General features: G+C 65.5%; 54 protein-coding genes, 1 tRNA gene, 1 pseudogene and 1 riboswitch (1 of these 57 running past the window's edge). Of the genes and pseudogenes, 21 read left to right on the top strand and 35 right to left on the bottom strand.

Annotated elements, in window-relative coordinates:
* The 4 genes from O0J15_RS04740 to O0J15_RS04725 all read right to left on the bottom strand — a co-directional run.
* Positions 1 to 1,610, bottom strand: partial view of a M28 family metallopeptidase gene (locus tag O0J15_RS04740; protein WP_308305183.1) — the 5' portion only. Its footprint begins 43 nt before the window's first position; 1,610 of the gene's 1,653 nt are visible here — the first part of the coding sequence; the start codon lies at positions 1,608 to 1,610; its stop codon lies off the left edge, out of view.
* A 105-nt stretch (positions 1,611 to 1,715) separates the two neighbouring features.
* Positions 1,716 to 2,648 carry an MBL fold metallo-hydrolase gene (locus O0J15_RS04735; RefSeq protein ID WP_019661827.1) on the bottom strand — a complete coding sequence of 311 codons (933 nt, stop codon included), beginning with the start codon at positions 2,646 to 2,648 and terminating at the stop codon, positions 1,716 to 1,718.
* Positions 2,649 to 2,851: 203 nt separating this feature from the next.
* Positions 2,852 to 3,148: a hypothetical protein gene (locus tag O0J15_RS04730; RefSeq protein WP_019661828.1), complete on the bottom strand. Its 297-nt coding sequence runs from the start codon at positions 3,146 to 3,148 to the stop codon at positions 2,852 to 2,854.
* Between the two features lie 168 nt (positions 3,149 to 3,316).
* The gene (locus tag O0J15_RS04725) at positions 3,317 to 4,612 is read right to left on the bottom strand and encodes a tryptophan--tRNA ligase (RefSeq protein WP_308305173.1); all 1,296 of its coding nucleotides are present in this window, start codon (positions 4,610 to 4,612) and stop codon (positions 3,317 to 3,319) included.
* Between the two features lie 108 nt (positions 4,613 to 4,720).
* Here O0J15_RS04725 and O0J15_RS04720 point away from each other — a divergent pair, with 108 nt between their 5' ends.
* Positions 4,721 to 5,521 carry a hypothetical protein gene (locus O0J15_RS04720; RefSeq protein ID WP_019661830.1) on the top strand — a complete coding sequence of 267 codons (801 nt, stop codon included), beginning with the start codon at positions 4,721 to 4,723 and terminating at the stop codon, positions 5,519 to 5,521.
* A gap of 70 nt (positions 5,522 to 5,591) precedes the next feature.
* Here the strand turns inward: O0J15_RS04720 and O0J15_RS04715 are convergent, their stop codons facing one another.
* From O0J15_RS04715 to rocF, 3 genes are all read right to left on the bottom strand, one after another.
* Positions 5,592 to 5,813 (bottom strand): CsbD family protein, encoded by a 222-nt coding sequence (locus O0J15_RS04715; protein WP_019661831.1) that lies wholly within the window; start codon positions 5,811 to 5,813, stop codon positions 5,592 to 5,594.
* A 201-nt stretch (positions 5,814 to 6,014) separates the two neighbouring features.
* Positions 6,015 to 6,152, bottom strand: a complete 138-nt coding sequence (locus tag O0J15_RS04710) for an entericidin A/B family lipoprotein (RefSeq protein ID WP_019661832.1) — start codon at positions 6,150 to 6,152, stop codon at positions 6,015 to 6,017.
* A 162-nt stretch (positions 6,153 to 6,314) separates the two neighbouring features.
* A complete protein-coding gene (rocF, locus tag O0J15_RS04705) occupies positions 6,315 to 7,235 on the bottom strand; it encodes an arginase (protein ID WP_308305172.1) in 921 nt (306 codons plus the stop codon).
* A gap of 131 nt (positions 7,236 to 7,366) precedes the next feature.
* Between rocF and O0J15_RS04700 the strand changes: the two genes are divergently transcribed.
* Positions 7,367 to 7,714 (top strand): hypothetical protein, encoded by a 348-nt coding sequence (locus tag O0J15_RS04700; RefSeq protein ID WP_308305171.1) that lies wholly within the window; start codon positions 7,367 to 7,369, stop codon positions 7,712 to 7,714.
* Between the two features lie 24 nt (positions 7,715 to 7,738).
* Here the strand turns inward: O0J15_RS04700 and O0J15_RS04695 are convergent, their stop codons facing one another.
* Complete coding sequence (locus tag O0J15_RS04695; protein WP_308305170.1) at positions 7,739 to 8,509, bottom strand: DUF3011 domain-containing protein; 771 nt, start codon at positions 8,507 to 8,509, stop codon at positions 7,739 to 7,741.
* Positions 8,510 to 9,089: 580 nt separating this feature from the next.
* On the opposite strand from O0J15_RS04695, the gene O0J15_RS04690 reads away from it, so the two are divergent.
* Positions 9,090 to 9,491, top strand: coding sequence for a hypothetical protein (locus O0J15_RS04690; RefSeq protein ID WP_155028816.1), 402 nt, complete (start codon positions 9,090 to 9,092; stop codon positions 9,489 to 9,491).
* Positions 9,492 to 9,659: 168 nt separating this feature from the next.
* Here the strand turns inward: O0J15_RS04690 and O0J15_RS04685 are convergent, their stop codons facing one another.
* The 6 genes from O0J15_RS04685 to birA form a co-directional block, all read right to left on the bottom strand.
* Positions 9,660 to 9,962: an addiction module antidote protein gene (locus tag O0J15_RS04685; RefSeq protein ID WP_058979789.1), complete on the bottom strand. Its 303-nt coding sequence runs from the start codon at positions 9,960 to 9,962 to the stop codon at positions 9,660 to 9,662.
* Between the two features lie 58 nt (positions 9,963 to 10,020).
* Positions 10,021 to 10,308, bottom strand: a complete 288-nt coding sequence (locus O0J15_RS04680) for a type II toxin-antitoxin system RelE/ParE family toxin (protein WP_010486984.1) — start codon at positions 10,306 to 10,308, stop codon at positions 10,021 to 10,023.
* 207 nt (positions 10,309 to 10,515) lie between these two features.
* Positions 10,516 to 10,591, bottom strand: a tRNA-Thr gene (locus O0J15_RS04675).
* 39 nt (positions 10,592 to 10,630) lie between these two features.
* Positions 10,631 to 11,479, bottom strand: coding sequence for an SPOR domain-containing protein (locus tag O0J15_RS04670; RefSeq protein ID WP_308305169.1), 849 nt, complete (start codon positions 11,477 to 11,479; stop codon positions 10,631 to 10,633).
* Positions 11,480 to 11,488: 9 nt separating this feature from the next.
* Complete coding sequence (locus O0J15_RS04665) at positions 11,489 to 12,220, bottom strand: type III pantothenate kinase (RefSeq protein ID WP_019661840.1); 732 nt, start codon at positions 12,218 to 12,220, stop codon at positions 11,489 to 11,491.
* Positions 12,217 to 13,185 carry a bifunctional biotin--[acetyl-CoA-carboxylase] ligase/biotin operon repressor BirA gene (gene birA / locus O0J15_RS04660; RefSeq protein WP_019661841.1) on the bottom strand — a complete coding sequence of 323 codons (969 nt, stop codon included), beginning with the start codon at positions 13,183 to 13,185 and terminating at the stop codon, positions 12,217 to 12,219. The genes O0J15_RS04665 and birA overlap by 4 nt, the downstream gene beginning before the upstream one ends.
* 144 nt (positions 13,186 to 13,329) lie before the next feature.
* Here birA and O0J15_RS04655 point away from each other — a divergent pair, with 144 nt between their 5' ends.
* Together O0J15_RS04655 and O0J15_RS04650 are read left to right on the top strand one after the other, a co-directional pair.
* Positions 13,330 to 13,608 carry a hypothetical protein gene (locus O0J15_RS04655; protein WP_005411956.1) on the top strand — a complete coding sequence of 93 codons (279 nt, stop codon included), beginning with the start codon at positions 13,330 to 13,332 and terminating at the stop codon, positions 13,606 to 13,608.
* Positions 13,575 to 14,366 (top strand): zinc-dependent peptidase, encoded by a 792-nt coding sequence (locus O0J15_RS04650; protein WP_167692750.1) that lies wholly within the window; start codon positions 13,575 to 13,577, stop codon positions 14,364 to 14,366. The genes O0J15_RS04655 and O0J15_RS04650 overlap by 34 nt, the downstream gene beginning before the upstream one ends.
* A gap of 83 nt (positions 14,367 to 14,449) precedes the next feature.
* On the opposite strand, the gene O0J15_RS04645 is transcribed toward O0J15_RS04650, so the two are convergent.
* From O0J15_RS04645 to dusA, 4 genes are all read right to left on the bottom strand, one after another.
* Entirely contained in the window at positions 14,450 to 15,874 is a 1,425-nt protein-coding gene (locus O0J15_RS04645; protein WP_032953760.1) for a sensor histidine kinase, read from the bottom strand.
* 25 nt (positions 15,875 to 15,899) lie between these two features.
* Positions 15,900 to 16,583, bottom strand: coding sequence for a response regulator transcription factor (locus O0J15_RS04640; RefSeq protein ID WP_053520384.1), 684 nt, complete (start codon positions 16,581 to 16,583; stop codon positions 15,900 to 15,902).
* Positions 16,584 to 16,656: 73 nt separating this feature from the next.
* Complete coding sequence (locus O0J15_RS04635) at positions 16,657 to 17,031, bottom strand: hypothetical protein (RefSeq protein ID WP_058979781.1); 375 nt, start codon at positions 17,029 to 17,031, stop codon at positions 16,657 to 16,659.
* A gap of 213 nt (positions 17,032 to 17,244) precedes the next feature.
* Positions 17,245 to 18,291, bottom strand: a complete 1,047-nt coding sequence (gene dusA, locus O0J15_RS04630; RefSeq protein ID WP_308305168.1) for a tRNA dihydrouridine(20/20a) synthase DusA — start codon at positions 18,289 to 18,291, stop codon at positions 17,245 to 17,247.
* 78 nt (positions 18,292 to 18,369) lie between these two features.
* Between dusA and O0J15_RS04625 the strand changes: the two genes are divergently transcribed.
* From O0J15_RS04625 to O0J15_RS04605, 6 genes and pseudogenes are all read left to right on the top strand, one after another.
* Positions 18,370 to 19,563, top strand: coding sequence for a site-specific integrase (locus O0J15_RS04625; RefSeq protein ID WP_308305167.1), 1,194 nt, complete (start codon positions 18,370 to 18,372; stop codon positions 19,561 to 19,563).
* A 134-nt stretch (positions 19,564 to 19,697) separates the two neighbouring features.
* Positions 19,698 to 20,189, top strand: a complete 492-nt coding sequence (locus tag O0J15_RS04620; protein ID WP_308305166.1) for a helix-turn-helix domain-containing protein — start codon at positions 19,698 to 19,700, stop codon at positions 20,187 to 20,189.
* A gap of 115 nt (positions 20,190 to 20,304) precedes the next feature.
* Positions 20,305 to 20,988: an Abi family protein gene (locus tag O0J15_RS04615; protein ID WP_308305165.1), complete on the top strand. Its 684-nt coding sequence runs from the start codon at positions 20,305 to 20,307 to the stop codon at positions 20,986 to 20,988.
* A 102-nt stretch (positions 20,989 to 21,090) separates the two neighbouring features.
* A complete protein-coding gene (locus O0J15_RS04610) occupies positions 21,091 to 21,741 on the top strand; it encodes a hypothetical protein (protein ID WP_308305164.1) in 651 nt (216 codons plus the stop codon).
* Between the two features lie 451 nt (positions 21,742 to 22,192).
* Positions 22,193 to 22,441: pseudogene (locus O0J15_RS21910) on the top strand (relaxase/mobilization nuclease domain-containing protein); the annotation flags it as partial.
* Positions 22,442 to 22,464: 23 nt separating this feature from the next.
* A complete protein-coding gene (locus O0J15_RS04605; protein ID WP_308305163.1) occupies positions 22,465 to 22,761 on the top strand; it encodes a hypothetical protein in 297 nt (98 codons plus the stop codon).
* A 59-nt stretch (positions 22,762 to 22,820) separates the two neighbouring features.
* On the opposite strand, the gene O0J15_RS04600 is transcribed toward O0J15_RS04605, so the two are convergent.
* The 4 genes from O0J15_RS04600 to O0J15_RS04585 all read right to left on the bottom strand — a co-directional run bounded on the left by O0J15_RS04600 (position 22,821) and on the right by O0J15_RS04585 (position 28,127).
* Positions 22,821 to 24,122 (bottom strand): hypothetical protein, encoded by a 1,302-nt coding sequence (locus O0J15_RS04600; protein ID WP_308305162.1) that lies wholly within the window; start codon positions 24,120 to 24,122, stop codon positions 22,821 to 22,823.
* Positions 24,123 to 24,226: 104 nt separating this feature from the next.
* A complete protein-coding gene (locus O0J15_RS04595) occupies positions 24,227 to 26,269 on the bottom strand; it encodes an AAA family ATPase (RefSeq protein ID WP_308305161.1) in 2,043 nt (680 codons plus the stop codon).
* Positions 26,266 to 26,802 (bottom strand): hypothetical protein, encoded by a 537-nt coding sequence (locus tag O0J15_RS04590; protein WP_308305160.1) that lies wholly within the window; start codon positions 26,800 to 26,802, stop codon positions 26,266 to 26,268. The genes O0J15_RS04595 and O0J15_RS04590 overlap by 4 nt, the downstream gene beginning before the upstream one ends.
* Positions 26,799 to 28,127, bottom strand: a complete 1,329-nt coding sequence (locus O0J15_RS04585) for an SIR2 family protein (RefSeq protein ID WP_308305159.1) — start codon at positions 28,125 to 28,127, stop codon at positions 26,799 to 26,801. Before O0J15_RS04585 ends, O0J15_RS04590 begins: the two co-directional genes overlap by 4 nt.
* A gap of 513 nt (positions 28,128 to 28,640) precedes the next feature.
* Here O0J15_RS04585 and O0J15_RS04580 point away from each other — a divergent pair.
* Both O0J15_RS04580 and O0J15_RS04575 read left to right on the top strand, forming a co-directional pair.
* Complete coding sequence (locus O0J15_RS04580) at positions 28,641 to 28,931, top strand: type II toxin-antitoxin system RelE/ParE family toxin (RefSeq protein ID WP_308305158.1); 291 nt, start codon at positions 28,641 to 28,643, stop codon at positions 28,929 to 28,931.
* Between the two features lie 38 nt (positions 28,932 to 28,969).
* Positions 28,970 to 29,278, top strand: a complete 309-nt coding sequence (locus O0J15_RS04575) for an addiction module antidote protein (RefSeq protein WP_263469270.1) — start codon at positions 28,970 to 28,972, stop codon at positions 29,276 to 29,278.
* 56 nt (positions 29,279 to 29,334) lie between these two features.
* On the opposite strand, the gene O0J15_RS04570 is transcribed toward O0J15_RS04575, so the two are convergent.
* Entirely contained in the window at positions 29,335 to 30,789 is a 1,455-nt protein-coding gene (locus O0J15_RS04570) for a SulP family inorganic anion transporter (protein WP_308305157.1), read from the bottom strand.
* Between the two features lie 208 nt (positions 30,790 to 30,997).
* Between O0J15_RS04570 and O0J15_RS04565 the strand changes: the two genes are divergently transcribed.
* On the top strand, positions 30,998 to 31,978 hold the full coding sequence (locus O0J15_RS04565; RefSeq protein ID WP_155028811.1) for a cation diffusion facilitator family transporter: 981 nt from the start codon (positions 30,998 to 31,000) through the stop codon (positions 31,976 to 31,978).
* A gap of 111 nt (positions 31,979 to 32,089) precedes the next feature.
* Positions 32,090 to 32,515 (top strand): organic hydroperoxide resistance protein, encoded by a 426-nt coding sequence (locus O0J15_RS04560; protein WP_005411948.1) that lies wholly within the window; start codon positions 32,090 to 32,092, stop codon positions 32,513 to 32,515.
* A 228-nt stretch (positions 32,516 to 32,743) separates the two neighbouring features.
* On the opposite strand, the gene mmsB is transcribed toward O0J15_RS04560, so the two are convergent.
* The 5 genes from mmsB to O0J15_RS04535 are packed head-to-tail and all read right to left on the bottom strand — an operon-like array spanning position 32,744 to position 38,283.
* A complete protein-coding gene (gene mmsB / locus O0J15_RS04555; RefSeq protein WP_021203766.1) occupies positions 32,744 to 33,634 on the bottom strand; it encodes a 3-hydroxyisobutyrate dehydrogenase in 891 nt (296 codons plus the stop codon).
* Positions 33,631 to 34,806, bottom strand: a complete 1,176-nt coding sequence (locus O0J15_RS04550) for an enoyl-CoA hydratase/isomerase family protein (RefSeq protein WP_155028810.1) — start codon at positions 34,804 to 34,806, stop codon at positions 33,631 to 33,633. The genes mmsB and O0J15_RS04550 overlap by 4 nt, the downstream gene beginning before the upstream one ends.
* Positions 34,803 to 35,600, bottom strand: coding sequence for an enoyl-CoA hydratase (locus O0J15_RS04545; protein ID WP_308305156.1), 798 nt, complete (start codon positions 35,598 to 35,600; stop codon positions 34,803 to 34,805). The genes O0J15_RS04550 and O0J15_RS04545 overlap by 4 nt, the downstream gene beginning before the upstream one ends.
* The gene (locus O0J15_RS04540) at positions 35,597 to 36,763 is read right to left on the bottom strand and encodes an acyl-CoA dehydrogenase family protein (RefSeq protein WP_019661850.1); all 1,167 of its coding nucleotides are present in this window, start codon (positions 36,761 to 36,763) and stop codon (positions 35,597 to 35,599) included. The genes O0J15_RS04545 and O0J15_RS04540 overlap by 4 nt, the downstream gene beginning before the upstream one ends.
* A 14-nt stretch (positions 36,764 to 36,777) precedes the next feature.
* Positions 36,778 to 38,283, bottom strand: coding sequence for a CoA-acylating methylmalonate-semialdehyde dehydrogenase (locus tag O0J15_RS04535; protein ID WP_019661851.1), 1,506 nt, complete (start codon positions 38,281 to 38,283; stop codon positions 36,778 to 36,780).
* A 114-nt stretch (positions 38,284 to 38,397) separates the two neighbouring features.
* Here O0J15_RS04535 and O0J15_RS04530 point away from each other — a divergent pair, with 114 nt between their 5' ends.
* Both O0J15_RS04530 and O0J15_RS04525 read left to right on the top strand, forming a co-directional pair.
* Positions 38,398 to 39,765, top strand: coding sequence for a short-chain fatty acyl-CoA regulator family protein (locus tag O0J15_RS04530; RefSeq protein WP_019661852.1), 1,368 nt, complete (start codon positions 38,398 to 38,400; stop codon positions 39,763 to 39,765).
* Positions 39,766 to 40,182: 417 nt separating this feature from the next.
* Entirely contained in the window at positions 40,183 to 41,136 is a 954-nt protein-coding gene (locus O0J15_RS04525; RefSeq protein ID WP_019661853.1) for a DUF1028 domain-containing protein, read from the top strand.
* Between the two features lie 96 nt (positions 41,137 to 41,232).
* On the opposite strand, the gene O0J15_RS04520 is transcribed toward O0J15_RS04525, so the two are convergent.
* On the bottom strand, positions 41,233 to 43,107 hold the full coding sequence (locus O0J15_RS04520) for a patatin-like phospholipase family protein (RefSeq protein WP_308305155.1): 1,875 nt from the start codon (positions 43,105 to 43,107) through the stop codon (positions 41,233 to 41,235).
* Positions 43,108 to 43,234: 127 nt separating this feature from the next.
* Positions 43,235 to 43,450, top strand: a riboswitch (cobalamin riboswitch).
* Positions 43,451 to 43,625: 175 nt separating this feature from the next.
* Here O0J15_RS04520 and O0J15_RS04515 point away from each other — a divergent pair.
* Both O0J15_RS04515 and pncA read left to right on the top strand, forming a co-directional pair.
* On the top strand, positions 43,626 to 44,297 hold the full coding sequence (locus O0J15_RS04515) for an epoxyqueuosine reductase QueH (protein WP_032953751.1): 672 nt from the start codon (positions 43,626 to 43,628) through the stop codon (positions 44,295 to 44,297).
* Between the two features lie 54 nt (positions 44,298 to 44,351).
* Positions 44,352 to 44,978 (top strand): bifunctional nicotinamidase/pyrazinamidase, encoded by a 627-nt coding sequence (gene pncA, locus O0J15_RS04510; RefSeq protein WP_134735257.1) that lies wholly within the window; start codon positions 44,352 to 44,354, stop codon positions 44,976 to 44,978.
* A gap of 43 nt (positions 44,979 to 45,021) precedes the next feature.
* On the opposite strand, the gene purU is transcribed toward pncA, so the two are convergent.
* On the bottom strand, positions 45,022 to 45,873 hold the full coding sequence (gene purU / locus O0J15_RS04505; RefSeq protein ID WP_026347242.1) for a formyltetrahydrofolate deformylase: 852 nt from the start codon (positions 45,871 to 45,873) through the stop codon (positions 45,022 to 45,024).
* 114 nt (positions 45,874 to 45,987) lie between these two features.
* Here purU and O0J15_RS04500 point away from each other — a divergent pair, with 114 nt between their 5' ends.
* The gene (locus O0J15_RS04500; protein ID WP_021203759.1) at positions 45,988 to 46,899 is read left to right on the top strand and encodes a LysR family transcriptional regulator; all 912 of its coding nucleotides are present in this window, start codon (positions 45,988 to 45,990) and stop codon (positions 46,897 to 46,899) included.
* A 3-nt stretch (positions 46,900 to 46,902) separates the two neighbouring features.
* Here the strand turns inward: O0J15_RS04500 and O0J15_RS04495 are convergent, their stop codons facing one another.
* The 3 genes from O0J15_RS04495 to O0J15_RS04485 form a co-directional block, all read right to left on the bottom strand.
* Entirely contained in the window at positions 46,903 to 48,003 is a 1,101-nt protein-coding gene (locus O0J15_RS04495; protein WP_111097700.1) for an NADH:flavin oxidoreductase/NADH oxidase, read from the bottom strand.
* 119 nt (positions 48,004 to 48,122) lie between these two features.
* On the bottom strand, positions 48,123 to 48,938 hold the full coding sequence (locus tag O0J15_RS04490; RefSeq protein WP_134735259.1) for an NAD-dependent protein deacetylase: 816 nt from the start codon (positions 48,936 to 48,938) through the stop codon (positions 48,123 to 48,125).
* 43 nt (positions 48,939 to 48,981) lie between these two features.
* Positions 48,982 to 49,383 carry an acyl-CoA thioesterase gene (locus O0J15_RS04485; protein WP_005407672.1) on the bottom strand — a complete coding sequence of 134 codons (402 nt, stop codon included), beginning with the start codon at positions 49,381 to 49,383 and terminating at the stop codon, positions 48,982 to 48,984.
* Positions 49,384 to 49,535: 152 nt separating this feature from the next.
* Here O0J15_RS04485 and O0J15_RS04480 point away from each other — a divergent pair, with 152 nt between their 5' ends.
* Complete coding sequence (locus O0J15_RS04480; protein ID WP_180877549.1) at positions 49,536 to 50,171, top strand: LysE family translocator; 636 nt, start codon at positions 49,536 to 49,538, stop codon at positions 50,169 to 50,171.
* Between the two features lie 135 nt (positions 50,172 to 50,306).
* Here the strand turns inward: O0J15_RS04480 and O0J15_RS04475 are convergent, their stop codons facing one another.
* On the bottom strand, positions 50,307 to 51,326 hold the full coding sequence (locus O0J15_RS04475; protein ID WP_005420683.1) for a ribonucleotide-diphosphate reductase subunit beta: 1,020 nt from the start codon (positions 51,324 to 51,326) through the stop codon (positions 50,307 to 50,309).
* Positions 51,327 to 51,473: 147 nt separating this feature from the next.
* Entirely contained in the window at positions 51,474 to 53,876 is a 2,403-nt protein-coding gene (locus tag O0J15_RS04470) for a ribonucleoside-diphosphate reductase subunit alpha (protein WP_019661866.1), read from the bottom strand.
* Positions 53,877 to 54,458 lie beyond the last annotated feature (582 nt).

The raw sequence follows: 54,458 nt of genomic DNA, 5'->3' as shown, positions 1-54,458 counted from the left end.
TCCGATTCCTTTTCCCACGTGGGCCAGCGGCGGCTGTTGGCCAGCTCGGCGCCCAGGTCGTAGACCAGCAGCGTGTCGGCAGCGTGGCCGCTCGGGTCCCAGCTCGGCGTCCAGGCATCGCAGGCCTGGTGGTAGCAGTCGGCGAAGTACTTCTCGCGCAGCGCGCGCCCGGCTTCAACCCCACCGTCCAGCTTGTCCAGGCCCGGGCCGATGGTGATCGCTGGCACGCCCAGGCGGGCAAAGGCGAAGTGGTCGGCGCGGTAGAAGAAGCCGGCTTCCAGGTTCGGATCCGGGCTGTAGCTGCGGCCGCGGGCCTTGGCCACGCGTTCCAGGTCGCCTTCCAGCGACACCCGGCCCTTGCCCCACGAGGCGATGTCGCGGGTCGCGCCATCCGGGCTGAACATCTCGATGTTCAGCACCGCAGCGGTCTTGTCCAGCGGCGCCAGCGGATGCGCGGCGTAGTAGCTGGCGCCCAGCAGGCCCTTCTCTTCGGCGGTCAGTGCCACGAAGTACAGCGTGCGCTGCGGCTGCGGGCCAGCGGCGAACACGCGGCCCAGTTCCAGCACCGTGGCCACGCCGGTGGCATTGTCGATCGCACCACGGCGGATGCGGTCACCCTTGGCGTCGGGCTGGCCGATACCGAACGCATCCCAGTGCGCGGAGAAAATCACCGCCTCGTCGCCATGCTCGCCACCGGGCAGCTTGGCCACCACGTTGCGGGTCACCACCTGCTCGCGCTTGAGCGCGAAATCCACGCTCAGCTTGGCGTTGTCCAGCGCCACCGGGCGAAAGTCGGCACGCATCGCCTTGCGCTTCTCCGCATCGAAATCGAGGCCGGCGTCGGCGAAGATCGCCTCGGCCAGCTCGCGCTGCATCCAGCCGCGCAGCGGCGTGTGCTGCGCCATCGCCTCGGCCTGGCTGCGTTCGATGTCGAACAGCGGCGAGGTACCCGAGCTCTTCACCGTGGCCCAGCCATAGGCGGCCGGCGCGGTCTCGTGCACGATCAGCACGCCCTCGGCGCCACGGCGTGCGGCTTCCTCGAACTTGTAGGTCCAGCGGCCGTAGTAGGTCACCGCCTTGCCGTCGAACGCGCCCGGCGCATCGGCTTCGAAATCGGCGTCGTTGATCAGCACCACGGCGATCTTGCCGTGCAGGTCCACGTCCTTGTAGTCGTTCCAGTGGCGTTCCGGTGCGTCGATGCCGTAGCCGACGAACACCAACGGTGCATCCTTGATCTGCACGCGCTTGCGCGGCTGCAGGCTCTGCAGGGTCACGTCCACGCCATTGGCCAGCGCACGCTTGCCCTGCTTCAGCGACAGGCTGGCCTTGGCCTCACCCTCCAGCTGCGCGCGCACCAGCGGCACCGGCTGCACCCAGCTGCCGTCCACGCCGCCCGGCTGCAGGCCGTAGCTGCGGAACTGCTCGATCAGGTACTGCACCGTGCGCTCTTCGCCCTCGGTGGCCGGTGCGCGGCCCTCGAACTCATCCGACGCCAGCACGCGAACGTGCCGCGACAGTGCCTGCGGATCGATGCCGCCACCGGGAAGGTCATTGGCCGCATGGGCCAGGCCACCGACGAACAGGCAGGACGACAGCAGCAACACGCGCATCGGATTCACGGCAGTACCACGGCTAGCTTGGAAGTCACCAGAGTGTAACGTGGTCGTGACATCGCGGTGCAGCGTGAGCTTGCGTCATCCACGCATGGCGTGGAGCTACCGACGGATGCGATCCAGCCAGCAGGCCAAGCCCTGCGCGTTGAGTTCGATGTCCATCGCCAGCACCGCAGTCACCGCCGCATCGTCCAGCGCACAGCCATGCAGCTGTGCACGTTCCAGGTACAGTGCCTGCAGTGCAGCCAGCAGGCAGCGGTGACGGTCCGGCCGGCCATCGCACTGGCGGCCGATGGCGGCCATCGCATCGATCTGTTCGAACAGGTCGTTGGCCAGTTTCTCCACCTGTTCCACACGGCCGTAGTGGGTCAGGTACATCGCCTGCGGGCCGTAGCCCAGCATGCGCCGGATCGAGGCCTTCATCGCTTCCGGGTCGAACTGTACCGGCGACGACGTCGGGAAGATGAAGGCCCCCTGCGCGCTGTCCAGCTCGCGGTAGGAAATGCCGAAGGTATCGCCGGTGAACCAGCTGCGGCTTCGTGCATCCCATACGCAGTAGTGGTGCAGTGCGTGGCCCGGCGTGTGCAGCAATACCAGCTCGCGGCCGGCCAGGTCGATACGGTGGCCGTCCTCGGCCACCACCACACGATGTTCGGGAATGGCCTCGATACGACCATAGCTGCGAGCGATTTCCTCGGCGCCATACACCGCCGTAGCACCGGCGATCAGCCGGGTCGGGTCGATCATGTGCGGCGCACCGCGCGGGTGCAGCACCGCTTTCGCGTTCGGCAGCTGCTGCATCAGCAGGCCGGCGCCGCCGGCGTGGTCCAGATGCACGTGCGTGAGCAGCAACCAGTCCACCGCGTCCACGCCCAGGCCGGCATCCGCCAGCGCCTGCAGCATCGCCGGCACCGACAGGCCGGTACCGCAATCGACAAAGGCCGCGCGGCCGCTTTCAACGATCAGGTAAGCCGCGTCAAAGTCCGGGCGCTGGAAACCGGTATCGATGGTATGGATGCTGGGGTCGGCGGTCATCGGCACGCACCTGGCAGTCTCGGAAACAGAAGCCCATGGTAGGCGCGCAGGCAACCCGGGTTCGATGCGGCTTTGGTCGGAGGGGCGCTTCTGTAGAGCCGAGCCCACGCTCGGCTGCCATTCTGTCAGGCATCAGCCGAGCATAGGCTCGGCTCTACAGCGGCACGCGAAGTCGAGCATGGCTCGACTCTACAAAGGCGGGACTACCGGTCCAACCAGCGCGGCCGCACCAGCAGCGCCAGCACCAGCACCGCCAGGAACGCGCCGTAGGCGTAAAGCACCGCCAGTACCTGCGGCCAGATGGGGCCGGCACCAAGCTGTGCCATGCCGATGCGATACCCCCACAGCATCGACGCGATGCTCAGCGCGAAGGCCAGCAACAGGGTGGTGCCATCGAACAGGCGCCGCCGCGCGGTGCGCGGCTGGCGCGGGAACAGCCAGTACAGGCTGCCCAGCAGCAGGAACCAGGGCAGGAACAGCAGCAGCGACAACCAGGCCATTGCAGACTCCATGTCATCGCGCCGGAGGCGCGCGGACATCATGCCACGGGCGCTGTGCCACGGTCGTGCCGGCGGAGTGCTTCCCTGTAGAGCCGAGCCCATGCTCGGCTGCTTTGCAGCCCAGCCGAGCATGGGCTCGGCTCTACAGAGGGCAGGCAGGCCCGGCGATCAGGTCCCTTCGCGCAGCACGGCCAGGGCGGCCAGCACGGCGTCCACCTCGGCTTCCAGCTTGAACAGCTCGCTCTGCAGCTGGTCGCCCTGCTCGGCCTGCTTGATCACGGCAATCAACTGCCCGGCATCACGCGGCGAATCGAAGCCTTCGCTCTGGATCAGCAGCGTGCCGTCACCGGCGGTCAGCTTGAAGTAGAACCGGCCGTCCTTCTCACGGTACTGCTTGAACTGCGGCGGCGCCACGCGGGCCACGCCGGCATCTTCGCTGGCGATGTCGCCCGCCGTGGACAGGTCGCGCAGGCCCACGGCGTGGCGCAGTTCTTCCAGCAGCGGTGCGGCCAACTGCTCGCGCAGCTGCTGGCCACGGCGCTTGAGCAGCGCTTCGATTTTCTCCGGCTCGGCCATCAGCGCGTTGTAGCGCTCGCGCAGCGGCGACAGTTCGCTGTCGATGCGCTCGAACAGCTGCTGCTTGGCATCGCCCCAGCTGATGCCCGCAGCGAACGCCTTGGCGAATTCCGCGGTCTGTTCCGGGGTGGCGAACGCCTGGTACATCTGGAACAGTGCCGAGCCCTCGGTGTCCTTCGGCTCGCCCGGTGCGCGCGAATCGGTCAGGATCGAGAGCACCAGCTTCTTCAGCTCCTCGCGCGGCACGAACAGCGGAATGGTGTTGTGGTAGCTCTTGCTCATCTTGCGGCCATCCAGGCCCGCCAGCGTCGCCACCTGTTCGTCGATTACCACCTCCGGCAGCGGGAAGTACTCCTTGCCGTACACGTGGTTGAAGCGCTGGGCGAAGTCGCGCGCCATCTCGATGTGCTGGATCTGGTCGCGGCCCACCGGCACCTGGTTGGCCTTGAAGATCAGGATGTCGGCGGCCATCAGCACCGGATACATGAACAGGCCGGCGCTGACGCCTGCGTCCTCGTCCACGCCTTCCTCGCGGTTCTTGTCCACCGCCGCCTTGTAGGCGTGCGCGCGATTGAGGATGCCCTTGCTGGCGATGGCGGTGAGGAACCACATCAGCTCGGTGGTCTCGCGGATGTCGCTCTGCCGGTAGAACCACACGTGTTCCGGGTCCAGGCCGCAGGCCAGCCAGCTGGCCGCGATCTCCAGGGTCGCGCGCTGGGTGCGCTGCGGGTCCTGTGACTTGATCAGGCTGTGCAGGTCGGCCAGGAAGAAGAAGCTCTCGATCCCCGGCGCGCGGCTGGCCGCGATGGCCGGGCGGATGGCGCCAACGTAGTTGCCCAGGTGGGGCGTGCCGGAGGGAGTGATGCCGGTAAGGACTCGGGTGGTCATGACTGCGTGGGGTAACCTTCGATGAACGGGGCCAGTTTACCTTGCACGCCACCAACCCCGTCAGGGCCCGCGGCGCGTTCATTCACGCAACCCCGCTGGAGACGCCCGATGAAACGCCTGCTGCCCCTGCTGCTTATCCTGCCTCTGGCCGGCTTCCGCCCGGCCCCGATGCCGCCGCCGGTCTACGAGGGCGGCCCCGTGCGCATGGCCCTGGTCGACCGCGACCGCGGCACCGAACTGCGCAGCTACCCCGCCGAGGGCCAGCGCTGGGTGGCCGGTGAGCGCGGTCACCGCTACGCCGTGCGCCTGTACAACGACAGCCCCCGCCGGGTGCTGGTGGTGCTGTCGGTGGACGGCGTCAACGCCATCTCCGGCGAAGATGCCGATCCCTCGCAGACCGGTTACGTGCTCAACCCCGGACAGCGCGCCGACATCACCGGCTGGCGCAAGAGCCAGGACGAAGTGGCGCAGTTCGTCTTCAGCAGCCCCAGCGGCAGCTATGCCAGCCGCACCGGCCGCCCCGACAACATCGGCGTGGTGGGCGTGGCCGTGTTCGAGGAAGCGCGCCGCTGGCGCCCTGAGCCGATCCTGCGCCGGGGCCTGCCACCGCCGGCCCCGGCTGCACAGGCCGAAGCGGCCGCCGATGCCAGCGCCAGCCGCATCGAGGGCTACGCCAGCAAGCCGCAGGCGCCGGCGCTGGGCACCGGCCACGGCGCGCGCGAGCAGTCCTCGGTGCGCGATACCGAGTTCGAGCGCGCCAGCCGCAGCCCGGCGCAGGTGTTGCAGCTGCGCTACGACAGCGCCCGCAACCTGCGCGCGCGCGGCATCCTGGTCGATTCGCCGTCACGCCTGCCGCGCGAACCGCAGGCGTTCCCCAACCGCTACGTGCCGGACCCGCCGGCACGCTGATCCTCCGCAGACAACACAACGCCCGCAACCTTTCGGCGCGGGCGTTGTGTCGTGGGGGAAACCCGGGGGCTTACTTGTAATCCGGGTAATCCTTGCGCACGCTGTCTTCGAAATCCCGGACTTCCTTCTCGGCGCGGTCCTTGGCCCAGCCATAACGCTCCTGCAGGCGACCGGCCAGGTATTCGGCATTGCCTTCGGCCACATCGAAATCGTCGTTGGTCAGATCGCCCCACTTGGCCTGGGCCTTGCCCTTCAGCTGCGACCACTTGCCGGAAATGATGTCTTTGTTCATTGCTGGGAGTCCTTGGTTGCAACGGCGTTCTTACCGTGGTTCCAGCTTCGCGCAGTCGCTGTTGAGTACCGGTCAACCAGCAATGAAATGCGTGCTCACCTGCTTGAATGGTTCACTCCGCTTGCACAGCCGTGTGTGGCAGCGTGCAAGAAAAAGGCCGGGGATGATCCCCGGCCTTCTTCCTTCCGTTCCGCGCCGGGCTCAGTTGCCCTTGGCGGCATCCTCAACCTTCTCACCGGCCTTCTGCACGTCCTTGCCGGCACCGGCAACGGTATTGCAACCGGCCAGCAGGGCCACCGAGAACATCGACAACAGCATCAGGGCAACTACGCGCTTCATGGGCTTCTCCTTGGGTTTGCCGCTACACCGCTTCATTCGCGGATGGGATTCTTTCGCTCAGCGGGAGAAGGCCAATGCCCGCCGCCGCCGCGTGAAGTGCAATCTGGCGGCAGGGGCGTGGAGCGGGTGTGAACGGATCGGCGATCCGTTCAGGCGGTTGCCTTAGTCGCGCATCAGGGTGGACTTGCCGAACAGGCTCTCGACCAGGTCCACGGCCAGTTCGGCGGTGGCATTCTGCTTGTCCAGCAAGGGGTTGAGCTCGACGATGTCCAGCGACCCCATGCACCCGGTGTCAGCGATCATCTCCATCACCAGCTGCGCCTCGCGGTAGTTCACCCCACCCGGCACGGTGGTGCCCACGCCCGGCGCGATGCTCGGGTCGAGGAAATCCACATCGAAGCTGACATGCAGGTGGGTGTTCTCGTCGATGCCCGCCAGCGCCGCTTCCACCGCGCGCTTCATGCCGTTCTCATCGATGTAGCGCATGTCATAGACATCCACGTTGTGGGTCTTGATCAGGCGCTTCTCTTCCGGGTCCACCGAACGGATGCCAATCTGGTGCACCTGGGTGGGAGTGATCGCCGGTGCGCTGCCGCCGAGGTGGGTCAGCGCCTCCGGGCCGAGGCCGCACAGGCAGGCCACCGGCATGCCGTGGATGTTGCCCGAGGGGGTGACATCGCTGGTATTGAAATCGGAATGTGCATCCAGCCACAGCACGCGCAGGGTCTTGCCCTGCTCGCGGCACCAGCGTGCCACGGCAGTGATCGAACCGATTCCCAGGCAGTGGTCGCCGCCGAGCATGATCGGCATTCGGCCGGCCTGCAGTTCGGCATAGCTGGCTTCCATCAGTGCATGGTTCCACGCCACCACTTCCTCCAGATGGCGGTAGCCCTGCACCGGCGCGGTCCACGGGTTGCGCGGGCCATCCAGGTTGCCCAGGTCGCGCACGTCCACGCCGCGCGCTTCCAGCGCCTCCGGCAGGCCCGCCACGCGCAGCGCTTCCGGCCCCAGCCGTGCACCGCGATGGCCCGCACCGACATCGGTGGGAACGCCGATCAGGGATACGGAAATGGGATGGGCCATGGGTGCCTCCTTGCGGGGGAAAAAGAAGCACAGTCTAGCCAGAGCTGTGTGACACCACTCGCGGCGGTGCAGCAGGGCATTGGCATGGCATGATGCCGCGCGGACCCGACCGTCCTTCATGGAAGATTGCGATGTCGCCCTTCATCAATACCGCGTGGCCACGCTTTTTCACCGTGGCGCTGCCGGTCGCCGTTTTTGCGGTTTTTTTGAGCAACTCGATCGATGCGTCGCCGAATGGCTGGCTGATGCAGGCGACACTGCTGCTGGTGCCGTTCTCGACCCTGGTATTCCTCGGGGTGGGCTGGCAGCGTCTGCGCAAGGCACACGCTGAATACCCGATTCTGAAAAGCGAACTGCACCGTATGCTGGCGGCGTTGATCGGCAACGTGAAGGTGGCCGCGCTGTGGTTCGGCCTGACCTTCGTTGGTATGTTCACCCTGATGCTGGCGTGGGTGTTGCTGTATAGGTCCTGCGGCTGAAGCCTGTCCCAACCCGCTGCGCGCTCAGCGTCCGCCGCGGCGCACCGGCGTCACGCTCTGCACCTGGCCGTTGTTGCGCATCATGCACAGGAAGCGGCCATCGGGGTAATCGATGATCAGTTCCTGGTAATCGCTGCCCACAGGCATCTGGGTGACCAGGGCGCCCTGCGCGCCCTTGCGCATGTTGCAGGCGCCCAACGCGGTATCGCCTGTCGGCGCGGGGGTAGTCACCGAGGACACATTGCGGAACACCGCGCGGCAGCCGCCATTGACCCACACCGAGTGCCGCGACAGGCCCCAGTTCTTGCCTTCCTCGCAGCGTGTGCGGCTGAGCTGGCGCACGATTTCCACATTGCCGCGGGTATTCAGATCGCACGACACCTGCTGCTCGCCGGTGGACTCGCAGGTGACTTCGCGCGGCAGCGCGGCATCGCCGGCGGCAGCGTCGCGAGGGCGGGCGCTGCTTTCAGCGGGCGCGGGCGTGCCGCTGGTACTGACCTGACAGATGCCATTGGTGCCGCCTCGGCCGGTGTAGCTGATCTGCGGCGTACCGTCATCGCTGCGGCTGATCGACAGGGTGATGCCGCTGTTGGCGTCGCGGGCTTCGAAATAGCGGTCGTTGAAATGTTTCAGCGTGGCCTCGCGGCCCTGCACATAGACCGGCCCGCCCTCGTCTGCGTGAACATCGATGCCGCCCGGGCAGCTGGCGTTGAAGAACGGCACAGCGGCCATGGCCGGGGCTGCGAACGCGGCGGACAACAGTGCGACGGTGAGCGGCAGGGCGTGGCGACGCATGGGGAGGTCCCGAATGGTATGTGCCCGAAGTATGCGGTGGGGAGCCGGGAGCGGTGTGAGGAGAATCAGTATCCGGGTGCGCGTTTTGGGGGGTGTGTTTGCTATGGTGGCCGTGACGCTCTGTCCGGGCTGTTAAGCCAGCTTTACTTGGTAGTCGGTTCCACGCCTTGCAACAGCGCCGACGCCCGAGATTTCCAGCGGATGATCGCACTGCGCGATATGTCGCTTTCTGCATCACAGCGGCGCGAACAGGCCAATCGCGATAATTCATTTTTCCTTTCAGATCACCCGATGCCATCGAAACAATCGACTGGCAGGCGGGGGTTTGGCGTGCGCATGATGAATCGCCACCTGCAGAGGTGGCCGGGTCTTCCAAGCCCGATTGATTGAAGCTGTATACGCTTGCCAGCCGGCGTCGTCCTCCCAAGAGCGGCGCCGGCTGGCAATCCGTTCGCCGATCGACGGCGGGCGGTGCGTGGGGGCCCTGTGCCCGCCGGCTCATCGATCTCCGGTCTTGGAAGCCACGCATCGCCCGCCACCCTATCGTGGCGGCGCCTCTGTGCCTGACGAGGATGCCCGTATGTCTAAGACGCTCTACCCGTATCTGACCGCCACGTTGGGCGACGCCGCCCTGCATCTGCCGCTGGAACTGGCGCAGCCGCTGGAAGCCGCCTTTGCCGCCGCCAACGATGCACCCGCGCCCATCAACCTGCCCGTCTGCCTGCGCCGCATCCAGGCCGGAGATGCCGCCGACGGGCAGCCGTGGCAGGGGCCGGCAAGCACAGCCGGCGACGCCGTGGCTGCCGCACGCAGGGATCGCGCCGCCGTGGGCCTGGTGTCACTGCTGGAGCTGTACCACGCCAACGAGCGCGTGCGCGTGGATGGGGATGAGAAAGATGATATCGGCGACGGCGTGCGCGAAGGGCTGATGCTGGCCTGCCGGGGGCTGGCCGAGTATGTGGCGTTGCAGGTACGCAACTGAGGCTGCGTTGGCAGTGTCAGCGGCGTTGATCGAAGAATCTGCCCACGTCATGCATTGAGCTGACTCACCGGTTTGGGACGAAGAAACCGCCGAGAGGCGATTTTTTCATGTTCTTCCCTTGCGCTTACCTCCAGCGACGTGCCGACGCGTCAACGTCGGCACATGTTCTTATGCTGCACTGGCATGCAAGCGCACACCCAGCGCGCGTGTCACCTTCAGGATGGTCGCGAAATCGGGACTTCGCTCACCCGACAGGGCGCGATACAGACTCTCCCTAGACAGGCCCGCCGCACGCGCAACCTTGCTCATGCCCTGAGCGCGAGCGATGTCGCCCAGCGCCTTGGCGATGAAGGCAGAATCGCCATCGCTTTCCTCGATGCAGGCATCGAGATAGGCGGCCATTTCTTCGGGTGTCCGAAGATGTTCGGCCACATCAAATGCTTTGAGTTCGACTTTTTTCTTGGTAGCCATGGTGGGACAGCTCCAGTGCTTCGGTATTGAGTCGTTTCGACTACAGCCGGTTCGATGCTTACAGGGCACGCGCAATCTCCCTGGCCTTCTCGATATCGCGCTGCTGCGAACCTTTGTCGCCGCCGACCAGGAGAATCACCAGCTGCCTGCCGCGCTGGGTGTAGTACACGCGGTAGCCCGGCCCTGCATCGATACGCAGTTCGGAAACACCGTCCGCCAGATAGCGGTGGTCACCCGGATGGCCTTCGGCGAGCCGACCGATGCGGGCCAGGATGCGAGCGCGTGCAGTTACGTCCTTCAGAGCGTCAATCCATGTCGCGAACTGACGGGTACGCTGGATCTTCATGGAAAAATGTAGCCTACTGGCTACACATTTTCAACTACGAGAAACGCGCATCGACCACGAAGCACGCGCACAGGCAGGTGGGACGCACCTCGTCAGGTGCAAGATGAGATAACAGCAAGGAAGGAAAAGAAGGGGAGAGACGCAGCAGAGAGCAGTGCTCGACCGATTACTGCGCCGCCCGTGTCGAGCTGCACAACTGGAGTTTGGTGGTGCCGCTTATCCGAATCGAACGGATGACCTACTGTTTACAAGACAGTTGCTCTACCAACTGAGCTAAAGCGGCGTGGTGGCGCACCGGCGGCAGCGCCGCGGTCCGGGGATTCTAGCGCAACCGCGTGCAATCCAGCGACCGGCTCTGTGCCGCCCCGCTGCGCTGCTGGGCCTGGGCCGGCTGCGTGCCCGCCGCCAGTTGCCCTTCCAGCCACCACTGGCCGGCGTCGCCGCTGGCCACCAGGCGCGGCTGGAAGCCGGCGGCCTGCACCGCCGCCATGCGCCGCTCGGCGCCCTCGCGGTTGCGGTACTGGCCCAGCGCCACGGCGTTGGCCTCCTCGCCCTGGCTGATGATGTAGTAGTCGCTCAGGCCGGCGGCGACGATGCGCTTCACGGTGGCCTGCGCTTCTTCGCGGTTGGCGGCGGCCGGCAGCAGCACCCGGTAACGGGCACTGCCGCTGGCAGCGGGCTGTTCGCGCAGGCGCGTCTGGCTGAGCAGCGTGCTGGCCTTGCCCTGCGCGCTGCTCGCGGCGGCGCGGTCGGCGAACGGGCCCAGCGCGACGCAGCGCGGCGGCTCAGCGGCCGCGGGCGGGGTTACGGGCTTTTCCGGTGCCGGAACGGGTGCAGGCGGTGTTCCCGGCTTGGCAGCGTCAGCAACCGGCGTAGCCTCAGCCACCTGCGGCTTGGCGACCTCGGTCCTGGGCGGGGCTGCCGGCGCAGGCGTCGCCGCCACAGCGGTCTTCTCCGCCGGTTCGCGCTCCATCAGCGGCGCGGTCGGGGCGGCAGCAGTGGCCTCGGCGGTCGCGTCCGCGTCCACGCCACCAGGCACCCAACGCAGCTCGGCCACGCCAGTGGGTTGAGGTGGCGGCGCTGGCTTCTGCGGCTCGTCGCGCAGCAGCCACCAGCAGGCAACGCCAAGATTGAGGATGGCCAGTACGACGATCAGGGCACGGGTCAGCATGCGCGGATACTAGCCTGCGGGCTGGTGCACCGCCCAGCGGGCGAGGCCATCCAGCACCAGCGAGGGGTGGTAGTCGGCGCCGGGCAGCAACGGCATCAGCGCCGGTGCGCCGCCCCCGTGCACCAGCAGCGACGGCGCCACGCCCAGCAGCGCGTGCCCCTGCTGCGCGCTGCGTTCGATCAGCGCCACGGCCGCACCATCGCAGCCGGAGGCGAGCGCGTCGGCGGTGTCGTTGGCGAATTCGCTGTAGTCACCGCCGGTAGCCGGCAGCTGCACCGCACGGGCATGCAGTGCTTCGCGCATGGTGGTGGGCGATGCGGAAATGCGGCCACCGTGGTGCTGGCCGTCCGCGTCGAGCAGATCAATCGTCAGTGCGGTGCCCACCCCGACCACCAGCACCGGGCGCTGCGCCTTGGCCGCGGCCAGCAGGGCCAGAAAGCGGTCCACACCGAATTTTTCGGGCTTGGCATAGGCAATACGCACGCCGGCGCATTCGGCGCTGGTACGCACCACGTGCACGTGTTCGAAGCGACGCTGCAGCTGGTCCAGCATCGCGCTGGTCAGCGACGGTGCGGCCACGCTGGCCACGAACGCGGTGGTGCCGCTGGGCAGGCTGTGCGGCGGCTGTCCGGCCATGCCTTCGGCGCCATGCGCCCAGGCCTGCACGTCACCGGCACGGTCGCCCTGCAACGGCGCGAACTTGAAGCGCGAGTTGCCGAGGTCGAACAACCAATCGCTCATGCCGCCCTCACGCTGACTTCGCCGGCGTGCAGCAGGCGCTCACGGCCATCGATGCGCACGCGCAAGGCGCCGTCATCGGCCAGGCCGAGCGCGGTGCCATGCTGCCACTGCCCTTCCAGTTCCACCCGTACTTCGCGACCGGCCAGCATGTCGAAAGCGGCGTAGCGCGGCAGAAAGGGAGCGAGGCCTTCGCGATCGAATTCTTCCAGTGCCGGCAGCAGGCGCGCCAGCACGGCAGCAACCACCACGTTGCGGTCCACCGGCTTGCCGGCCAGCGTGTCCAGGTCCACCCACGGCTGGGTGATCTGCTCGGCGAAGGATGGCGGCATGTGCGTGTTGATGCCGATGCCGATCACCGCGCGCGCCGGGCCGGCATATTCGCCACCGCCCTCGGCCAGCAGGCCGACCAGCTTGCGCTTGCCATCGACGATCAGGTCATTCGGCCACTTCAGCTGCGCCTGGGTATAGCCCAGGTCGTGCAGCGCTTCGGCCACGGCGATGCCAGCCACCAGGCTCAGCCCGGCCAGGCGGCCGAGGCCACCGGAGAACAGCCGCAGCACCGACAGGTACACATGCGCGGCCAGCGGCGACGCCCACGTACGGCCGCGACGGCCGCGGCCGCCGGTCTGGCGTTCGGCCAGCAGGACGCTCACCCCGCGCTGGGGCGCGCTGCAACGCAGCAATTCGGCATTGGTCGAGTCCACCGTCCAGGCCACCTGCAGGTCGTGCAGCAGCGGCAGCACCTCGGCGGGCAGGCCGGCACGGATCGCATCCGGGTCCAGCAGGTCGACCGGGCGGGTCAGGCCATAGCCCTCACCTGCACGGCCTTCGATGTCCACACCGGCGGCTCTAAGTCCTTGAATACGCTTCCAAATGGCCGCCCGGGTCTGGCCCAGCTCACGGGCCAGGGCGTCGCCGGAGAGGCGACCGGCAGCGAGTTTGGCCAGCAATTGGCGGTCGTCCACGGCAGCTTCCACGAAGTCAGGAAGGAATTATGCGGGAAAGCCGCCAGCGGCGCCCGCCACGCTGGGTTCTGCGGGGGCTTCCAACGGGGCGCCGGGTTCGGGCTAGAATCGGGAACTCACCTTCCCTTAACGTGGATGTCGTCAATGCGCCGCTATGCCCATTGCCTGATCCTGCTGACGATGCCCTTCGCGGCGTCTGCGACGGCAGCGCTGGACGACAGCCGCGGCGCCTGCGTGTCCTCCAACGGCGATGCCGCCTCGCAGCGTGCACCGACCGCGACCGCTTCGGCCGCCACCACCAAGCCGGCACCGGTCCGCCCGGCAGCCAACACAAGCACGGGCGGCGGTGGCAGCGACGACGACGTGCTGCAGCGCATCCGCGCACCGAAGTGGCACAGCTACCTGCCGGGAATGTTCCGCTGATCAAGTCGTTGCTGCAGTGGCTGCGACCTGCGCCGCGGCCTATCGACGATGTACTGTGGAATGAGGCCTGCCGCCGTGCGGCCTGGCTGCGCGGTCTGGACGACGAACGCCGCGCACGCCTGCGCGTGCTGGCCACGCGCTTCCTGCACGAGAAGACCATCACGCCGATCGGCGAGCTGCAGCTGGAGGCCGGCGATGGCGTGCTGCTGGCGGCGCTGTGCTGCCTGCCGCTGCTGGAGTTCGGCGAGGTGGGTCTGGAAGGCTGGTCGCAGCTGATCGTCTACCCCGATGCATTCCGCGTACATCGCAGCCACATGGATGCGGCCGGCGTACTGCATGAGTGGGATGACGAACTGATTGGCGAATCGTGGGACAGCGGTCCGCTGATCCTGTCGTGGGCCGATGTGCAGGCCGACCTGGCGACGCCGCACGAGGGCTACTGCGTGGCGGTGCACGAGATGGTGCACAAGCTGGATGCACTGGATGGCGCGATGGACGGCACGCCGCCGCTGCCGCGCGAATGGCAGCGTGAGTGGGCGGCCATCTTCCAGCGCGCCTACGATGCGTTCTGCGCGCAGGTGGATGCGGGCGAAGAAACGCTGATCGATCCGTATGCGGCCGAAGCGCCGGAAGAATTCTTCGCGGTGACCAGCGAGTATCACTTCTCGGCACCGGATCTGCTGCAGCAGGCGTTGCCGGAGGTGGCCGCGCAGCTGCGGCGGTTCTATGGCGAGCCGCCGACGATCGAAACACGGTAGTGCCGGCCGCTGGCCGGCACCTTGGCAATGCCACCGGAGATCATGAGGGTGCCGCCAGCGGCCGGCACTACCGTTTGCGGGGCTTACGGCCCCGGCGGCAAGCGCACTTCGAAACGGGCGCCGCCCAGTTCGCTGGAACGGCCGACGGCCAGTTCGCCGCGGTAATCCTTGATCAGGTCCTGCACGATCGACAGGCCGATGCCGTGGCCCTGCACGCGCTCGTCGCCACGCACGCCACGCTGCAGCACCTTGCCGATGTCGTCCGGGGCAATGCCCGGGCCATCGTCGTCCACCGCCAGCAGCAGGCCAGCGCGGCGCGCGTTCGGTGCCGGCAGCGGCTGCGCGGTCAGCAGCACGCGGCGGTTGGCCCACTTGAAGGCGTTTTCCAGCAGGTTGCCGAGCAGTTCCTGCAGGTCGCCCGGTTCGCCGTGGAAGCGCGCGGCCGGGTCGATGTCGAATTCGCACAGCACGCCCTTGGAGGCATAGACCTTTTCCAGGCCGCGCACGATCTCCTCGGCGTTGGATTCGATCGGCAGCGGCGCGGAGAACAGCTTGTGGCCCGACGATGCAGCACGTGCCAGCTGGTAGGAGACCAGGTTGTTCATGCGCTGCAGCTGCACGTCCAGCTCCTCGCGCAGGGCGCCATCGCCGGCACCGCTGTCCATCTGCGTGCGCAGCACGGCGATGGGCGTCTTCAGGCTGTGCGCCAGGTCGGCCAGGGTATTGCGCTGGCGCTCGAGGTTCTCGCGCTCGCTTTCAATGAAGGCGTTGATGCTGTCGGTCAGCGGCTCCAGCTCGCGCGGGTGGCGCTCGCTCATGCGCTCGGTTTCGCCGCGCTGCACCTTGGTCAGCTCGGTGATCACGCGACGCAGCGGCCGCAGGCTCCACTGCAGGATGACGGTCTGCAGCAGCAGCAGGATCAGGCCGATGCCACCCAGGTAGAACCAGACCCGGCCACGGAACACGCGCAGCTGCGCGCCCAGCGCGCGCGAGTCTTCCATCACGTAGATGGTGTAGGGGAATTCGGTGGCCGGGTCGGCGTCGGCGTCCCACACCAGGCCCAGGCCATAGCGGTACACCGAGCCCTGGCTGCCGTCGATCTGGATCATCGGCAGCGGGCCTTCGAACACTTCCTGGCGCGGTGCCAGCAGGCCGCCGCCGACGGTGGGCAGCATCGGGCCTTCGGCGGACATCGAATTGCCCTTGCCGTGCGGCATCACCACCTGCAGGTACAGGCCACTGCCCGGCACGTCGAAGCGCGAATCCGGCGGCTGCTCGCGGATGTACAGCGAGCGGTCGCGGGTGAAGTCGATGCCGGCCGCGTAGGCGGTGGCGTAGTTCTTCAGGCGCTCACGCAGGTTCGCCTTCGCCGTATCGGCGAAGGCGGCGTCGAGTGCGTAACCGGCCAGGGCCAGAAACGCGACCAGGCCCACGGACGCGGCAAGCATCTGGCGCGCCTGCAGCGAGCGCGGCCGCCAGCGTCGGAAGAACCACAGACGGCCGGACATCATGGTTTCGCCAGGCTGAGCCGGCTCAGCCCTCGTTGCGCGGAATCGCGAAACGGTAGCCGCGGCCGCGCACGGTCTCGATCGGCTTCAGTTCGCCATCCGGGTCCAGCTTCTTGCGCAGGCGGCCGATGAACACTTCCAGCACGTTCGAATCGCGGTCGAAATCCTGCTGGTAGATGTGCTCGGTGAGGTCGGCCTTGGAGACCAGTTCACCGGCGTGCATCATCAGGTACTCCAGCACCTTGTACTCGTAGCTGGTCAGGTCCACATTGCTGCCAGAGACGCTGACGGTCTGGGCGGCGAGATCCAGTGCAACGGGACCGCATTCCAGCGTCGGCTTGCTCCAGCCGGCGGCGCGGCGCAGCAACGCGTTGACGCGGGCAAGCAGCTCTTCGACGTGGAATGGCTTGACCAGGTAATCGTCGGCACCCTGCTTCAGGCCCTCGACCTTGTCCTGCCAGCTCGAACGCGCGGTCAGGATCAGCACCGGGAACTTCTTGCCTTCGTCGCGCAGGGCCTTGATCAGCTCCATGCCCGACATCTTGGGCAGGCCGAGGTCGATGATGCCGACATCGAACGGAACTTCACGCCCCATGTAGAGGCCTTCCTCGCCGTCCTGCGCAGCATCGACGGCAAAGCCTTCGCGCTTGAGCCGGGCTGCCAGGGTCTCACGCAGCGGGGCTTCGTCTTCGACCAGAAGGATACGCATGAACTCTCCCTAGTGTCCTGGGTGTGGCCCGGAGGCCTGTGGGGTACGGGTTGATAGCGACAACTATCCCTGTTCAGGGGTTATCGCCGCGTAGTGATGACATATCCGACCGCGGCGTGCGCGGCTGTGAACGCGACGGGGCGGGGTCGTCCATGTAGCGGACACGGCCCCGGTCGTCCATGTACTTCACCCGGTTGATGTCACGCCCATCGAACGGCACACGCTCGGCGCCGAGGATGTGGCCGCCGGTGGTGCGCTGCACGCGGCGCACGGCATCGGACAGCGAGCGCTCGTCGCCACGGCCACCGCGCTCGCCCCGCTCCATCATCTCCGCCCGCCCCTGGTCGCCGCGCGGCGGCTGCTGCGCAAGCGCCGACGACAGCGGCACAGCCGACAGCGCCACGCAGGTGGCCAGGGCAATGCGGCGATGGAAGGGAGCGGAAGACATCGATGCGATCCTAGCCGAGCACGGCGATTCGTTCAAAAGTCGTAAATCCGGAAGCCGGGTGCGGGACCCGGCCTTTACAATTCCTTTGCAAATTCTTGGTTTGAGGCAGTGAATCCGGTCTGAACTTTTCCGGTTGCTGCGCAGTATTGTTCATCTAAGTGAACATTCGGAACCAACCGGCCCTGCCTTGTCAAGTCAGGAATGTGACGAGAATCACACAACGACGCGATCGGCGTCGCGCTCGGTTGTGGCCAGCGCCTGCTCGACCAAGCGCCAATCCGCGCCCGGGCGGTGTGCGCCTTCGCTCAACACCTGACGGAATGCGCGGCCGCCGGGCTGGCCGTGGAACAGGCCGAGCAGGTGGCGGGTGATGTGCTTCAGTGCCAGGCCTTCGCCCAGACGCGTCTCGATGTAGGGGCGCAGCGCACGCAACAGGTCACCACGGGCCTGCAGCGGGGCGCCGGTGTGCAGCGCCTCCAGCTGATGCAGCAGGTAGGGGTCGTGGTAGGCCGCGCGGCCCAGCATCACGCCATCGACGTGCGCGGCCTGCGCCTGCACCGCCTCGATGCTGGCCAGGCCGCCGTTGATCACCACCGGCAGTGCCGGGCGCTCCTGCTTGAGGCGGTAGGCCCAGTCGTACTTCAGCGGCGGAACCTCGCGGTTCTCCTTCGGCGACAGGCCCTTCAGCCACGCGTTGCGCGCATGCACCACCACCATTGCGGCACCGGCGGCGACCTGGCGGTCGACGAAGGCGGCGAACACGTCGTAATCGTTGTCTTCGTCCACGCCCAGGCGGCATTTCACCGTCACCGGGATGTCGACCGCATCGACCATCGCCGCCACGCACTCGGCCACCAGCACCGGCTCGCGCATCAGGCAAGCGCCGAAACGCCCGGCCTGCACGCGGTCGGACGGGCAGCCGCAGTTGAGGTTGACCTCGTCGTATCCCCACTCGGCGGCAATGCGCGCAGCCTGCCCCAGCAGGGCCGGATCGCTGCCGCCCAGCTGCAACGCCAGCGGCTGTTCGCTGCGGTCGAAGCCGAGCAGGCGCTCGCGGTCGCCGTGGATGACCGCGTTGGCGTGCACCATTTCGGTGTATAGCCGCGCACCTGGGGCGAGCACGCGATGGAAGACCCGGCAATGGCGATCGGTCCAATCCATCATGGGGGCGACGGAAAGCCACAGGGAAGCCTCATAGCGCGATTTTTCTGGCAAATCCAATGAGTTACCCTGTTTTTCCTGTTGCTCAGTTGCGCTCATGATCGGTCAATTTCGGCAGTTTTCGGGCTCATATTGCTACGCTGGTTGCTACGCCGATGCTCATGTAGCATCGCCCGCATGGGTACCATTGTCAGCCGCCGTCGCAAAGACGGATCATTAGGTTACACCGCCCAAATCCGCATCCACCGGCAGGGCAAGTGCATCCACTCCGAGTCGGAGACATTCGATCGTCGCCAACTGGCCACCGAATGGATGCGACGCCGGGAAGCCGAGCTGGACCAGCAGCGGGCCCGTCGCGAGCCGCTGGGCAAGGGCTCCACCCTTGCTGAGCTGCTGGAGTGGTACGGGAAGGAGATCAAGGAACTGACGCCCTGGGGACGGACGAAGGAAGCCGCCCTCAAGCGCCTGGCGAGCTACGAGATAGCCAAGAGGAACGTCCTGCGTTTGACCACCGCCGATTACATCGGCCACGTCGAAGATCTCCGGCCCGCTGGCGCCGGCCCGGCCACGGCCGGCAATGACCTGATCTGGCTGCGCCAAGTGCTGCGTTCCGCCCGCGCCTCACTAGGCCTGCCGATCGACCTGCCGTTGCTAAAGGACGCTGCGCACGAACTGCGGCAGCGCCGCGTTACTGCTGCCGAGGGAAAGACCCTGCTCGACCACTTCGCCGTGCGCGACACGCGCGCCGAGATTCCGATGGCCGACATCATCCGCTTCGCCCTGCTTACGGCCTGCCGCCAGGAAGAGATCACCCTGCTCAAGTGGGCCGACCTGGATCGCGAGAAAGGCATCGCCTGGCTGGACGACGTGAAGCACCCGCGCAAGAAGATTGGCAATCGCCGCGCCTTCCGCCTGCTGTCCGAGGCCTGGGAGATCATCGACCGGCAGCCCAAGCTCATGATCGAGGGTCCGGACGGCAAGCAGATCCCCGATCCGCGCGTGTTCCCCTACAACCCCAAGTCGATCGGCGCCAACTTCACCCGTGCCTGCAGGCTCCGCGGCCTGCAGGACCTGCACTTCCACGACCTCCGCCACGAGGCCACCTCGCGCCTGTTCGAGCGCGGCTACGACATCCCTGAAGTCGCCCAGTTCACCCTGCACGAGTCCTGGACGACCTTGAAGCGGTACACCCACCTGCGACCCGAGCATGTCGACGAACGCCCCGCCAAAGCCCCAACCAATCCACCCGACACTCTCCAATCCGGCCCATCGCTCCATTTTGGTACGGAAATCTATTACCCCACCCGTAGGGAAATTAAGATTCCCAGGTGGGGCCATCGCATGACCACAGAAGAACCGTCGACCATGTAGCGGAATAGCGGAACGATCGGAATCAACGTATAGGCGGGTAGGTATCTAAATTTCCTAACCCCGCCCCAGTCCGACTCATTGAAGCAGGAGCTTGGCGGTCGTACCTTCACAGTCATCCATTTGAGACCACCGCTATGTCCACCAAGAAGTCCGACGCCGAAGTCATCGAGTTCCCCAAGCCTGGCAAGAAAACCTCGTCCACCGAGAAGATCTGGGGGAAAGCCGTTTACGGCCATGGCTATGCCGGCATCCCTTCTATTCTGATCCAAGGTCAGCGCCGGATAGGCCTGAACCCGATGCAGATGAACATTTGCATCCAGTTGCTCGACTATTGGTTTGACCCGGCGCGCAAACCCTTCCCCACCAAGAAGGATTTGGCACAACGTATCGGCTGCACCGAGAAGACCATTCAGAACAACATCCGGGCGCTCGAGAAGGCGGGACTGGTTAAGCGTCAACTTCGCCGAACTGCCGCTGGCGACTGGAACAGCAACATCTACCACTTGGACGGACTGGTCGCGAAAGTGAGGGCGCTGGAACCCGAATTCACGGAAGAGAAGCAGCAGCGCGCTGCGCTGAAGTCCCAACTCCAGAAGCCCGGTGGGCTGAAGGCGAAGTCCAAGTAAAAAATTACCCCGGCCGCGTGCCCATTTGGGCAGAGACGGTACCGGGGTGTACGGAAGCACCTTACCCCACGGGGTGATGGTTTGCAAGTGGCCGGCAAGAGGCATTCAGGAAGGGATGAACCACGAGAATTTTGAGGAAGCCTTGTCGCTAGAACGCTTCAGCCGCTACCTGACCTGGGCGGCTGGCGACCGTGGCCAAGCTATCGCCCTCTATGGGCTGAACACCCGCCTTTCCGAAAGCCTGTACACACCCCTGCAGACGCTGGAGGTGGCGCTGCGCAATCGCATCCACACGGTTCTCGCCGAGGCCAAGGGCGCGGATTGGTATAGCGAAGCTGCAGCGCTCCTACTTGTTCCACACCAGTCCGAGCAGGCTGCCAAGGCCATGGAGGAGTTGGTCCAGGGGGGGAAGCCCGTGACCGCGGGTGGTGTGGTCGCTAGCCTCACTTTCAGCTTCTGGACGGCGATGTTCAACAAGGACTACGAAACCCTGTGGCAACAGACCCTCCACAGGATTGCCGACCCAACTGCGCCTAAAGGATTGAAGCGAAAAAGCTTCTCAGGGCCGCTCACGCCAATCCGCGTCCTACGTAACCGTATCGCGCACCACGAACCGATCCTTGGCTGGGATCTCCGCAAGCATCACGCCCAAATTATAGAGCTAATCGAGTGGCTGTCGCCGCCGGCCGCGAAATGGTGCAGCGAGAGCGATCGTTTTCTGCAGGTATACCCCACAGAGGGAATCGCGCTCGCGCAGCTGAAAGCCCCCGAGAAATGCAAAGATGAGGCCACATATTGAGGTACTTAGCAGCTATCTCGGCAGAGAGACAGATCTGGCCTATGGCGCAGCCCATGAGATCAACCCAACGTAACCTCAAGGCTTGATGACTGAGAGCTAGCAATGAACACATGGAAGATCACCTGGGAAACGTTCTTTAAACACTCGAGTCGGCGAAGCTATGCAAAGGAACTCTGGCGCCTCTCGAGCATAAAGTTGCGTGTTGGCTTCATCGTTGCTGCGCTGGCGTTCATTGCCGCGATCTCATGGGTGGCACATCATCACCTGGACGACTGGCAATCGATGGCAGCAATTCTGTCCGCAGAATTGTTTCTCTTCCTGATCATTGAAGAAATGAAAGGCCGCGTCTTCAGATCGGAGTATGGCGATGCCAATACCGTTCTGGGCCCGCCAGAGAAGGAGTGGCACCGGGGGAGCAGATTCCTGATGTTTAAGAAAAAGCTTACCGATGCCTCTGTAACCCGAGATCATGTCAAGAACCTCTTCGATCTCATCGACGCGAAGATCGACCTGGAAAACCACCGCAATGAGACAGCCAAGAAATTCTTGATCTTTGCATCGGGCGTGGCGACAGCCTCAGCTGTCGCATGGACGAAGGGATTGGAGCCTAAGGCAGCAATACAAGCCGCGGCGTGGTTTGCTCTCTTCTGTGCATTCATCGCCCCTTTCCTTTGGGTTTTACCATCAAGGAAGGAACGCCTAAAAGAGCTCAAATACTTCATGCTGCTCTATGTGAAGGGAAACGACCTGTAGACGTGATTCGCTAGGAGCCATTGCAGTGATGAAACACCCACCCGAGCATGCCCACAACACATCGCCGGCAGAACAGACTTCTGGCCTGGAGAAAAGGACCACGAGTTCGCCCACCGATGAACTAGCCCCGATATGATCCAGACACTGGAGGAGATCCAACGTGATCCCCTTCTCCATCACCGACTCAGCCAGCGAGGCTTCTGATGTCGGGCCCTTCCTTCCAACTCGGCCCTAATCCGAATCGCACCTATCTGGAGCGATGGAACGAGATGCACCCGGGTCGATTCGGTAGGCCAGATTCTCTGGCTGACACTGACCAGGGCTGGCAACAAGGGCACTCAAGTGACGACACGGATACGGTGAACATCGTCTTGTCCATGCCGCCGGGGACGGATCGAGACAAGCTCCTGGACGCTGCACGCCAGTTCGGCCGGGAACCTTTGGCGACCGCTACTCCTACCTGCTGGTTCGGCACGATGACACGGACCATCCGCATTGCCACCTGACGGTTCGCTCGCTCGGATTCACCGGGCAGCGTCTGAACCCGAAGCGGGACGACCTGCAGGTTTGGCGCGTCGCCTTCGCTGCGGCCTGCAGGCAGCACAGCATCGCAGCCGAGGCCACGCCAAGGCGCGTCCGTGGTGTGGTCCGCAAGCCGAAGAAACAGGCCGTCTTGCACGCCGAAAAGGCCAAACGGTAATGGCAGCGGTGGTTCTTGGCGTAATGTTCTCGATGAGTTCCGTGGCCGCAGCACTCGGCGGTGGTGCTGCAGCAACCGCCAGCGGAGCCATCGGCCGACTTGCATCATTGGGAGCAGGGGCTGGCCGGATGCTCACCACGGGCCATTCCAAACGGCCACTGACCTCCAACAACAATGTGATTGGCAAGGCTGTGGGCTCAACCACGATCGGCGCTGGTCGGGCGGCCAACTACGTCTTGAAGAAAGGGCTTGAGATGGCCAGGAAAAAAATACCATCCGCCGAACACCGTCACGGCAAGCTGACCTTCGCCACCCGCTGATGATTTGACGGCGCCATACGGCGCCGTCTTCACGTGCAGCAATACAAAGCAACGCCCAGCTATCGAGCCGCCGCAGACTCCACCGGCTTTCCGACCACCCGCTCTACCAAATCTCGTGCCCTGTCGATCTGGATTACATGCGGCGAGTTAGGCCTGGCCGCTATGATCGCCCTTATGTCTGCCGGACTGACCGCCCCATGAGTGTCGTGCGCGTCCACTTCGAGAAGCTGTGTCACTTCCCTTTTAAGTGCTGAGAAGACAGTGAAGCAGTGATTGCAAAATCTTGGCGCAGAGGCCCATGCTCCTTTGCGCGGGCCACCCTTGTGGTCGAAGCCAAGCTTTCCTCCAGACCTGACCTCGACAGTCTCCCGCTTGCTTCTCTCACAAATCGGACAGCACCAGTCATCAGGCAGCGCCGACCATGACTTGGCCTTATGTTCTTCTGAGCAGAGGATTGCAAGGAAATTAACGGGCAGGGCCTTGGGCTTTGAGGGCGCTTCGGTTCGCCAACGCGAGAGGTTCGGCTTGCTAACCGATGTATTCCGGCCCAAGGCGTCTGAAAGTGGTCCAGGCGATAGCCACTCCGATAGAATGAAATCACCCGGATACCCAACGCGATCTCCAAAGACAGGAACGGCGCAAGACGTGCTTGGGTGGGGTTCAAACCAATGATTGTTCGTAGCAGCCGCACGCGCTACGTCTCCGATTATGCGCATCCTGAGGTCATATGCGGCCTTCGCTGATTCCCATGCCTGCCGGGCCTTGCCAACGTCGATCTCATGCGGGCGATGATCGCCTGACTGGATGAAACCTCGGATTTGGCTGACGGAGAATGAGAAGTACGTGGGACTTCCAATTGCACGCTTTGCTATGGCATCTGCATTGTTGCAGTCCTCGCATACCAACACTTCCTCATAGGCCGCAAATGCACTCCCGATGCGGTTGACCAGGCGATTACCTTCCACCTGGGCTTCGTTCGTACCTTCATCGCGAAAGGCCTGTAGGAATCCAGCCATCAGGGCTTCGCCCATGTGGTCGTGATGGATAACCAGCTTCGCCAGAATTTGCCCCTTGGTGCCTGGCCTAGATACCTGAAACTTAGTCCTCGAACAGCAAGGGCACGACCAGCTCTGGGCCGTGCAGACCCAATTAAAGTTCATCTCGAACTGATCAAGGCCGTGATGTTCGGCAATTTTTTTCGAGAGCGGTGATCTCACGCCATCGAGCGTGATGATCTCCCCTGCTTCGACTGCGCCTATAGCCTGGTTGAGAGCTTCCTCGCGCAGCCGACCATCTGGATCACGCTGATTGCAGGCGTACCAGTGTGCAAATCGATTCCTGTACGGCACTGGGGAATTCATACGGCCTCGTTCGGTAGTGGCGATCGCAACAAGATGCTCCAGGCCTGGCTCAGAAAATGAGACTCCGACAGAATTGCGGCATCGCGCCCCTCGACAGGAGCCGGTTATCCTTCTCGTGCTGAGTGGCTGGCCGAAATTGCGGTTCTCCCACCAAGAAGAGTGCCCTTAGGCAACATTTGCAGCATCTTTTCCGACGTAACTGTGAGATCGCCGTTTTCATCTGGGCCCATCGTTATCCGTTTGGCTGCACTCGATTTCCTTACCGGCAGCCTGCGGCAGAGCAGTTCAGCCAGAGCGGCATCTTCGACGGCACAGACAATCTGGCGACCTTCTGCCACAAGCTGCGCCGCAAGCTCTGCGAGATGGACAGTGCGGAAGTCGTCGACGTGTTGAACGGGATCATCCAGCATGATCGTGCGCCATCGACTCCACGCCAGTGACAGGTTCACCGACAGCAAGAAGGCCAGTCCTGTCGCGCGGCGCTGGCCACTCGAGAAAAGAAACTGAGGATTGAGTTCGTCACCCACCTTGAGCTTGAGAAACTTGCGGACATCGCCGCGAATCGAGTACTCGATGTCCCGCCAAACGGGATGGGGACGGAGGCGGCGATAGAGCTCCGACATCAGCGGTAGGACTCGATCCAGGCGACGATCCAACGTTTCTCCTGCTGCGCGACGTGCTGCATCGTGGAGTGCCTGCGCGGTCGCCTCGGCCTTCCTCGCCCGCCCGGCGCGCTCCTGAGCTGCGGCTAGACGCTCTTTGGCGCGAGCTTCCTCCCGCTTCGCATGTTCCAGCTCCGTGTTCAACCTCACTGTTTCTAGGACGCGCAAATCGCGTTGCGCAAGCTCCAATGTCGCGCGAAGCTGCTCGGCGCGAGCACTCAGCTGCTCCGACGTTTCATGGTCTCCCACGCCACGGCCCTTGCGCAGCGAGTCAAAGTCTTGGATTACTTGCCGGGCCGAATTGAAGCTGGCTTCGGCAGCAGCCATGGACTGACGGGCCGCACCAAGACGCACTTCCGCCGCCCGCGTCGCCTGCTCGTGCTGGGCTTCCTCAGCCGCCTGCCGATCCAGCGTCTTGGCGAGATCCTCGGCAGTGGCGATGCCTTGCTCGTAGTGCGCGTGGTCCTGACTGGTGGCACACAGTGGACAATGACCGTCCTGTAACCCGACGTGGCGACCGAGGTTGGCCAGTGCCATTAGATCGCGCGCCTGCTTCGCCAGGTGCGACGACGAAGGAAGATTCTCGTCTCGCCGCAATGCTTCAACTGTTTTCGTCGCAGCATCGACCTCGACGAGTGCGGCATCTCGGATCTTGCCCAGCTCCGGAAGACGTCCGCGAGCGGCCTGTGTAGCCGTCCATCTCGACAAGAGCTCTTGTAGCGACTGGATTTCCGCACCGATATGAGCGATCTGCTGGCGTACCGGACCAACCAGTTGGTCCGCTGCGGCTTCGGACTTTGCGAAAGCACGTAGGCGCTCAACAGCTTCGGCCAGGATGTTGTCGCCAACAATGCTGGCCCGGACCTCATCTACGCGTCGCGTCGCAGCCATCAGCTCGTTGTTGAGCGAAGCTTCTTCCTGTTGAGCTGCTAGCGATCGCTTCTTGGCTGCAGAAACAAGTTGGCTCCCCCTTGTTATCCAACTGTCCGAATCGTTCGCACCAAGGCCATCACGGAGCAGCGCATACCGATCGGTTTCCTTGAGATCGAGACTAAGGCCAGCGATATGCTCGTCGCGGATAATCGAAGTGGAGCATAGCTGCGAGATGGGATCACGGGGTGCCAGGTTCAGGTCGCACAGCCTCGCCGCAAGTTTCCCAAGCACAGCCTCGTCGGGGAATTCGAACTCGGTGCGTCGGATGGAGATGACGCCTTCGTGGTCACAGAAACCAGCTTCGACATACCGAGCTTCTGGTGCAGGACCGTTTCCTGCCCACCAGATGTAATCCGCAACGGTCTCACCGTCAGCTTTGGCGTCTTTATACTTGCTTAGATGCCCCGTTAGGGCGAACTCCACAGCATCAAAGATGGTGCTCTTTCCGACGCCATTACGACCGTCAAGTATCGTGAAATCCTCAGCGAACTCAAGCCGCATCCGTTTCCGGTAGCCACGAAAGCCGCACAGGTCTATGTAGGCAAGCTTCATGGCGATTCCTCCAGCACTTGGATCACCACTGATTCTTCCGCGCCTGAAAGGAACGCATCCACTACTCTAGCGGGCAACTCGGTTGTACGCTGTCGGATTTCCTTCCGCATGTCGACCGCCTCAAGGCGCGGGGCGCTCTGCAGTGCTAGGAGTGGAAGCAGGGCAGCACCCAGATCGGCGACATCCTGGATTCCAGCTCTAGCGATTTTCCTAGTCCCGCCAAGATCTTCCTCAATAGCACCCAGCGATACCGCCTTTGCATAATCCGCTGGCTCAGACGTCAATAGGATGAGATAGGTATTCCAAGCTTTCGTTCCGGATTTGCGTAACCCGAACTGATAGGCGGATATGGCCGCGTCGGAATCCGCTGGCCAGTTCTTCATCAGATCGGCAGCGCTGTCGTAGGCGAAGAGAAATCCCAGTACGGTATCGCCGTCAAAGACAAGAGCCTCGCGCTGGCCGAGAGCCGTCCGCTCCGTTGAGTATCCGGCCTCCCTGAGCAGATCACTACTGGATTGGAGAATCTCGATCACAGCCCCAACTCCTCGTTTGCTTGTAACCGCGTCAGCCAACGACTGGCCGTGCCACGTGCAATGGTGGGCGCACTGCCCGCGCGGACGATATCGGAAGGCAATGAGTCTGCCTCTGCACCCACCGCAATCACGATGTCGGGCGAAACCGTGGGAGCAATCTCCCGAGCGTGTTTGGCCTCGACACGGTGGATCAACTCATTAGACGCCCGCAACACCCTGATGCGCTTGTTGTTCAGCAGCCAATAGTGCCCATCCGCCGTCGCACCTGATGATCTGAGCTGCAAAAGTGTCAGCCCCAGCGTGCATTCCATTGGCGGAGAGAGCATCGCAGCCGGTTGGTTCGGGGCTCGCCCCTCCAGATCTCGGCGCATGAGCCACAGGGCCTCATTGTCGATGTCGGGCGGCTCCGTGATGGCTTGTGGTGGCGCTGCCCCAGTCCTGTCCTGGAATTCATCCGCTCCACAGCTGATCAGCTGCCTGATAAAAGTTTTCGAGAAAGCCTTTCTCAACGCCGCCAGAAAGTCCGCTCCAGAAGCGCGGACATGTAAGAATCCGTTCTGAACAGCATCGCTCAGCGCATACATGTTTGGCGCCTTAGCCTGGAAGCTCGCACCGTCGGCGGGATCGACGACGATCACCTTCGACGGACGAATTTGATCCAGGACCCTTTCAAAAACTTGATTGAGATAGTCCCAGTCTGTCCAATAGCCGACGATAAGAAGATCCCTGTCTGCCAATCGCTGGATCAGCCATTGGGCGCTCGAAGCAATACGATCAGCAACAGGAGGTGCCGTGATCTGTCCCGGTGCCCAGACCATGTTGTCATGATCCTTGTGTCGACATCCGTGGATCTTCAGCAACGGTGAGGTATGCGGCGGGAGAACGACCACTTCGGCCTGATCGAGACCTGTCCCGATTTGTCCGTAAAGGCGCTGGCCCGCCGTTTCGATCAGCATGTCTACGTTCGTGGTGACCGCTGTCTGTATTCCTTGAACCAGCAACAGATCAGCCACGGCGAAGTGGCCATCATTGGGCGGCGCCGCAAAGACGTGCGGATCGATCAGGGTTCGGAAATAGACCGACGCCAGCTTGCCCTGCTGAAAGAAGAACTCGGCCTGCTGCTCGATGTCCGGCGACAGCGGGGCGAGCCCCGCTCCGTGCATCGCGTCGTACTTGCGTTTTGCCTCTGCCGCTATTGCCGCTGCACTGGGGAGGCTGCTCGGGGGAGCCATCGACAGGCCTGCGCCCGCCAACAGTGCCAGACGCTCGGCCAGAAGCGACTCCAGCGTGAATTGCACTCCGAGGTCGAAGTCGATCTGCTGCATTGCTTGCGCCCCCCCGCGCGTGTGGTTCTCAGTCGCGCGAGACGCTGGCAAGTAGCAGTCCGTGCGAAGCGCCCTCCAGATGACCAAGCTTAATCTGGTTCGACGACCTTGCGCAGCATCCTTGCAACATGCAACGCAAGGCCCCGGCTAAGCAACTGAACCATAAAGACATTCCCCAACACACTATCCAATCCATCATGGGCGCAACGGACAGGCGCAGGGAATCGGCGTAACGGGCGGTGGCGGACGTCATCGGGGGCGTTGACGTGGAGACTGGCATTGCCAGTGAGAGCAATAGTTTACACCGCCCGGCTGAATGCGCCCGGTCAGCCGCGCGGGCCCGTTTCCGGCCGGCGGCCGGGGCGGGCTGGGCGGCGGCGGCGGACGCCTCCTGCCCTCGGGGAGCTTGGGGTTCGCGTTCTCCATGGATACGACCAGCTGGTCCAGCGCAGTACGCCACGCATTGACGCAGATGCCAATTGAACGGTGTATCCTTTTGGATACGATTCATGGATGGCAACCCTCCAGGCAACAGAGACGTTCACGCGCTGGGTGCGCGGGCTCAACGACAGCGGCGCCCGAGCAGTGATCGTGGAACGCCTGCAGCGCGTCGCCCGCGGTCTCGAGGGAGATGTTCGATCAGTGGGTCATGGCGTGAGCGAACTGCGAATCAACCATGGGCCAGGATATCGCGTGTACTTCACACGTCGCGGAAGATCCATCGTCGTGCTCCTGCACGGTGGCGACAAGTCGAGCCAGCGTCGCGATGTCGAAAAAGCGGTCAGGCTCGCGGAGTTGCTGTAGCCGCCATTTGATTCCATGCCGTTCCCAGGACTCTCCCCATGAGCAAGCTGAAGACGATTCCCTTCGATCCCGCAGACTATCTGGATGATGACGTCGCAATCGCCACCTATCTGAGCGAGGCCTTGGCAGCAGGTGATGCGGGCCACTTCCAGGAGGCACTCGGAACAGTGGCGCGCGCCCGCGGCATGGGCGGCGTTGCCGAGGTCTCCGGTCTTGGACGCGAGAGCCTGTACAAGGCGCTGCGTCCCGGAGCACACCCGCGCTTCGACACCGTGCAACGGGTACTCTCAGCGCTCGGGGTGCATCTCATCGTGCAAGCCGACAAGCAACCCGCTGGCACCGGCTGATCGCTGCCGCTGCGCCCGCCGGGCATGGCCCGGCGCTACCAGCATGCCCTACGCAATCAATGCCCCCCAGGTGTGCCACCCACCTGCTCGATCAACGTCTGGCTGGCCGCATTGAGCCCCACCACCGTCACCTGCGCACCGTGTGCGGCCAGCTTTTCCTGCGCCCGCTCCAGCGCGGCCACGGCAGTCAGATCCCACAGGTGGGCATCGCGCAGGTCAATCTGCACCTTTGGCGCCACGTGCTGGTAATCAAACGCCGCGCCCAGCTGGCCGGCTGAAGCAAAGAACACCTGCCCACGCACGCGGTAGACCTGCGTGCCACCGGCATCGTCGCGCTGCACATCCAGCATGTGGCCCACCTTGCGCGCGAAGAGCAGGGCCGACAGCAGCACACCGCTGAGCACGCCCTTGGCCAGATCGTGGGTAGCCACGGTGACCACCACGGTCAGCAGCATCACCGCAGACGAGCTGCGCGGATGCGTGCGCAGGTCGCGCAGCGAGCGCCAGCTGAAGGTGCCGATGCTGACCATGATCATCACCGCCACCAGCGCAGCCATCGGGATCTGCCGCACCAGGTCGCTGCCGTACACCACCATTACCAGCAGGAACACGCCGGCCACCAGGCAGGACAGGCGGCCGCGGCCACCAGAGGTCACGTTGATCACCGACTGGCCGATCATCGCGCAGCCAGCCATGCCGCCGAGGAAGCCGGTGACCGTGTTCGCCACGCCTTGGCCGACGCATTCGCGGTTGCGTTCGCTGGGCGTCTCGGTGATGTCCTCGACAATCTGCAGGGTCATCATCGATTCGAGCAGGCCGACCACGGCCAGCGTGGCCGACACCGGCAACAGGATGCGCAGCGTTTCCCATGTGAGCGGCACATCGGGAATGAGGAAGTGTGGAAGGCTGTCTGGCAGCTGGCCCATGTCGCCGACGCTGCGCACGTCGATGCCGAAGCCGATCACCACGGCGGTGAGCACCACGATCGCGACCAGCGGCGAGGGTACGGCGCGGGTGATACGCGGCAGCAGGTAGATGATCGCCAGCGCGGCGGCGCACAGCACGTAGACCGTAGGGCCGCGGCCAATCAGTTCCGGCATCTGCGCGAGGAAGATCAGGATCGCCAGCGCGTTGACGAAGCCGGTGATGACCGAGCGCGAGACGAAGCGCATCAGCGAGCCGAGCTTGAACACGCCCGCGAGCACCTGCAGCAGGCCGGCCAGGATGCTGGCGGCGAACAGGTACTGCAGGCCGTGGTCCTTGACCAGGTCGACCATCACCAGCGCCATCGCACCGGTGGCGGCGGAGATCATTCCGGGGCGGCCGCCGGCGATGGCGGTGATGACGGCAATGGAGAACGCCGCGTACAGCCCGACCTTGGGGTCGACGCCGGCGATGAGCGAGAAAGCGATGGCCTCGGGAATCAGGGCCAGGGCGACGACGATGCCGGACAGCAGGTCGCCACGGAGGTTGCCGAGCCATTGCTGGCGCAGGGGGTAGGACGTTTGCATGGAAAAACTCCGCGCGCACGCGGGCGTGGCCGCGCGGCGCTGCAGTGGAAAGACACGGGTTCCTGAGCCGGGCGGGCCGGCTGCCGATGTGCGGCAAGGGTCAGGGTGGCGTGATCACTGCAGGCGGGCGTCGGTACGTGGGAGGGGCGCAGTCTACGGGAAGCGGCCGCACGAAGGTAGCGCGACCGGCCGCGAAAGGCCGCGGGGCATGGCGCCGCTCTACAATCGGGGCATGGCTACTGATCGCCCGCAGTTCTTCGACCCCGCCACCGAACAAGGCGTGCTGCGCCTGTCGATCGCCGCCTCGCTGCTACTGGCCGCCGCCGCAGTGGTGTTCGGCCTGCTGGCCAATTCCTCGCTGATCATCTTCGACGGCATCTACGGCCTGATCGACGTGGTGATGACCTGGCTGTCACTGCTGGTGGCGCGGCTGATTGCGCTGTCCACGCAGACCGATGCGCTGCAATCGCGGCTCAACCAGCGCTTCACCATGGGCTTCTGGCACCTGGAGCCGATCGTGCTGGGGGTGAGCGGCACGCTGATGATCGGCGCGGCGCTGTATGCGCTGGTCAATGCGGTAGATGCACTGATGTCCGGGGGCCGCCACATTGCGCTGGGCCCGGCCATCGCCTTCGCCGGGCTGTCCATCGTCGGCGAAGGCGCACTGGCATGGTTCATCCTGCGCGCCAACCGCCGCATCGGCTCGGAGTTCATCGCACTGGATGCGAAGAACTGGGTGATCGCGGCCAGCATGTCGGCCTGCTACCTGCTGGCCTTCCTCGGCGGCGTGCTGGTGCAGGGCACGTCCTGGGCCCGGGTCGGGCCGTACATCGACCCGGCCATCCTTGCCTTCGTCTGCGTGCTGGTGATGATCGCCCCGCTCGGCACCGTGCGCCGGGCGCTGGCCGGCATCCTGCTGGTCACCCCGCCGGAGCTGCAGGCGCACGTGGATGCGGTGGCGCGCGACATCGTCGCCAAGCACGGCTTCGTCGAGCACCGCAGCTACGTGGCCCAGGTGGGGCGAGGCGAGCAGATCGAGCTGTTCTTCGTGGTGCCGGAAAACGACCCACCGCGGCCGCTGGTGGAATGGGACCAGCTGCGCGACGAGATCGGCGACGCGCTGGGCGAGGCCTCGCCGGACCGCTGGTTGACCATCATGTTCACCACCGACCGCGAGTGGACGATCTAGGCCGACAGGACGATCGATCAATTTTTTAGTACGTTCTGCAACCCAACGTACGCGGAAAGCGGGCAAAGTAGTCTCCATCGCACCACCCACCCACCGACCAGGAGCATCCCGATGTCCATCGAAAAGGTTCTGTACACCGCCCAGGCCACCTCCACCGGCGGCCGTGAAGGCCGTTCCGTCTCCTCCGACAACGTGCTGGACATCCAGCTGTCGACCCCGCGCGAGCTGGGCGGCGCCGGTGGCCCGGGCACCAACCCGGAACAGCTGTTTGCCGCCGGCTATTCGGCCTGCTTCCTGGGCGCGCTGAAGTTCGTGGCCGGCCAGGCCAAGGTCGCGCTGCCGGCCGACACCACCGTGACCGGCAAGGTCGGCATCGGCCAGATCCCGACCGGCTTCGGCATCGAAGCCGAGCTGACCATCAACGTGCCGGGCGTGCCGCGCGAGCAGGTGGAAGAGCTGGTGCAGAAGGCGCACATCGTGTGCCCGTACTCGAATGCCACCCGCGGCAACATCGACGTGACGCTGGTCGTGGCCTGATGCGGTGATACCGGCCAGCGGCCGGCACTACCCGCGCGAGGGCAAAAAAAATGGGCGGATGCCGGTCGAAACCGAACATCCGCCCATCCCACCTCGGGTGGGCCCCGGCGCGCAGCCGGGGACGCATTCGCTTCTGTAGAGCCGGCCCCTGCTCGGCTGATCCGTCCGGCGCGGGAACATCCGGCGGAAAAGCAGCCGAGCACGGGCTCGGCTCTACATATCCAAGCCTTACTTCTCGCTGGTGATCAGCTGCACCACACTGGAAAAATCCAGCTTGCCGCGGCCAGCCTGGTGGTTCATCGAGTACAGGTTGCGGGCCACTTCGCCCAGCGGGATCGAGGCGCCGACACTCATCGCTGCTTCCACTGCCAGGCCCATGTCCTTCAGCATCAGATCGCTGCCGAAGCCACCGCTGTAACCGCGCGACGCAGGCGCGTTTTCCAGCACGCCCGGCCACGGGTTGCACACTTCGGTGGCCCAGCTGCGGCCGGTGCTGACCGCCATCATCTGCGACAGCACCTTCGGGTCCAGCCCGTGTGCCACGCCCAGCGCAATGGCTTCACCGGTCACCGCCATGATCACGCCCAGCGCCATGTTGTTGCACAGCTTGGCGACCTGGCCGGCGCCGCTGGCGCCCACGTGGAAGATGTTTTTGCCCATCGCCTGCAGCACCGGACGGGCACGCTCCAGCGCGTCCTCTTCGCCACCGACGATGAAGGTCAGCGTGCCGGCCTGGGCGCCTGCGGTACCACCGGAGACCGGTGCATCGATCATCTGCAGGCCACGTGCGGCGGCGGCCTCTGACACCTTGCGCGCGCTGGCCGGTGCGATCGTGCTGCAGTCGATGACCAGTGCGCCATCCGGGATCGCGGCCAGGATGCCGTCGTCGCCCAGGTACACGCCTTCGACGTGGCGGCTGGCCGGCAACATCGAGATCACCACTTCGGCATCGGCCAGGGTGTCGCGCGCCGACGACGCAGCACTGGCACCGGCGTCAACGGCGGCCTGCACCGCGGCCGGGACCAGATCGAACACGCGCACGCTGTGGCCGTTCTTGACCAGATTGGCGGCCATCGGGCCACCCATGTTGCCCAACCCGATGAATGCAATGCGGCTCATGCAAGGCTCCTTTCAACAAGGGGAGAGCCCAGGTCGGCCAGCGGATGCGCGGCATCGGCCCAGGGGGAAGCAAAGAAGGTGTCGGCCCACGCACCGGTGGCCCCGGCCAGGGTGGCCGGGTTCCACTGCGGATTGCGATCCTTGTCGATCAGCAGCGCGCGGATGCCTTCGGCGAAATCGCCGTGGGCGGCGCAATGCAGGGCGACGATATACTCCAGGCGGTAGATCGCGGCCAGATCCTGGCCGGCGCTGCGACGCTGAAGCTCGAAGGCCAGCCGCGCCGAACCCGGCGCACCGGCAGCAAGGGTCTTCTGAGCCGCCTGCAACCAGGCGTCGTCGGTCTGCAGGCCGGTAATGCGCGCCACGATGGCCTGCAGGTCATCGCCTTCGCACAGCGCCTCGACCTGTGCCGCATTGGCCAGCAGTGGACCGGTCGCAGCATCACTGGCATGCGACTGCAGCAGGTGGGTCAGGCGTTCGTGGTTGTGTGCGGGGTGGCTGGACCAGGCCACCTGCAGCAGCGCATCGAACACTGCACTGCGGCGCTCTTCGGCCACGTGCACATCGGCCAGGCCGGCATAGATGGCATCGCCCGGGTTGAGCAGTGCACCGGTCAGGGCCAGGAACAGGCCGCCCTTGGCCGGCACCCGCGGCAGCAGCCAGCTGCCACCGACATCGGGGAACAGGCCGACGGTGATTTCCGGGAAGGCCAGCTTGGAACGTTCGCTGACCACGCGGTGGCTGGCACCGGACATCAGGCCGATGCCGCCGCCCATCACAATGCCATGGCCCCAGCACAGGATCGGCTTGGCGTAGGTGTGGATGAGGTAATCGACGCGGTATTCGACGTCGAAGAACTCGGCAGCATAGGCGTTCTGGCGGATGTCGCTGTGGCCGGCCTCGCGGAAGGCGACCATGCTCTTGTACAGGCTGTGCAGGTCGCCGCCGGCGCAGAACGCCTTTTCACCGGCGCCTTGCAGCACCACCATGGCGATGCCGTCGTCGTCGGCCCAGGCATTCAACTGCTTCAGCAGCAGGTGCGCCATCGGCAGCGAGAATCCGTTGAGCGTGCGCGGCGCGTTGAGCGTGGCGATGCCGATGCGCGTGCCATTGCCGGCCACGCGCTCTTCGAACAGCACCGGTGCGTCGTCGGCAGCGGTGTCGATGCTCATGCGTTCTTCCACTGCGCGGTGCGCTTTTCCAGGAAGGCAGTCACGCCCTCGACCTGGTCGGCGGTATCGAACAGATCGACGAAGGCTTCGCGCTCGGCCACCAGCGCCGAGGCGTGGGTGCCGGTGCGGGTGGACTGCACCAGGGTCTTGCAGGCGGCGATGCTGGTCGGGCTCTGCTTGCCGGCCTTCTTCGCCCATTCCAGCGCCAGTGCCTTGGCTTCGCCCTTGCCAACCTTTTCTTCGGCAAGGCCAATGCGCAGTGCGGTGTCGGCGTTGATGCGCTCGCCCAGCAGGATCATGCGCTTGGCCCAGCCCTCGCCGACCAGGCGCGGCAGGTTCTGGGTGCCGCCGGCGCACGGCAGCAGGCCGACGGTGGCCTCCGGCAGCGCGACCTGGGCATGGTCTTCGATGATGCGCAGGTCGCAGGCCAGCGCACATTCCAGGCCGCCACCCATCGCATAGCCGTTGATCGCGGCGATGGACACGCCACGGAAACCGGACAGCGCCTCGAAGGCTTCACCGAAGCGGCGTGCGGCCTCGCGCGCAGCGGCCTTGTCACCGGAGGCGAACTGGTTGAGGTCGGCACCGGCGGAGAAGAACTTCTCGCCGTCACCGGTAATCACCAACGCGTAGATGTCGCGGTCTGCGTTGAGCGCGCCCACCAGGTCGCGCAGCGCCGACAGGCTGTGCACGGTCCAGGTGTGCGCCGGCGGGTTGTTCAGGGTGACCACGGCGGTGTGGCCATCGACCTCCACCTTCAGGCCCACGTGCTCCTGGGTACGCCAATCCTTCATCGCAGTTCCTCTTCGGTGTTGAGCAGGTGACGGGCAACGATCACCCGCATGATCTCGTTGGTGCCTTCCAGGATCTGGTGCACGCGGCAGTCACGCAGCAGGCGTTCGATCGGGTATTCACGGATGTAGCCGTAGCCACCGTGGATCTGCAGCGCTTCGTTGCAGACGTTGAAACCGGCATCGGTAGCGAAACGCTTGGCCATCGCGCACCACACGTTGGCGTCGCTGGCACCGGCATCGAGCTTGCGTGCGGCGGTGTGCACCATCTGCCGCGCGGCCACCAGTTGGGTGACCATGTCGGCCAGCTTGAACTGCAGCGCCTGGAACTCGGCCAGCGCCTTGCCGAACTGGCGGCGCTCGCCCATGTAGCGGCGTGCGGCATCCAGCGCGCCCTGCGCGGCACCCAGCGAACAGGCGGCGATGTTGATGCGGCCGCCGTCGAGCCCCTTCATCGCCAGTTTGAAGCCGCCGCCTTCCTCTCCCAGAAGGTGGCTGACCGGCACGCGGACGTTTTCGAAGGTGATGCCGCGGGTGGGCTGGCTGTTCCAGCCCATCTTCTCTTCCTTGCGGCCGAAGCTGATGCCCTGCAGGTCCGACGGCACGGCAATGGCGCTGACACCACCGGCACCGGCACCGCCGGTGCGCGCCATCACCACCAGCAGCTCGGTGGCCCCGGCGCCGGAGATGAAGGCCTTCGAGCCGTTCAGCACATAGAAGTCGCCATCGCGCACGGCGGTGGTCTTCAGCGAGGCCGCATCGGAACCGGCGCCCGGCTCGGTCAGGCAGTACGAGGCCAGCTTGCTGCCTGAGGACAGGTCGCTGCCCCAGGCATCGCGCAGTGCCGGCTGGCCCCACGTGGACACCATCCACGAGGCCATGTTGTGGATGCTGATGTACGCCGCCGTCGACGGATCGACGTTGGCGAGCTCCTCGATGACGACGGCGGCGTCCAGCCGGCTCAAGCCGCTGCCGCCCACTTCCGGGTCCATGTACAGACCGCAGAAGCCCAACTCACCGGCCTTGGCGATCGCCTCGCGCGGAAAGATGCCCTCCGCATCCCATCGCGCGGCGTGTGGCGCCAGTTCGGCCTGTGCGAAGTCGCGCGCTGCCTCGCGGTACGCCTGCTGCGCTTCTTCCAGTTCCGTCGTCATCGAGTGGCTCATGGCTGCTCCTGCCGTTACTTCAGGCTGATCGTGGTGTTGACGCCGTGGCTCAGCGTCTCGTCATCGAACCAGCGCGCGGTGACCGTCTTGGTCTGGGTGTAGAACAGCACCACCTGCTTGCCGTACGGGCCCAGGTCGCCCAGCTTGGAGGCGCGCGAACCGGTGAACGAGAACAGCGGCACCGGCACCGGGATCGGCACGTTGATGCCGACCTGGCCGACGTCGATGTCTTCCTGGAACTTGCGCGCGGCAGCGCCGGACTGGGTGAACAGTGCGGTGCCGTTGCCGTTCGGGTTGCTGTTGACCATCGCGATGGCGTCTTCCAGCGTCTCTGCTTCGAGGATGACCAGCACCGGCCCGAAGATTTCTTCCTGGTAGATGCGCATGTCGGTGGTGACACCGGCAAAGATGGTCGGGCCGACGAAGTTGCCCTTCTCGAAGCCATCGACCTGCGGCTTGCGGCCATCCAGCACCAGCTTGGCACCCTGCTCCACGCCCGAGGCGATCAGGCCTTCCACGCGCTCGCGGGCGCTGCAGGAAATGACCGGGCCGACGTCGGTGCCGGCCACGGTGCCGGCACTGACCTTCAGGGTCTTGGCCTTTTCAACCAGATCCTGCACCCAGTTGCGCGCTTCACCGACCAGCACCAGGGTGGAGGCGGCCATGCAGCGCTGGCCGGCCGCACCGAAGGCGGCGCCGACCATCGCGTTGAGGGTCTGTTCCTTGTTGGCGTCCGGCAGCACCACGGCGTGGTTCTTGGCGCCCATCATGCACTGCACGCGCTTGCCGGCCAGCGAGGCACGGTTGTACACGTGGGTGCCGACGCGCGTGGAACCGACGAACGACACGGCCTTGATGTCCGGGTGGTCGCAGATCGCGTTGACCACTTCCTCGCCACCGTGGACGACGTTCAGCACGCCCTTCGGAATGCCGGCTTCCAGGGCCAGTTCGACCAGGCGCATGGTGACCATCGGGTCCTGCTCGGACGGCTTCAGGATGAAGGTGTTGCCGGTGGCGATCGCCATCGGGAACATCCACAGCGGAATCATCGCCGGGAAGTTGAACGGGGTGATGCCGGCGCACACGCCCAGCGGCTGCATGATCGTGTAGGTATCCACGCCGTTGGCCACGTTGTTGGCCAACTCGCCCAGCTGCAGGTTGCCGATGGCGGCCGCATGCTCGACCACTTCCAGGCCGCGGAACACATCGCCTTCGGCGTCGGGCAGGGTCTTGCCCTGTTCGGCGGTGAGGATGTGGGCCAGCTCGCTCATGTTCTCGCGGATCAGCTGCTGGTACTTCAGGAAGATGCGCGCGCGGGTGCCGATCGGGGTCTTGCGCCAGGTCTTGAAGGCTTCCTTGGCGGCGGCGACGGCGGCGTCCACTTCCGCGGTGGTGGCGAACGGCACCTTGGCCAGCACGTCCTGGGTGGCCGGATTGATCACGTCCTGCCAGTGGGAGGTGGCCGATTCGATGAACTGGCCATCGATCAGCATGCGGATACGGGGCGCTTCAACAGTCATGACGACAATCCCACGGGCTCGAAAGATGCTTGGCATTATTCACAGCAGCCACCTCGATTTCCGGCCTGAATCCGCTTAATCTGGCCAACACGCCAGACGATTCATGTTAATTCTGTGAATTATTCATCCAGCCAGCGGCAGCTTGGCCTTCGCTTGCTGCGGCTGCGCGAGCAGCGCGGCTACAGCCAGGTGGATCTGGCCCGCGCCTTGGGCCTGTCGGCCAGTTACCTGAACCAGATCGAGCGCAACAAGCGCCCACTCACCCCGGCCGTTCAGAAGAAGCTGGGCGAAGTATTGGGCGACGTTTCCTCACTATTCGACGAAGATGAGCCTGCCGCGCTGCAGGAAGCGCTGGGCGAAACCCTGCGCGACCTGGGCCTGGCGGAGGTCAGCGCGACCGAGCTGCGCGCCTTGGCCGGCAACCTGCCGCAGGTCAGCCGCGCCCTGCTGGATCTGCACCGCCGCCACCTGGCGCTGCGTGAGCATGCCGCCGCCCTGGAGTTCCAGCTGGGCGAGCCCGGCGCCGGCAGCATCCTGCCCGCAGGCGACCAGGTGCGTGAGTTCTTCAACCGCATGCACAACCACATTCCCGAACTGGACGAGCTGGCCGAGCGTCTGTTCGCCGAGTGGGGGCTGTCGCCCGGGCACGTGGCACCACGCCTGCGCCAGCTGCTGGCCGACCGCCACGGCGTGCTGGTGGAAGTGGCCGCGCTGCAGGCCGGGCGCGAGAAGCGCCAGTACGATGCCGAAGCACGGCGGCTGTGGTTGCCGGACTACCTGGAGCCAGGCCAGCAGGCATTCCAGATGGCCGCCGAGCTGGCCCTGCACGGCTACCTGCCGCAGATCGATGCGGTGGTGGCACGTGCCGGCTTCACCGATGAGGCACGCATCGCTCAGGCCCGCATCGGTCTGTCGAACTATTTCGCTGGCGCCTTGGTGATGCCGTACATGCGCTTCCTGCGTGCGGCCGAGGCCAGCAGCTACGACATCGAACTGCTGGCACACCAGTTCGGCGTCGGCTTCGAAGCGGTCTGCCATCGGCTGAGCACGCTGGCACGGCGCAGCGCGCCCGGGCTGCCGTTCTTCTTCATCCGCGTGGACCGCGCGGGCAATGTGTCCAAGCGCCATTCGGCCACCGACTTCCACTTCTCGCAGGTGGGTGGTTCGTGCCCGCTGTGGATCGTCTACGAGGCGTTCAACCAGCCCGGGCGCATCCTTACGCAGACCGCGCGCATGCCCGATGGGCGACGGCATTTCTGGCTGGCACGGCAAGTCAGCAGTGGTCCGGTCGGCCATGGCCAGCCGCGCAAGACCTTCGCGGTGGCGCTGGGCTGCGATCTGCAGCATGCCGAGCGGCTGGTGTATTCGCTGGGGCTGGATGTGCAGAGCCCGGGCAATTCGGTGTCGATCGGCCCGGGGTGCCGGGTGTGCCCGCGGGAGGACTGCATGCAGCGTGCGTTCGCGCAGTTGCCGGGGCGGTAGGGTTGGTTCGGCAGGGCTGCGCCCTGCACCTGCAGAGGCCGAAGCAACGGCAACGGCCACGGCAAAAGCCGGCATTCCGTGGGATGCGGGATGGGTCCGGTTGCGGGGGACGCCGTGAATACGTCCATGTAGGCTCGGTCGCGCCATCCATGGCGCTCACGCCCCCGCAACCGGACCCACCCCCGCCTTCGACAGTTTCCCGCTGCTGTTGGTGGGTGCTGACCGTTGGTCGGTACGCTGCTGTTGGTGGGTGTCGACCTTGGTCGACACCGTAGATCCACGCCATGCGTGGATGGAATCCGATCGAGATCGAATATTTCGAGCCTTCATCGAAGCGCATCCACGCATGGCGTGGATCTACTAAACCTTTCGTGCGTAGGCTGCATCCCAATGCAATGCCTGCCCATGGAGACACCCATGTCCCTGTTGCGCTCTTGCCTGGCCCTGCTGCTCGCTGCCGTCGCCGCGCCGGCGTGGGCGACCTTTTCCATCGCCGCCTGCAACGAGGCCGGCGACTGCGGGGTGGCGGTCGCCACGCACAACCTGGCGGTCGGGGGCGTGGGGGTGCCGTGGGCGCAGGCGAAGGTCGGCGCGGTCGCCAGCCAGTTCGAGACCAACCCGACCTATGGGTCCAAAGGCCTTGAACTACTGGCCAAAGGTCGTACACCTGCACAGGTGCTGAAGCAGCTGTTGGATGAAGACGGCAACTTCGATGGCACCACGCTCGCCGAGCGCCAGGTGGGGCTGATCAGTGCGCGCGGTGGCAATGCGCAATACACCGGCGCCACCGCGCAGCAGGCCAGCTGGGCCGGTGCGCACGGCGACGGCATGTTGAGCGTGCAGGGCAATGGCCTGGCCGGACCGGACGTGCTGACGGCAATGCAACGTACCTTTACGGCTTCGCACGGAGCGCTTGCCACACGCTTGCTGGCGGCGCTGGAAGCCGGCCAGGCCGCGGGCGGCCAGCGCAGTGGGCAGTGGTCGGCCGCGCTGCTGGTGCGCACGCCGGGGGGCGACTGGCAGGACACCGATCTGCGCGTGGACGCCGACCCGCGCGCGGTCGCGAGGCTGCGCGAGCTGTACGACATGCGCCTGTCCAACGAGGCGATCATCCGCGCGGAGGAGCGCTGGGAGAAGGGTGATGTGGCGGGTGCGCGCGCTGCGCTGGCGACCTCGTTGTCACTGGCCCACGGCTGGGACCGCACCTGGGCGCGCGCTGCGCGCCTGGCGATGCGGCAAGGGGATATCGCACTGGCCCGCGAATACCTGGCCGGCCTGCGTGCGCTCAATCCGGGCTGGGTGAAGCAGGAGCTGGCGCTGCCGTTGTATGCACCCTTGCAGGATGATGCGGTGGTTGCCCCCTGGCGATGAGCCACCGCAGGGGTCAGATCCAATTTCCATAGGAGAACGGATCTGACCCCGATTCGAGATGCATCCACGCACGGCGTGGATCTACCAAGAACCGGCTCAGTAGATCGGCGTCACCTTCATCTGCGGCAGCGGACGCGGTGCGCCGTCGGTCAGGTCAGGACCCAGGTCCTCCCAGGTTCGGCCCTGCTCGACCATCTGCGCCCACAGCTGCTGCGAGCCGCGACGCTTGTCTTCCGAGCCTAGCTTGTACGACGGCGGTGTCGGTTCGCCGCGAGCGACCATCGAGTACGCCGCGCGATAGGCCAGTACCTGCTGCGCCGGGTCGTCGGTACGGGCCACTTCCAGCGTGTACCGTTGGTAGGCCGAGGCCAGGTTGCGCCAGCGGATCCAGTAGTGGTTCTCGAACGAGAACGAACAGAACCGCGCACCGGCCAGGCTGCCCTTGTCGGCGATGCGGGTCAGCACCTCCTGCGGCATGTCCAGGTTCATGCCACCTTCGTCGCCCTGCAGGCTCACATGCACGATGCGGTCGCGATAACCCGGCGCGCGCGCCTGCAGCAGGTCGCGCCAGTTCTGCATGGTCGCCACCACCGCGAACAGGAAACGCCCCAGCTCGGCTGCGGCCAGCGGCGTGGCAATGGACTGGTAATGCCGTTGCCAGCCGTGGCGGTTCTCGGTGGGCAGGAACACGGCATGCTCCAGTGCCTGCCGGCTACCGCTGCCCTGGCTCACGTCTTCGGCGTGCTGCGGGTAGACCAGGTTGATGGCGAAGGTCGGCCAGCGCGGCAATGCGGCGTCGAACAGATGGATCGGGAAGTTGCTGCTGATGCCACCATCGGAGAACCAGCAGATGCGGAAGGCGGTGATCACCGGACCGCAAGCCTGCCCGGCGCTGGTCAGCCCTTCCATGCTGTCGGCCACGTTGTGCTCGGGGTCGGCCGCCGGCACGGTGGGTTCGCAGCGGCGCTCGCGGCGCGAGGGTTCGTGCAGTGGCACCGCGCTGATCAGCAACGGGAAGCTCAGGCTCATGCGTGTGGCCACCAGCACCGGCAGCTTCGGGCCCTGCGGCAGGTGGTAGTACTGCCGCCCCTCCACGTCCAGCGGCGGGCCAGCCTGATCCACCAGCCACTGCACCACGCTGGCCGGGAACAACTGCTCGAACTCTTCGCGCAGGAACCAGAACTGCGCGCCGCCCAGTGGCAGCGTACGCGGCTCGTTGTGCGAGACGCAGGTGGTGATCATCTGCAGGCTGATCGCGTGCGGGCTGTCCGGCTCGCCGGCATAGCGCGGTGCGTCGTGCAGGTCGGCGAAGGTCAGCGGTGCATCAAGTGGCTTGCCTGACAACTGCTGCAGGCACTCATGCAGCCACTCGGTCAACGCCGGTTTGCGTGCATCGCGGCCGAGGCCACTGCACAGGCCCAGCAGGTTGCGCCGTGCCACGCGGGCCACGCGCAGCACGGCACCGGCCACACCGGCACCGTAGGCGCACAGCAGCGACGGCAGCAGCGTGGCGGCCACACCGCTCCAGCCGCCGCCCCACCCGCCCAGGCCCAGCAGCAGCGCCAGCGACACCAGCACTTCCAGCGGCGCGATCTCGAATACCGCCACCGCCAGGCACAGCAGCTTGTGTGGCAGGCCCGCATTGCCGGTCAGCACCACCAGCAGCCGATAGGCCGCACGCGCGCCCCGCGCCGGTTGGAACAGGCTGTAGATGAACCCGCGCCGCGACAGCTGCGCCGACACCGCCGACAGCCCCCCATAACCGGCATCACTGGGCAGGTGCTCGCCGGCCTGCTGGCGACGATCGCCGCATGCCGCCGCAGCCGCCACCGCCGCAGCAATGGCGCCGGCCGAGGTACCGCCGATGCTCTTGAAGCGATACTCGCGCGCCAGCGCCAGTACCGCATTGGGGTACACGATGCCGCTGGTGATGCCGCCTTTCATGACCAGATCGCAGTACTTCGCCGCCACGAGCCACCTCCCGTCTGTCGATGCCCAGTATGGCAAGCGGCGCTCTCACGGCCTGAGAAACGGACCAGAGCCCCGAGCTTTCATTGACCCTTGACCATTGCCCTCGACGCGTCCACCGTGGGCACGCCGAAGGTATCCCCGCCGCAGCGTTGATGGCGACAGGGATTTGAACGGGAATCCGGTGAAGGCGCCTGGCGCGCCCATTCCGGAGCTGCCCCGCAGCGGTGAATGGAAACGAATCCTGCCAACAGCACTGGGCTCGCGCCTGGGAAGCGGCAGGTAGTAGGTGGGCTGCGGCCCGTGTCCATCAGCCCGAATACCGGCCCCGGCCGGGGGACACGACCGTCCCCTGACTCGACCTGGACTCTCCGCGGGGAGGGTGCCGGGGCCGTCGCTGACCTGCGCGTGCGGGCAGTGCGGCCGCGTGCGTCCTTTTCACGGTATCCGGCCAGCCCTGTCCACCCACGCACAGATGCATGGGCCACCGCCGTTGCCGGCGGTCCATGCGGTACCTGACGATGACCGAGTTCCAACGCCCCACCCTGACCCTGCCTGCCAACGGCAAGCGCCTGCTGCTGCATTCATGCTGCGCGCCCTGCTCCGGCGAGGTAATGGAGGCGATCACCGCCTCCGGGATCGACTACGCGATCTTCTTCTACAACCCCAACATCCATCCGGTGAAGGAATACGAACTGCGCAAGCAGGAAAACATCCGCTTCGCCGAGCAGCATGGCATTCCCTTCATCGACTGCGACTACGACACCGACAACTGGTTCAGCCGTGCGCGTGGCATGGAGAACGAGCCCGAACGCGGCATCCGCTGCACGATGTGCTTCGACATGCGTTTCGAACGCACTGCGCTGTACGCGCACGAGCACGGCTACGACACCATCAGTTCGTCGCTGGGCATCTCGCGCTGGAAGAACATGGCGCAGATCAACGATTGCGGCATCCGCGCCGCCTCGCGCTACGAAGGCCTGCAGTACTGGGACTACAACTGGCGCAAGGGCGGCGGTGCCAGCCGCATGATCGAGATCAGCAAGCGCGAGCAGTTCTACCAGCAGGAGTACTGCGGCTGCGTGTATTCGCTGCGCGATGCCAACCGCCACCGTCGCGAGAACGGCCGCGAGCGGATCAAAATCGGCCTGCTGTACTACGGGCAGGACGCTGGGACGCCGCAGGGCGATTGACGTGTGAGCAAGGGGCGGCCACGCTGGTCGCCCTTCTCTTGTAGTGGATCTGCCATGACCGCCCTGCCCGCCGACGTCGCCCTGCTGGTGATCGACCTGCAGCCGGACTTCATGCCGGGTGGCGCGCTGGCCTGCGACCAGGGTGATGCGCTGGTGGCACCGATTGCCGGACTGCTGGCGCAGCGCCGCTACCGCACGGTGGTGGCCACCCAGGACTGGCACCCGGCCGATCACGCCTCGTTCGCCAGCCAGCACCCCGGCCAACGCCCGTTCGAGACCATCCTGCTGCACGCGCAGCCGCAGACCCTGTGGCCCGACCATTGCGTGCAGGGCAGCGATGGCGCCGCTCTGCACCCGGGCGTGGACTGGGCCATGGCCGACCTGATCCTGCGCAAGGGCACGCGCCAACAGGTGGATTCGTACAGCGCCTTCCGCGAGAACCACGGTCCCGATGGCGAGCGCCCGGCCACCGGCCTGGCCGGCTGGCTGCATGAGCGCCGTATCCGCGAAGTGCACGTGTGCGGCCTGGCCCGCGATTACTGCGTGCTGTGGAGCGCGCAGGACGCGGTGAAGTCCGGCTTCAAGGTGAAGTTCCTGTGGGAGCTGACCCGGCCGGTGACCGAGGCCAACGATACGATGGTACGCGAGGCGCTGGGCAAGGCGGGGATTACGCTCGCCTGACGCGCGACCGCCGGGCATGGCCCGGCGGACGCGGGATGGGCGATTACCGGAACACCACCGTGCGATGCCCATTGAGCAGGATGCGGTGTTCCACATGGCGGCGCACCGCACGCGCCAGCACCAGCGATTCGGTATCACTGCCCAGCCGCACCAGTTCGCGCGGCGCCATCGCATGGTCAACGCGGGCCACGTCCTGTTCGATGATCGGGCCTTCGTCCAGGTCCTCGGTGACGTAGTGCGCGGTGGCACCGATGATCTTGACCCCGCGCGCGTGCGCCTGGTGGTACGGCTGCGCGCCCTTGAAGCTGGGCAGGAAGCTGTGGTGGATGTTGATCGCACGGCCGGCCAGCGCGCGGCACAGCGTGGGTGACAGGATCTGCATGTAGCGCGCCAGCACCACCAGGTCGATGCGCTCACGCTCGACCAGGTCGATGATCTGCTGCTCCTGCACCGCGCGCGTATCGGCGGTCACCGGCAGGTGGTGGAACGGCACCTGGTAGGAGGCGGCCAATGGCGCGAAGTCGGCGTGGTTGGACGCCACCGCCGCAATGTCGACCTTCAGCTGGCCGCTGTGGGCGCGGAACAGCAGGTCGTTGAGGCAATGCCCCTGTTTGCTGACCAGCACCAGCAGGCGTGCGCGGCGGCGGCCATCGTGCAGCTGCCAGTCCATGCCGAAGTCCTGGGCGAGCGTGGCCATCGCGGCGTGCACGGTCTCCAGCGGCAGGCCGGCATCGCGATCGAAATGCACGCGCAGGAAGAAGCGGCCGCTTTCCTCGTCGCCGAACTGCTGGGCGTCGAGGATGTTGCAGCCGTGGTCGAACAGCAGGCCGGACACGCGATAGACGATGCCGGTACGGTCGGGGCAGGACAGGGTGAGGATGGAATCGGGGCGCATCGCCACAGTGTAGGGCAGCGCCCTGCCCAGCGGCCGGATGATCACGGGTGCAACCGACCTGCTTGGTTCAGTACCAAGCGATACTTGGATCTTCCCGTGGCAAGCTGGTCGGTCATGAACCTGTTGCAACTGATCCGCAGCTTCACCCGCACCGCAGAGACCGGCAGCATTGCCGCCGCGGCCCGCATCCTTGGCATCAGCGCCACCGCGGTCGGCCAGAACATCAACCGGCTGGAGGCCCATCTGGGCGTACGGTTGCTGAACCGCAGCACGCGGCAGCTGGCCCTCAGCGAGGCCGGCGCGCTGTACCTGGCGCAGGTGCGCCACATCGAAGCCGACCTGGCGCGCGCGCAGGCGATGGTCACCGCCGGTGACATCGAACCGGCCGGGCCGCTGCGCATCGCCAGCAGCAGTGCGTTCGGCCGCCATGTGCTGGCGCCGTTGCTGCCTTCGCTGCAGCAGCGCTACCCGCAACTGCAGCTGGAGCTGCGCCTGACCGACCGCGCCGTGCAGCATGGCCCGGAAGCGGTGGATGCCAGCATCCGCATCGGGGCCCAGCTGGAGGACGGGGTGGTGGCGCGGCAGCTGGCGCGTGTTCCGTTCGTGTTCTGCGCCTCGCCGGCCTACCTGAAGGCACGCGGCACCCCGCAACAGCCATCCGAGCTGGGCGGTCATCGCGGGCTGCTGCACCGCTTCCCCACCGATGGCCGGCCATTGCGCTGGGGCCTGCTGAAGGACGGCCAGCGCGTGGACGCCGCGCTGCCACCGAGCATGGTCTGCGATGACATCGATGCGCTGGCGACGCTGGCGGCGGCCGGTGCCGGCATCACCCGGCTGGCCGCCTTCGTGGCCGAGCCGTACCTGCGCGATGGCCGCCTGCAGGCGGTGTTCGGCGCCGACACCGCGTGGCGCCCGGAACCGATGGAGGTCTACTTCTGCGTCAGCGACCGCCGCGATTTCACCGCCAAGATCCGCGCGCTGTTCGATCACCTTCAGGCCGGCATCGCGCCGGCTTGGCGGGTGTGAGCCTCAGCGCGTCTTGAACACGCCACGCGCCTCGCGCGGCTCGCAGCGCAGGTACTGCGGCGCCGGCTCCACGCTGTCGCGCAATGCGGCAGCAGCGTGCCACGGCCAGCGCGGGTCGTAGAGGATGCCGCGTGCCAGCGCTACCGCATCGGCGTGGCGATGGCGCAGGATCGATTCGGCCTGCTCCGGTTCGGTGATCATGCCCACCGCGATCACCGGCATGCGCACCTTGGCCTTGATCGCTGCTGCGAACGGCACCTGGTAGCCCGGGCCGACGGTGATCTTCTGGCGCTCGTCCAGGCCACCGCTGGAAACGTGCAGGAAGTTGCAGCCGCGCGCGTCCAGCACCTGGGCCAGCGCTTCGCTCTGCACCAGATCCCAGCCGCCATCGACCCAGTCGCTGGCGGAGATGCGCACGCCCACGGCGACCTTGTCCGATACCGCCGCACGCACGGCGTCGAATACTTCCACGAGCAGGCGCAGGCGGTTCGGCAATGAGCCACCGTAGCCATCGGTGCGGCGGTTGCTCAGCGGCGACAGGAACTGGTGCAGCAGGTAGCCGTGCGCGGCATGCAGCTCGATCAGCTCGAAGCCCAGGCGCTCGGCGCGCACCGCACTGGCGGCGAAGGCAGCAACGAGCTCGGCGATGCCGGCCTCGTCCAGTTCCTGCGGCGCCGGATCGGCAGCATGGAACGGCAGCGGCGACGGCGCCACGGTGATCCAGCCACGCGTGTCGTCGGCTGGCAGTTGACCACCGCCGTCCCAAGGGCGGTTCACCGACGCCTTGCGACCGGCATGGCCGAGCTGGATGCCCAGCGGCATCGGCGACCAGCGGCGGACGCTGGCCAGCACCTGCGCCAGCGCTGCCTCGGTGCCGTCATCCCACAGGCCCAGGTCGGCCCAGCTGATGCGGCCACGCGGCTCGACCGCCGTGGCTTCCAGGATCAGCAGGCCGGCGCCGGACTGCGCCAGGTTGCCCAGGTGCATGGCGTGCCAGTCGCTGGCGCGGCCATCTTCGGCGGAGTACTGGCACATCGGCGCGATGACGATGCGGTTGGACAGGGTCAGGGGGCCGAACGAGATCGGCGAAAACAGCTGGCTCAAGACAGTGATGGGACGACGTAGGGGGGCATATTGCACCGCTGCGCGGCTCCCGGATCAACCATCTGGATGGATCGCTGTTTCGCGGGGACGGTTGTCGGTAGAGTCGACTGAAGTCGACTCTACCCAGCCGGTGATTCGATAGCCGACGCCAGCGCCTCGGCGCAGTCCCGCTCATCCTTGAACTGCAGCAGGTCGTCGGCACGGGTGCGGCCGCGGTTCAGCGCCGCCACCGGCAGTCCTGCCCTGGCCGCGGCCTGCACGAAACGGAAGCCGGAATAGACCATCAGCGACGAGCCCACCACCAGCACGGCGTCGGCCTGCTGCAGGTGCTCGTGCACCGCCTCCACCCGCTCGCGCGGCACGTTCTCGCCGAAAAACACCACGTCCGGCTTCAACACCCCGCCGCAGTGCGGGCACCCGGGTACCACGAAGCTGGAGAAATCGGTCTCCAGGTCGGCGTCGCCGTCCGGGGCGATGCCGGCCTCCAGCGTGTCCCAGCCGGGGTTGGCGTCCAGCAGGCGCTGCTGGAACTCCCCGCGATCGCTGCGCCGCTCGCAGCACATGCAGCGCACCAGGTCCAGGCGGCCATGCAGGTCGATCACGTTACGGCTGCCGGCGCGCTGGTGCAGGCCGTCCACGTTCTGGGTCAGCAGCACCTGCAGCTTGCCACGGCTCTCCAGTGCGGCCAGGGCCTGGTGGGTACCGTTGGGCCGGGCCAGGCCGAAGCGCGGCCAGCCCAGCAGGCTGCGCGCCCAGTAGCGCTGGCGGGTAGCGGCCTCGCCCATGAAGGCCTGGTAGGTCACCGGCGGGGTGCGCTTCCACTGGCCGTCGGCATCCCGGTAATCGGGGATGCCCGATGCGGTGCTGCAACCGGCGCCGGTCAGCACGAACAGGCGCTGGGCGCGGTCGATGAAGTCGGTCAGCGGCGAGGTCATGGCTGCCAGATGGGGGCGCCGCAGCGCCCGTGCAAGCGCCGGCTCAGGCGGCCGGCAGCGGCGGCACCGCGATCGGGTGGCCTTCCTCGTCCAGCGCGATCATCACGAAGTGGCCGCGGGTACAAAGCTTGCGCTCGCCGCTGTGCAGGTCCTCGGCGACCAGTTCCACCTCCACCTTCATCGAGCTGCGGCCGACTTCGACAATGCGGCCGATGGTTTCCACCATCTGGCCGATGCGGATCGGCAGTTTGAAGTCGACCTGGTCGCTGCGCGCGGTCACCACGGTGCGGCGCGAGTAGCGGGCAGCAGCCAGGAAGGCGGCCTTGTCCATCCACGCCAATGCCTGGCCGCCGAACAGGGTGCCCAGGTGGTTGGTGTGGTTGGGAAAGACGATTTCGGCCATGCGCACTTCGATGGGCGGCACGGTCTCGGGGATCGGGGTCATGGGGGTGCTTCGGTGTGGGGTGCTGCGGATTCTAAGCGACCGGCGTGATGGCCATCGGAATGCACGTGCAACGGTCACCCGGCAGCGGTGCCTGCGCAGGCCGCGCCTGCAGCAGGCGTTACACTGCGCCACGCCCGCTGCCAGGACTGCCCATGCCCGCCACTTCCGACCTGCTGGCCTTTGCGCTGGTTTCGCTGGCCATGGTGCTCACGCCCGGGCCGAACATGATCTACGTCATCTCGCGCTCGATCTGCCAAGGACCGATGGCGGGCCTGATCTCGCTGGGCGGGGTGGCGCTGGGCTTCGTGTTCTACATGCTGTGCGCGGCATTGGGCATCACCGCCCTGCTGATGACCGTGCCGTTCGCCTATGACGCGCTGCGCATCGGCGGCGCGCTGTACCTGCTGTACCTGGCCTGGCAGGCGCTCAAGCCGGGTGGCCGTTCGCCGTTCGCGGTGCGCGACCTGCCGCAGGACAGCCCGCGCAAGCTGTTCACGATGGGCTTCCTGACCAACCTGCTGAACCCGAAAATCGCGGTGATGTACCTGTCGCTGCTGCCGCAGTTCCTGCATCCGGACAGCGAAGGCAGCGTGCTGATGCAGTCGATCGTGCTGGGCTCCACCCAGATCCTGGTCAGCGTCAGCGTGAACGGCCTGATCGTGCTGACCGCCGGCAGCATCGCCGGCTTTCTGGCCGCGCGCCCCACCTGGCAGAGGGTGCAGCGCTGGCTGATGGGCACGGTGCTGGCCGGGTTGGCGGTGCGCATGGCGATGGAAGGGCGGCGCTGATTGTAGAGTCGAGCCATGCTCGACTTTCTTGCGAACAGCAGTCGAGCATGGCTCGACTCTACAAAAGCAGGCGCGCAACAAAAAACCCCGGCATTGGCCGGGGTTTTTTTGTTGCGACAGGCCGGGCCGGTTCGATCAGAAGTTCATGTCGAAGGCGACTTCGCCCTGCACGCCGACCTGGTAGGCCGAGACGCGGCGCTCGAAGAAGTTGGTCAGTTCCTGCACGTCCTGCAGTTCCATGAACGGCAGCGGGTTGCGCACGTTGTATTTCTTTTCCATGCCCAGCTTGGCGAAGTGCTGGTCGGCGCAGTGCTGCAGGTACTGGCGCATGTCGCGGGTGGAAATGCCAGCCACGCCACCGGACAGCACGTCCTCGGCGAACTGCACTTCGCATTCGATCGCTTCGGCCAGCATGTCGTAGACCTGCTGCTTCATTTCATCGTCGAACAGGTCCGGCTCTTCCTCACGCACCACGCGCACCGACTCGAAGGCGAACTCCATGTGCGCGCTTTCGTCGCGGAACACCCAGTTGGTGCCCGAGGCCAGGCCTGGCAGCAGGCCGCGCGAACGGAAGTAGTACACGTAGGCGAACGCAGCGAAGAAGAACAGGCCTTCGATGCAGGCAGCGAAGCAGATCTGGTTGAGCAGGAACTGGCGGCGCTGTTCGCGGGTCTCGATGCGGGTCAGGTCCTGGATCGAGTCGATCCACTTGAAGCAGAAATCGGCCTTCTTCTTGATCGAGTCGATGTTCTCCACCGCCGAGAACGCCTTGGCGCGCTCTTCCGGGTCCGGCAGGTAGTTGTCGAGCAGGGTCAGGTAGAACTGCACGTGCAGCGCTTCTTCATACAACTGGCGCGACAGGTACATGCGCGCTTCCGGCGCATTGAGGTGCTGGTACAGGTTCAGCACCAGGTTGTTGGACACGATCGAGTCGCCGGTGGCGAAGAACGCGACCAGGCGGTGGATCAGGTGGCGCTCACCCGGCGACATCTTGCTGTGCAGGTCGGTGATGTCGATCTGGAAATTGATCTCTTCCACCGTCCAGGTGTTCTTGATCGCGTTCCGGTACATGTCATAGAACTGCGGGTAGCGCATCGGGCGCAGGGTCAGTTCAAAACCGGGATCGAGCAGCATCTGCTTGGGCTTGTCGGCCATGGGTGTTTCCTTGTCTTCTCGGGTCAAAACGCCGGGCGTGGCCCGGCGCTACCTGGGTGTTTCCGTGCTGCGGCCGAGCGTGGCTCGGCTCTACAGGTGCGAGGTGCTCGAGTGCCGACCAACGGTCGGCACCCACCGCGCGGTGTGTTACTGGCAGGCCTCGCAGGCTTCCGGGTTTTCCAGCGAGCAGGCGATGGCTTCGTCCGGGCTGAACACCTTGGCCGGGGCCGCGCTGCTCACCGTGGTCTTGGCGATCTTGGTGGCCGGGCGCGAACGCAGGTAGTAGGTGGTCTTGATGCCCTGCTTCCAGGCGTACATGTACATGGAGGACATCGCGCCGATGTTCGGGCTTTCCATGAACAGGTTGAGCGAGGCCGACTGGTCGATGAAGGCGCCACGTTCGGCGGCCATGTCGATCAGCGAACGCATCGGCAGTTCCCACGCGGTGCGATAGACCTCGCGCAGCGTTTCCGGGATCTGTGGCAGACCCGCGATGGAGCCTTCGGCCAGCTTGATGGCATCGCGCATTTCCGGCGTCCACAGGCCCAGCTTCTTCAGCTCGTTGACCAGGTAGCGGTTGACCTGCAGGAAGTCACCGGACAGGGTCTCGCGCTTGAACAGGTTGGACACCTGCGGCTCGACGCACTCGTAGCAGCCGGCGATCGAGGCGATGGTCGCGGTCGGCGCGATCGCGATCATCAGCGAATTGCGCAGGCCGTGTTCCTTGATGCGCTCACGCAGGGCATCCCAGCGCGCAGTGTCTTCCGGCACCACGTTCCAGGCATCGAACTGCAGTTCGCCACTGGCGGCACGGGTGTCGTTGAACGACGGGTGCTTGCCGCGTTCCTGGGCCAGCTCGCAGGAGGTTTCCAGCGCGTGGAAGTAGATCGCTTCGGCAATCTTCTTCGACAGGGCGCGGGCCTCGGCGCTGTCGAACGGCAGGCGCTTGCGGAAGAACACATCCTGCAGGCCCATGCAGCCCAGGCCGACCGGACGCCAGCGCAGGTTGGCGCGGCGGGCGGTTTCGATCGGGTAGAAGTTCAGGTCAATGACGCGGTCGAGCTGGCGCACGGCCAGGCGCACGGTCTCGGCCAGCTTCTCGAAGTCGAACTCGTTGTGCTCGTCGAAGTGGTTGCCCAGGTTGATCGAACCCAGGTTGCACACTGCGGTTTCATCGTTGGAGGTGACTTCCAGGATTTCCGTGCACAGGTTGGACAGGTGGATCACGTTGCCCGGACGCAGGGTCTGGTTGCTTGCGCGGTTGCACTTGTCCTTGAAGGTCATCCAGCCGTTGCCGGTCTCGGCCAGCGTACGCATCATGCGGGCGTACAGCTTGCGCGCTGGGATGGTGCGGTTGGCCTTGCCTTGGGCTTCGGCCTGCAGGTAGGCGGCCTCGAAGGCTTCGCCGAACAGGTCGGTGAACTCCGGCACCACGCGCGGATCGAACAGCGACCATTCCTGGTCGGCCTCGACGCGCTTCATGAACAGGTCCGGTACCCAGTTGGCCAGGTTCAGGTTGTGCGCACGGCGGGCTTCGTCACCGGTGTTGTCACGCAGTTCGAGGAAGTCCTCGATATCGGCGTGCCAGGTTTCCAGGTACACGCAGGCTGCGCCCTTGCGCTTGCCGCCCTGGTTCACCGCGGCCACGGACGAATCCATGGTCTTCAGCCACGGCACGATGCCGTTGGAGTGGCCGTTGGTCGACTTGATGAGCGAACCACGCGAACGCACGCGGGTGTAGCTGACGCCGATGCCGCCGGAGAACTTCGACAGCTGGGCGATGTCGCCGTACTTGGCGTAGATCGACTCCAGCGAGTCCTGCGGCGAATCCAGCAGGAAGCACGAGGACAGCTGTTCGTGGGTGGTGCCGGAATTGAACAGGGTCGGGCTGGACGGCAGGTAGTCCAGGTTGCCCATGCGCTTGTACAGCGCCAGGGTCTCGGACACGTCCTCGCTGAGCGCACTGGCGATGCGCAGGAAGAACTGCTGCGGGGTCTCGATCACCTTGCGGGTGTGCGGGTGGCGCAGCAGGTAACGGTCATACAGGGTACGCAGGCCGAAGTAATCGAAGTTCAGGTCCAGCGAGATGTCGATGGCGTCGTTGAGCTTGCGTGCATTGGTCTGCACGAAGTTCAGCAGGCGGTCGTTGATCAGGCCGACTTCATGGCCACGGCTGACCGACTGCGAGAAGGCGTAGATTTCCTGGCCCGAGACTTCCTTGGCAATGTAGTTGGCCAGCAGGCGCGCAGCGAGGCGGCCGTACTCGGGCTCTTCACCGATCAGCAGGGCGGCGGTGCGGATGGACAGCTCGTCCAGCTCGCGGGTGGTGGCGCCGTTGTACAGGCCGGAAATGGTGCGGGTGGCCACGCGCATCGGATCGACGGCGTGCAGGCCTTCGGAGGAACGCTGCACCGCGCGCACGATCTTGTTCAGGTCCACCAGCTCGGTGGTCCCGTTGCGCTTGGTCACACTCATCGCGTTGGCCGTCGGCGGCGACGTCAACAGGAATTCGCTTTCCTTCTCGATGGTGGCGCTGGATTCGGTGCTCACGGCGTATGTCCTCTTGGCGTGATTTGGGGGTGCTCGATGCATCGGGGTGACGCAGCCCGGGACATGACGGCCCAGGATGGCAGGACGGCGTCGCAGAGGATGAGACCCTGCGCCTGCCACTGCCGTTGACGATCGCGGATGGGTGCTGCTGCCACCCCCAGACCTGGGGTTGCTGCGACCGACGGCCACAAGATAGTGGGGGTAATGGGGTCCGTCAACGCCAAATGTAGTGAAATTCGGCAATCCCTTGCGCCGCAAGGATCGTGCCATCGGCGCCCTGATCAGACGCTTCAGACCCGCCGGAACGGGCTGCGCAGTCAAGCCCGAAAGGCGTCACTGCGGTGGCACAACGCACCGCAGAAACGGAACAATGACAGCTTCACATGACAGTGATGAAGCTGGCTAGGGACAACCCTGTGGATAGGTGGTGGGCAGCCGGTGGGAATGCGGTGGACGTCGGGGATCACCCGCCGGGCAGCGACTCGAGGCCGCATGTGTCGGCCGGGCCGGAGGAGCGGCCGCAGGTAACGCCGTTTCGCCCTCCCCCCCCATTCATTGCCGGCCAGCGGCCGGGGGGGGGGG

Source organism: Stenotrophomonas sp. Sm10 (assembly GCF_030985515.1).
Classification (GTDB): Bacteria; Pseudomonadota; Gammaproteobacteria; order Xanthomonadales; family Xanthomonadaceae; genus Stenotrophomonas; species Stenotrophomonas hibiscicola.
This window is presented reverse-complemented; position numbering and strand designations above follow the sequence as displayed.

What these genes read in the sequence shown, in the direction of transcription:
- O0J15_RS04735 (WP_019661827.1), bottom strand. Translation starts at nt 2,648, where the DNA reads ATGACCGCCGACCCCAGCATCCATACCATCGATACCGGTTTCCAGCGC.
- O0J15_RS04730 (WP_019661828.1), bottom strand. Translation starts at nt 3,148, where the DNA reads ATGGCCTGGTTGTCGCTGCTGCTGTTCCTGCCCTGGTTCCTGCTGCTG.
- O0J15_RS04725 (WP_308305173.1), bottom strand. Translation starts at nt 4,612, where the DNA reads ATGACCACCCGAGTCCTTACCGGCATCACTCCCTCCGGCACGCCCCAC.
- O0J15_RS04720 (WP_019661830.1), top strand. Translation starts at nt 4,721, where the DNA reads ATGAAACGCCTGCTGCCCCTGCTGCTTATCCTGCCTCTGGCCGGCTTC.
- O0J15_RS04715 (WP_019661831.1), bottom strand. Translation starts at nt 5,813, where the DNA reads ATGAACAAAGACATCATTTCCGGCAAGTGGTCGCAGCTGAAGGGCAAG.
- O0J15_RS04710 (WP_019661832.1), bottom strand. Translation starts at nt 6,152, where the DNA reads ATGAAGCGCGTAGTTGCCCTGATGCTGTTGTCGATGTTCTCGGTGGCC.
- rocF (WP_308305172.1), bottom strand. Translation starts at nt 7,235, where the DNA reads ATGGCCCATCCCATTTCCGTATCCCTGATCGGCGTTCCCACCGATGTC.
- O0J15_RS04700 (WP_308305171.1), top strand. Translation starts at nt 7,367, where the DNA reads ATGTCGCCCTTCATCAATACCGCGTGGCCACGCTTTTTCACCGTGGCG.
- O0J15_RS04695 (WP_308305170.1), bottom strand. Translation starts at nt 8,509, where the DNA reads ATGCGTCGCCACGCCCTGCCGCTCACCGTCGCACTGTTGTCCGCCGCG.
- O0J15_RS04690 (WP_155028816.1), top strand. Translation starts at nt 9,090, where the DNA reads ATGTCTAAGACGCTCTACCCGTATCTGACCGCCACGTTGGGCGACGCC.
- O0J15_RS04685 (WP_058979789.1), bottom strand. Translation starts at nt 9,962, where the DNA reads ATGGCTACCAAGAAAAAAGTCGAACTCAAAGCATTTGATGTGGCCGAA.
- O0J15_RS04680 (WP_010486984.1), bottom strand. Translation starts at nt 10,308, where the DNA reads ATGAAGATCCAGCGTACCCGTCAGTTCGCGACATGGATTGACGCTCTG.
- O0J15_RS04670 (WP_308305169.1), bottom strand. Translation starts at nt 11,479, where the DNA reads ATGCTGACCCGTGCCCTGATCGTCGTACTGGCCATCCTCAATCTTGGC.
- O0J15_RS04665 (WP_019661840.1), bottom strand. Translation starts at nt 12,220, where the DNA reads ATGAGCGATTGGTTGTTCGACCTCGGCAACTCGCGCTTCAAGTTCGCG.
- O0J15_RS04655 (WP_005411956.1), top strand. Translation starts at nt 13,330, where the DNA reads ATGCGCCGCTATGCCCATTGCCTGATCCTGCTGACGATGCCCTTCGCG.
- O0J15_RS04645 (WP_032953760.1), bottom strand. Translation starts at nt 15,874, where the DNA reads ATGTCCGGCCGTCTGTGGTTCTTCCGACGCTGGCGGCCGCGCTCGCTG.
- O0J15_RS04640 (WP_053520384.1), bottom strand. Translation starts at nt 16,583, where the DNA reads ATGCGTATCCTTCTGGTCGAAGACGAAGCCCCGCTGCGTGAGACCCTG.
- O0J15_RS04635 (WP_058979781.1), bottom strand. Translation starts at nt 17,031, where the DNA reads ATGTCTTCCGCTCCCTTCCATCGCCGCATTGCCCTGGCCACCTGCGTG.
- dusA (WP_308305168.1), bottom strand. Translation starts at nt 18,291, where the DNA reads ATGAGCGCAACTGAGCAACAGGAAAAACAGGGTAACTCATTGGATTTG.
- O0J15_RS04625 (WP_308305167.1), top strand. Translation starts at nt 18,370, where the DNA reads ATGGGTACCATTGTCAGCCGCCGTCGCAAAGACGGATCATTAGGTTAC.
- O0J15_RS04620 (WP_308305166.1), top strand. Translation starts at nt 19,698, where the DNA reads ATGTCCACCAAGAAGTCCGACGCCGAAGTCATCGAGTTCCCCAAGCCT.
- O0J15_RS04615 (WP_308305165.1), top strand. Translation starts at nt 20,305, where the DNA reads ATGAACCACGAGAATTTTGAGGAAGCCTTGTCGCTAGAACGCTTCAGC.
- O0J15_RS04610 (WP_308305164.1), top strand. Translation starts at nt 21,091, where the DNA reads ATGAACACATGGAAGATCACCTGGGAAACGTTCTTTAAACACTCGAGT.
- O0J15_RS04605 (WP_308305163.1), top strand. Translation starts at nt 22,465, where the DNA reads ATGTTCTCGATGAGTTCCGTGGCCGCAGCACTCGGCGGTGGTGCTGCA.
- O0J15_RS04600 (WP_308305162.1), bottom strand. Translation starts at nt 24,122, where the DNA reads ATGAATTCCCCAGTGCCGTACAGGAATCGATTTGCACACTGGTACGCC.
- O0J15_RS04595 (WP_308305161.1), bottom strand. Translation starts at nt 26,269, where the DNA reads ATGAAGCTTGCCTACATAGACCTGTGCGGCTTTCGTGGCTACCGGAAA.
- O0J15_RS04585 (WP_308305159.1), bottom strand. Translation starts at nt 28,127, where the DNA reads ATGCAGCAGATCGACTTCGACCTCGGAGTGCAATTCACGCTGGAGTCG.
- O0J15_RS04580 (WP_308305158.1), top strand. Translation starts at nt 28,641, where the DNA reads ATGGCAACCCTCCAGGCAACAGAGACGTTCACGCGCTGGGTGCGCGGG.
- O0J15_RS04575 (WP_263469270.1), top strand. Translation starts at nt 28,970, where the DNA reads ATGAGCAAGCTGAAGACGATTCCCTTCGATCCCGCAGACTATCTGGAT.
- O0J15_RS04570 (WP_308305157.1), bottom strand. Translation starts at nt 30,789, where the DNA reads ATGCAAACGTCCTACCCCCTGCGCCAGCAATGGCTCGGCAACCTCCGT.
- O0J15_RS04565 (WP_155028811.1), top strand. Translation starts at nt 30,998, where the DNA reads ATGGCGCCGCTCTACAATCGGGGCATGGCTACTGATCGCCCGCAGTTC.
- O0J15_RS04560 (WP_005411948.1), top strand. Translation starts at nt 32,090, where the DNA reads ATGTCCATCGAAAAGGTTCTGTACACCGCCCAGGCCACCTCCACCGGC.
- mmsB (WP_021203766.1), bottom strand. Translation starts at nt 33,634, where the DNA reads ATGAGCCGCATTGCATTCATCGGGTTGGGCAACATGGGTGGCCCGATG.
- O0J15_RS04550 (WP_155028810.1), bottom strand. Translation starts at nt 34,806, where the DNA reads ATGAGCATCGACACCGCTGCCGACGACGCACCGGTGCTGTTCGAAGAG.
- O0J15_RS04545 (WP_308305156.1), bottom strand. Translation starts at nt 35,600, where the DNA reads ATGAAGGATTGGCGTACCCAGGAGCACGTGGGCCTGAAGGTGGAGGTC.
- O0J15_RS04540 (WP_019661850.1), bottom strand. Translation starts at nt 36,763, where the DNA reads ATGAGCCACTCGATGACGACGGAACTGGAAGAAGCGCAGCAGGCGTAC.
- O0J15_RS04535 (WP_019661851.1), bottom strand. Translation starts at nt 38,283, where the DNA reads ATGACTGTTGAAGCGCCCCGTATCCGCATGCTGATCGATGGCCAGTTC.
- O0J15_RS04525 (WP_019661853.1), top strand. Translation starts at nt 40,183, where the DNA reads ATGTCCCTGTTGCGCTCTTGCCTGGCCCTGCTGCTCGCTGCCGTCGCC.
- O0J15_RS04515 (WP_032953751.1), top strand. Translation starts at nt 43,626, where the DNA reads ATGACCGAGTTCCAACGCCCCACCCTGACCCTGCCTGCCAACGGCAAG.
- pncA (WP_134735257.1), top strand. Translation starts at nt 44,352, where the DNA reads ATGACCGCCCTGCCCGCCGACGTCGCCCTGCTGGTGATCGACCTGCAG.
- purU (WP_026347242.1), bottom strand. Translation starts at nt 45,873, where the DNA reads ATGCGCCCCGATTCCATCCTCACCCTGTCCTGCCCCGACCGTACCGGC.
- O0J15_RS04500 (WP_021203759.1), top strand. Translation starts at nt 45,988, where the DNA reads ATGAACCTGTTGCAACTGATCCGCAGCTTCACCCGCACCGCAGAGACC.
- O0J15_RS04490 (WP_134735259.1), bottom strand. Translation starts at nt 48,938, where the DNA reads ATGACCTCGCCGCTGACCGACTTCATCGACCGCGCCCAGCGCCTGTTC.
- O0J15_RS04485 (WP_005407672.1), bottom strand. Translation starts at nt 49,383, where the DNA reads ATGACCCCGATCCCCGAGACCGTGCCGCCCATCGAAGTGCGCATGGCC.
- O0J15_RS04480 (WP_180877549.1), top strand. Translation starts at nt 49,536, where the DNA reads ATGCCCGCCACTTCCGACCTGCTGGCCTTTGCGCTGGTTTCGCTGGCC.
- O0J15_RS04475 (WP_005420683.1), bottom strand. Translation starts at nt 51,326, where the DNA reads ATGGCCGACAAGCCCAAGCAGATGCTGCTCGATCCCGGTTTTGAACTG.